Below are 57,441 nucleotides of genomic sequence, written 5' to 3'. Positions count from 1 at the left end.
GGCGCGTATCGGGCGAGTTGCGCGACATGTTTCTGCAGAAGAACGCCGCCGCGCTGCGCGCAGCGCCGGTGGGCGCAAGTCTCGACGTGACACCTGCCTTCCCGCGCCTCGGCGAGATCACCGCGCCGGCGCTCGTGATCTGGGGCGACCTCGACTTTCCTCATATCCAGGAGCGAAGCCGATTGCTTGCTGCGACGACGCCGAACGCGGCCGGTCACGGGATCACCGGTGTTGCGCATCTGCCGAGCCTCGAACAGCCCGCGGAGGTCACCGGACTGATCACGAGGTTTCTCGCCACATTGTGAGAGCGCCCCGCGCGAGGCTGCTCCCCAAGGCACCGGTCGGAATGGCCCCTTGGCCCCGCCCTGCGCGTTCGGTTAGAACGCGACTCCCTCGACTCGTCCGCCTCCTTCCAAAGGAACTCTGATGGCCTTGATGCCGGTGTCCGATGCGTTGTCCGCGGTGCTTGCCGGCGCCGAGCCGCTGCCTGAGGAGATGGTCGGGCTGGACGAGGCATTCCACCGCATCCTGGCGCGCGACCTGGCGGCACTGCGGACGCAGCCACCGGAGGCGATGTCGGCGATGGACGGCTACGCGCTGCGGGCGGCCGATGCCGACAGGCCTGGCGCCAAGCTCAAGGTGATCGGCGAGGTCGCGGCCGGGCGGCCGTTCGATCGCGTGGTCGGCGCTGGCGAGGCGGCGCGCATCTTCACCGGCGGCGTCGTGCCGGAGGGCGCCGATGCGGTCGTCATCCAGGAGGATACGACCGCGGAGGGCGGCCATGTGGTCCTCAACGAGGCGGCCATCAAGGGCCGGCACATCCGCCCCGCGGGTGTCGACTTCCATCAGGGCATGGTGCTGCTGAAGGCCGGACGCCGGCTCAGCGACCGCGACCTGTCGCTGGCGGCCAGCATGAATCATCCGGCGCTGCCGGTGCGGCGGCGGCCGAAGGTGGCGCTGCTCGCGACCGGCGACGAACTGGTGATGCCGGGCTCAGAGCCCGGTCCCGGCCAGATCGTCTATTCCAACGGCTATGCGCTGCGGGCGCTGGTGCGTAGCGAGGGTGCCGAGCCGATCGATCTCGGCATCGCCGTCGACACGATGGAGGCCACCGTGGCCGGTATCCGCCGGGCGCGCGAGTCTGGAGCCGACATCCTGATCACCACCGGCGGCGCCTCGGTCGGCGACCATGATCTGGTCAAGCAGGCCCTGGAGGCCGAGGGCGTCGAGATGGCGTTCTGGAAGATCGCGATGCGGCCGGGCAAGCCGATGATGCACGGCCGGCTCGGCGGCATGAGGGTGATCGGCCTGCCGGGCAACCCGGTGTCGTCCTATGTCTGCGCCATCCTGTTCCTGGTGCCGCTGATTCGTGCCCTGCTCGGGCGCGAGGAGGTCGCGCCGCCGCGCGAGACCGCCCTGCTCGGCCGCGAACTCGGGCCGAACGACTCACGCGAGGACTATCTGCGCGCGCAGTTGGAAGAGCGCCCCGACGGCACGCTGATCGCCACGCCGGTGAACCAGCAGGATTCGTCTCTGCTCGGGAATCTCGCGCTTTCGCAGGCGCTGGTGATCCGTCCGGCCTTCGCGCCGAAGGCTCCCGCAGGCAGCCCTTGCGAGATCCTGCGCCTGCCCAGGTGAGGCGTCGGTGGGTGGGCTTCCTCCGGTAAAGCTCGGTCCATTCATCATATTTTTAGGATTGCAGAACACACATCGAACAGATAGTGTCCGTTCATGATTTGTTTTTAGTATGTTGCGGGTGACGTGAATGACGGTCGTCCAGTTGGGCTCTGGGACGCAAGAGCTCTTGAGAACTTCGGACGACAACCAACCGGGGACCAGGTCGAGATGCTGACGCGCAAACAGTACGAACTTCTGCGGTTCATCAACGAACGGCTCAAGGAAGCCGGCGTGCCGCCGTCCTTCGACGAGATGAAGGATGCGCTCGACCTGCGCTCCAAGTCCGGCATCCATCGGCTGATTACAGCTCTCGAAGAGCGCGGCTTCATCCGCCGGCTGCCCAATCGCGCCCGCGCGATCGAGGTGATCAAGCTGCCCGAGCTCTCGCAGGCCGCCAACAACCGGCGCGGCGGATTCACGCCGTCGGTGATCGAGGGCAATCTCGGCAAGGTGCGCACCTCGACGCCGGCGCTCGACGATGGCGAGCGTCCCGTCGCGGTGCCGGTGATGGGCCGGATTGCCGCGGGTACGCCGATCGAGGCGCTGCAGACGCGCAGCCACACCATCAGCGTGCCGGCCGACATGCTCGGCAATGGCGAGCACTACGCGCTCGAAGTCCGCGGCGATTCGATGGTCGACGCCGGCATCCTCGACGGCGACATGGCGCTGATCCAGCGCAACGAGTCCGCTGACACCGGCGACATCGTCGTGGCGCTGATCGACGACGAGGAAGCGACTTTGAAGCGCTTCCGCCGCCGCGGCGCGTCGATCGCCCTGGAGCCGGCCAACACGGCGTATGAGGTGCGCATCCTGCCGCCCAACCGGGTGAAGATCCAGGGCAAGCTGGTCGGGCTGTACCGGAAGTACTGAGTCCCGGCGTCTGCGAGGCCGCCGGATCTGCCCAGCAGATCGGCGGTGTGAGCCGCCCGGACTCGCGGCCGCCTATTTATGAGTCAGTTGAGAATGCACATCATGATGTGCAGCGCGGCACACTCAAACGCTTGTGATCGGCAGCGCCCGCGCGCACTGCAGATCAGCGCAGAATTGCCGCGAAGCGCGCGCTAACATCGCTCCCGATGTCCACTCTGATAGAGGCCTGCGCCTGTCCGGGGGGAGCGTGGGTCAGCTATCTCTGAACGAGGAGCGATCCGATGTGTGACTACAGCCTCCATGCCGTTGCCTCCCGTCCCGCCAAAGTCGGCGAGACGCTGATCTCGACGACGTTCCGCGGCACCGCGACCCGCGGCTTCGCCTTGGAAAGCGAGCCGACCGTCGCGGTCTGCATGCTGCCCGGCACCGAGCTCGCCTTTGCCGAGGACGTCCGCTACGACAGCCGCTGGCTGTGGACCCGCACGATCCGCGAGCGCGTCGCCAAGTTCAACACCATCGAGAAGCACATTCCCGACCGCCATCACGACGCGATCGAGTTCGCGGATGGACGCCACGTGCTGGTGACTCAGCTCTGCGAAGGCCAGCGCGTCACCGTGCTGCAATTGCCGGTCAGCAAGCAGCCCGGCGAGCGTCGTGACATCGCGGAAGACGTGCCGGCACAGCAGCCGACGCCGATCCGCCGCATCAGCATCACCTGACCGGTAGGCATCACCTAGGTCACGCGACGAGCGGATCGCATCCGCATTCGTCGTTCCGGATCGCACGCGACACTGCAACCGTCGGACGGCTCTCAGCCAGCTCTGACGATTGCGGTGCCGTTGGCGTCTGTGAATCGTGGAATCGCCCATCCTAACGACCGCACTGGCCATGATGTGCTTCTACAGAATCGCATCTGGCGGCCCCGCGCTCGTTCACCCTCCCCTGGAGGGGGAGGGTCGGCTCATAGGCGCAAAGCGCGTATGAGCCGGGTGGGGTGATCTCTCCACTTGCACCGGCGCCCGCGGCTTCATCCCACCCCGCTCGCCCGCTTCGCGCGCGATCGACCCTCCCCCTCCAGGGGAGGGTGAGACCGATGTCGCGGTGCCTTGCCAGCGTCATCATAGGCAGTCGACGACTGTCGCGCAGAGCAGCCGGCGAAACTTTGTCCCAATCGTCAATGAGAGCATGATGGGCTCGATCGACTTCATGCTCTGGCTGTGTCCTGGTGCTCGCCTCCAGGGCAGGGATTGGGACGCTGCAGCGGTGGCGTGGGCGCCAGCCTAATCCTCACCACCCTGCTCCATCTCCGGCGGCGTCGCGTCCTGCGCGCGCGACGGTGACGCGCGCGGCGTCAGTGTCGCCTCGAACTCGCTGGCCTCGGCCGGCGCCGGCCACCACGGCCGGCCGGTGCCGTCGGCGCGCGCCGGCGTAACGGCGAACCCCTTGCCGCTCTGCACGAGCATCAAGGCGCCCTGCTGCTGCAGCCGCGGACGGTCGATCACAGCGGCCTGGCAGGATTTTGGGGCGGAGCGCGCCGTCACCACCAGCGCAGCGCGGGCGCAATCGTCGGCGAGGGCGTCCGCGCGCAAGGTCAGCGCGACGATGCGGCCGTCGGCCATGGCGACCACGCATCCTTGTTCGTCACAGGACACGCCGTCACTGAGCGACGACTCGGCAGGCAGCCGCGCGTCGGCGTCGGCCGCGAGCCATTCCTTGGTGACGAACACGTCCTTGCCGCTGCGCATCACATGCAGGCGTCCATCGCGGCCGCGGACGGCCACGGCACGCCCATCGCCGGAGACGAGAATGTCCGGCTGCGGCGTCACGACGGCCCAGGCCGCGGCCGCCGCCAGCAGCACCGCGCCCGACCAGCGCAGCGGCGTGCGCAAGAGGCCGATCAGCACGAGTCCCAGGCTGGCTGCGATCAGCGGCCCGATGCCGAACGCCTGGATGCGCCCGACGGCGCCGGGTAATGCGGCGACCCATCGGGTCACCGCGATCATCCAGTCGATGCCCCAGCCCATCACCGTCCAGCAGACGCCGTCGAGGCCGAACGGCGCCGCCAGCAGGCCTAGCAGGCCGGCCGGCATCACCAGCACCGAGACCACCGGCATGGCCGCAAGATTGGCCAGCACGCCGTAGGGCGTGACGCGGTGGAAATGAAACGCCGCATAGGGCGTGGTCGCAAGCCCCGCGATCAGCGAGGCCAGCAGCAGCATGGACAGTTCGCGACCGCCCCACAAAGCGATGCGCTGCGTCGTCGAACTGTCCGGCGTGGCAAACAGTTTCGGCAGCCCGAACTGCACCAGCGCGACGAGGCCGAGCGTCGCCGCAAACGACATCTGGAAGCTCGGATGCACCAGCGCTTCGGGAGCCGCGATCAGCACGACCATCGCGGCCACCGCGAGCGTGCGGAAGGTGACGGCGCGGCGGTCGACCATCACGGCGATCAGCACCACCGCCGTCATGAAGAACGATCTTTGCGTCGCGACCTCGGCGCCGGACAGCAGCAGATAGAACGCGGCCGCAAGCAGCGCCGCGGCTGCCGCCCATTTCTTGATCGGATGGCTGATGGTGAGGCCCGGGATCAACGCGAGCAGCGCGCGCATCGCGAAGAACACGACGCCGGCAACAACCGCCATGTGATAGCCCGAGATCGACAGCACGTGGCCGAGGCCGGAGATGAACATCGCGTCGTTGACGTCGGGCGTGATGGCGTCGCGCCGCCCGGTCAGCAGCGCGGTGGCGATGGCGCGCTCGTCGCCATTCAGCCGCGCACGGATGCGCGCATCGATCGCATCGCGCAGGCCCTGCATGGTCGCGGCATAGCGCAACGCCAATCCGCGCTCCTGCGCCGGGGGCTGCACGGTGATCGCACCCATCACGAAGCCGGAGGCGCCGATGCCCTGGAAGAACATGTCGCGCGCAAAATCGTAGCTGCCGGGACGCACCGGCGCGAGCGGCGGCAGCAGCCGTGCCTTGAGCTGCACGAAGCTGCCGACCTCCGGCGCCGTGCCCTTGCGCACCGCGAGCCGCACGCGCGCGAGCGTGACGCTGCTGCGCGGGCTCTCCATCGACGTCACCCGCAGCACGATGCGGTCGCTGCGCTCGCGGATATCGCGCGCTTCGACGAAGCCCGTGAGCGCGACCGAGTACAGCGGCCGGGCCAGCACGGGATGGGCGACGCGGGCGGTCTTGGCGGTCGCGACGGCAAACCCTGCCGCCGCCGCTGCGATCATTACGGCCGCCGGAAACAGCCGATGCCGGCGCATCAGCCCGGCCGCGACGCAGAGCAGCACCGCCGTGACGGCGGTGATCCACAGCACGGGCTCGTGGTCGGCGGAAAAATACAGCGCGATGCCGGCGCCGAACGCGACGGGCACCCAGGGCAACAGCCGCCCTGCGCCGGCCTCGTCCCGGGCCCAGCTCCCGAGCTTGCCGGCAAGCGACGGCCATGCGCCGGCGCCGATGGCGGACCAGCCGCCGGCGAGCGCGCCGCGCGGCGGCCAGACATCGGCCATCACGCCCGCGAACCCGCGCCGCCCTCCTGGCGGCCGCACCGGCCCCGCCATGCCCACACCACCCGCTACCGGACTGGCGTCAGGCTACCGGAAGCTGTGCGAGCGCGCCTAGCAGAACGGAACGGGAATATCGGTCGATGCATTCCGCGATGCACTGGAACTTTCGTCCGTCCCCGGAGTTATACGGCAATGGACGACCACGCGATCGACGACCCCTTCGCCGACCTCGAACTCGACAAGGCGATCCACCTGCGCTGGACCCTGCGCGACATCAAGGCCAACCGGCTCACCCTTTCTCCCGTCAGCGACGAGGACCTGTCGCTGCTCACCGAGCGCGGTCTCGTCGAAGTCAGCGACGGCGTGCCGGCGCTGACCGATGCCGGCCAGGATGCGATCGGCTGAGCCGCGCGCGCCTCAGCCCTTCGCGACCTCCTTCGCGAAGGTGTCGCGCAGGCCGATGGTGCGGTTGAACACCAGCCTGTCGGGCGTCGAGTCGGGGTCGCGCACGAAGTAGCCCTGGCGCTCGAACTGCATCGGCTCGGCCGAATTGCTTTCGGCGATCGCCGGCTCGATGCGCGCGTCGGTCAAGACCTCCAGCGAGTTCGGATTGAGGTCAGCGGTGAAGTCCGCCGCGTTCGGGCTCGGATTGGCGAACAGCTGGTTGTAGATGCGAATCTCCGCGACACGCGACTGCGCGGCCGGCAGCCAGTGCATCGTCGCCTTGACCTTGCGTCCGTCGGGCGCGTTGCCGCCCTTGGTCGCGGGATCATAGGTACAGCGCAGCTCGACGATCTCGCCGGCGTCGTTCTTGATGACCTCGCGGCACTTGATGAAATAGGCGTAGCGCAGCCGCACCTCGTTGCCCGGCGACAGGCGGAAGAACTTCTTCGGCGGGTTCTCCATGAAGTCGTCCTGCTCGATATAGAGCTCGCGGCCGAACGCGATTCTGCGCGTGCCGGCCGAGGGGTCGTCCGGATGGTTGATCGCCTCGAGCTCCTCGACCTGGCCTTCCGGATAGTTCTCGATCACCACCTTCAAGGGACGCAGCACCGCCATGCGGCGCTGCGCCGTGCGGTTGAGCTCCTCGCGGATGCAGAATTCGAGCATGCCGACATCGACGATGCTGTTGGCCTTGGCGATGCCGATGCGCTTGGTGAATTCGCGCACCGCCGCCGGCGGCACGCCGCGTCGCTTCAATCCGGCGATGGTCGGCATACGCGGATCGTTCCAGCCGGAGACATGGCCGTCCTGCACCAGCCGCGTCAGCACGCGCTTGGACAGCAGCGTGTAGGTGAGGTTGAGGCGCGCGAACTCGTACTGCCGCGGATGCGACGGCACCGGCAGCTTGTCGAGCAGCCATTCGTAGAGCGGCCGGTGATCCTCGAATTCGAGCGTGCAGATCGAATGCGTCACGCCTTCGATCGCGTCCGACTGGCCGTGGGCGTAGTCGTAGCTCGGATAGATCTTCCAGGTGTCGCCGGTGCGCGGGTGGTGGGCGTGCAGGATCCGGTACAGCACGGGGTCGCGCAGATTGATGTTGCCGGCGGCCATGTCGATCTTGGCGCGCAGCACGCGCGCGCCGTTGGGGAATTCACCCGCCTTCATGCGCCGGAACAGGTCAAGATTCTCCTCGACGGTGCGGTCGCGGAACGGGCTGTTCTTGCCGGGCTCGGTCAGTGTTCCGCGCGCCAGCCGGATCTCCTCCTGGGTCTGGTCGTCGACATAAGCGAGGCCGGCCTTGATCAGGCCTTCGGCCCACTCGTAAAGCCGCTCGAAATAATCCGAGGCATAGAACAGGTTGTCGTCCCAGTCGTAGCCGAGCCAGCGCACGTCGGCCTGGATGGAATCGATGTATTCCTGCTCTTCCTTGGTCGGATTGGTGTCGTCGAAGCGCAGATTGCAGCGGCCGCCGAATTCCTTGGCGATGCCGAAATTGAGACCGATCGACTTGGCATGGCCGATATGCAGGTAGCCGTTCGGCTCCGGTGGGAACCGGGTGACGACCGTCTTATGCTTGCCGCTGTCGAGATCGGCCTGGACGATGTCGCGGATGAAGTCGCGCCCTGCCTCTGCCGTCGCTGCCGTGTCGTTCGTGGTCATCAAGAAATATCCTGCTCCGGAATTTGGCAGTCTATGTGCCAAATCCGCCTCCCCCAAGGAAGGCTTTAGTTATGCGATAGGCCTGCTATACACCCCCCGCCCGCTTGAGCCCCTGCCTGGATTTCGTGCTGCCGCCCATGACCACCCCGATCGTCACGCGCTTTGCCCCCTCCCCGACCGGCTTTCTCCATATCGGAGGCGCCCGGACGGCCCTGTTCAACTGGCTGTATGCGCGCGGCCGCGGCGGCAAGATGCTGCTCAGAATCGAGGACACCGACCGCGAGCGCTCGACCGACGCGGCCATCACGGCCATCCTCGACGGGCTGAAATGGCTCGAGCTCGATTGGGACGGCGAAGTCATCTACCAATATAGCCGCGCCGCACGGCATCGCGAGGTCGCCGAGCAGCTGCTCGCCAGCGGCATGGCGTATCGCTGTTATGCCACCGCCGACGAGCTGGCAGCCATGCGCGAGAAGGCGCGCGCGGAAGGCCGCACTCGGCTCTACGACGGCATGTGGCGCGACCGCGATCAGAAGGAGGCGCCGGAGGGCGTCAAGCCGACCATCCGGCTGCGCGCGCCGCTGACCGGCGAGACCGTGATCGAGGACCAGGTGCAGGGCCGCGTGGTCTGGCAGAACGAGAACCTCGACGACCTCGTGCTGCTGCGAGGCGATGGCAATCCGACCTACATGCTGGCCGTGGTGGTCGACGATCACGACATGGGCGTCACCCACGTCATCCGCGGTGACGATCATTTGATCAATGCCGCGCGCCAGAAGCAGATCTACGATGCGCTGGGCTGGACGGTGCCGTCGATGTCCCACATCCCGTTGATTCACGGGCCTGACGGCTCGAAGCTGTCGAAGCGCCATGGCGCGCTCGGCGTCGATGCCTACCGCGCGATGGGATATCTGCCGTCCGCGCTGCGCAATTACCTGGTGCGGCTCGGCTGGAGCCATGGCGACCAGGAGATCTTCTCGACCGACGAGATGATCAAGGCGTTCGATTTGCCGGCGATCGGCCGCTCGGCCGCGCGGTTCGATTTCGCCAAGCTCGAAAACCTCAACGGCCACTATATCCGCCACAGCGACGACGCCGCCCTGGTGCGCCAGTTCGAGGACGTCTTGAACTACGTGCCGAACGGCGCGGCCCTGAAAGCCAAGCTCAACGATGCGACGCGCGCGCAGCTCACCCAGGCGATGCCCAGCCTGAAGGAGCGCGCCAAGACGCTGCTGGAGCTGATCGACGGCGCCGCCTTCATCTTCGCCGACCGGCCGCTCGCCATCGACGCCAAGGCTGCCGCGCTGCTGACACCGGACAGCCGCGCCTTGATCGGCCGGCTGCAGGAGGCGCTGTCCGCGGTCGAGCCGTGGAGCGGACAAGCCACGGAGGCCGCGCTGCGTGCGTTTGCGGAAGCCAACAATCTCAAGCTGGGCGCGGTGGCCCAGCCGCTGCGGGCCGCGCTGACGGGGCGGACCACGTCGCCCGGCATCTTCGACGTCCTGGCGATCCTGGGACGTGATGAATCCTTGGGCCGTCTGCAGGACCAGGCCACCTCATAAGGTCTGAGGGACCCCATCTTGCAGCGCACAGGGCAATACGGTACGCATTTGCGCGGCACCATCTGGTGTCCCCGACTTTGACATTCACGACACGTTGCGGCGGGCTCGTTGACGGATGTGAGGGCCGAAGGACACTAGTAAGTATAAGATTCCAGTGTGGTTTCGGATTTGACCTTCGCTTAAGCACTTCGCGCAAGACTCGCCGCGACCTGAAGCGAATGCCAGAACCACCGCACTGGATAAAGTCCACCCGCCCTGCCATCTCTCACAAAGAACAAGGGCCAAGACTAACGATCAGCCTAACGATCTCATCGGGGACAAACGATGGACGCAAAATCCGCTAGCAAGACCGCGACCCTCACCGTCGGCAACAAGAATTTCGATCTTCCGATCCTGAGCGGCACGGTGGGCCCCGACGTCATCGACATCGGCAAGCTCTACGCCCAGACCGGGATGTTCACCTATGACCCCGGCTTCACCTCCACCGGCAGCTGCCAGTCGAAGATCACCTATATCGACGGCGACGCCGGCGTGCTGGAATACCGCGGCTACCCGATCGAGCAGCTCGCCGAGAAAGGCGACTTCCTGGAGACCTGCTATCTCCTGCTCTACGGGGAGCTCCCGACCGCCGCGCAGAAGAAGGACTTCGACTATCGCGTGACCCATCACACGATGGTGCACGAGCAGATGTCGCGCTTCTTCCACGGCTTCCGCCGCGACGCGCATCCGATGGCCGTCATGGTCGCCTCGGTAGGCGCGCTCGCCGCGTTCTACCACGACTCGACCGACATCAACGATCCGAAGCAGCGCATGATCGCGTCGATGCGGATGATCGCGAAGATCCCGACGCTGGCGGCGATGGCCTACAAATACACGATCGGCCAGCCTTTCGTGTATCCGAAGAACTCGCTGTCCTTCGCCGAGAACTTCCTGCACATGTGCTTCGCGGTGCCCTGCGAGGAGTACAAGCCGAACCCGGTCCTCGCCGACGCGCTCGACAAGATCTTCATCCTGCACGCCGACCACGAGCAGAACGCCTCGACCTCGACGGTGCGCATCGCCGGCTCCTCGGGCGCCAACCCGTTCGCCTGCATCGCCGCCGGCATCGCCTGCCTGTGGGGTCCGGCGCATGGCGGCGCCAACGAGGCGGCGCTGAACATGCTGGCCGAGATCGGCACCGTCGACAAGATTCCGGACTTCATCGCCAAGGTGAAGGACAAGAACAGCGACGTGCGCCTGATGGGCTTCGGCCATCGCGTCTACAAGAACTACGACCCGCGCGCCAAGATCATGCAGAAGATGTGTCACGCGGTGCTCAAGGAGACGGGCCACGCCGACGACCAGATGCTGAAGGTCGCGATGGAGCTCGAGAAGATCGCGCTCAGCGATCAGTACTTCATCGACCGCAAGCTGTACCCGAACGTCGACTTCTATTCGGGCATCACGCTGAAGGCGATGGGCTTCCCGGTGTCGATGTTCACCGTGCTGTTCGCCGTCGCCCGCACCGTCGGCTGGATCAGCCAGTGGAGCGAGATGATCGAGGACCCGCAGCAGAAGATCGGCCGTCCGCGCCAGCTCTACACCGGCGTCGCGACGCGCAACTACGTCGACCTCGACAAGCGCGGCTGATCGCAGTCCGCAACAGATGAACGATGAAAAGGCCCGTCCGGCACGCTGGACGGGCCTTTTTCTTTGCGCTGAAATCCGCGCGCCGCTAACGCCGTTCGAGTAGCCCGGATGACGCGGCGGCATCCGGGTTCATCACTGCCGTCGCGGGAGACACCGGAGATGCTGCGCTCATCCGGGAGACGAATTCTACGACTTGTGAGAACGGTAAGCACGATGGCGAAGCGGTTTCCATTGTCGCTATGGGCTTGCATCGCGGCACTCGCCCTCGTCTTCACCCACACGACGCCGGCCCGCGCGATCGAAACAGCGCCGCAAGAGCTGACCGTCTCGGTCGCCGACGCGTCACTCGCGATCAAGCTGTTTGCCGGTCAGCGCGCAGGCAAGCGGCCGGCAGTGATCATTCTTCATGGTAGACAGGGGCTCGACAAGTTTCTCCCGACCTATACTCGTTACGCCGAGGCATTGGCTGCGCAGGGCATCGACGCTGCGCTTCTGTCCTATTACGACGAAGCCGACTTGCGGATGATGGCGTCGTCCGATCGGAGCATTCGGCAAAACTACTTTTCAGAGCACCTCTCTGTTTGGTCAGAACGGGTGCATGAGGTTACAAGATATTTGTCCAGACGACAGGACTGCACGGGAAAGGTCGGCCTGTTAGGTTTTTCCAATGGTGGCTTCCTGGCGGTCGCATCCGCGGCTCAGGATCCGACAATCAGCGCGCTCGTCGTTTTCTACGCTGGCATCGCTGGCACGCAAGAATCCGTCAAGTTGCCGCCGCTCCTCGCGATCCATGGCGACGCAGATCGCGTCATCCCCCTTGCATCCGGACGGGCGTTGGTCGACCGCGCCAAGGCGCTCGGTGGAGAGGCCGAACTCGTCGTTTATCCGAGCCTTGGTCACAGCTTCGATTTCGACGCAACCCGCCCCGAGGCAGCGGATGCCCTCGCGCGAGCGACCAGCTTTTTACTGGAGCGATTGAAGTGAACGATCCCGGTGTCCTGCCGTAGCGGTGGGCAAAGCGGCCGCCGCAAGGCGGCAGCGTGCCCACCGTCGTGCAGCGGATTCTGCCGCAAGACGGTGGGCACGGCGCCACGAAGATCTCACATGTCGAGAGAGCACGGTGGCGCCTTTGCCCACCCTACGCTTTCATTACTAATTAGGATGTCGCTCGCCATCCTTGTCGCATCGTCGCAAGCACGATGTCCGCCGCGCGTTCGCTCGGCGAGGCGGTGCCGGTGGCCATGATGCCATCGAGGCGATTGAACGCGTCGACCTGGCGCGTGCGGATCGGACCGTTGCTCAGGAGATCAACCAGCACCGGCGCGAGGTTGTCGGCCGTGCAGGCTTCCTGCAGATATTCCGGAATCACGTTCTCGCCGATCACCAGGTTGGCAAGGATCACGGACTGCACGTTGACGATTCGTCTGAGAATGAAGGCTTCGACCTCGCCCACGCGATAGGCCGTGACCATCGGAACACCTGACAGCGCAAGCTCCAGCGTCACCGTTCCCGACTTCGCGAGCGCCGCATGGGCGCTTCTGAAGGCGGCGCGCTTCTCGGCTTCGCCAGTCACGATCTTCGGCGTCACCGGCCAACTCGTAACCCCTGCCCTGACGGCGGCTTCGAGATGCTGCGTCGTCGGCAGCACCGCTTCGAACGCAATGCCTTGCGCCTGCAGGCGCGACAGCGTCTCGCCGAACACCGCCATGTGGCGCGCGACCTCGCTGCGACGGCTGCCGGGCAGCACCAGCAGCAGCGGCGGCTTGCCATCGCGCCGCGCCTGCTCCTCGGCGTTCGGACGCAAGCTCGACAATTGCTCGATCAAGGGATGGCCGACATAGCTGCAGGGCGGACCGCCCAACCTCTGAAACGCCTCCGGCTCGAACGGCAGCAGGCCGAGCACGTGGTCGATATAGCCGTGCATGGCGCGGGCGCGGCCGGGACGCCAGGCCCACACGGTCGGCGCCACGTAGTTCACGATCGGAATGGCGGGATCGCGCGCGTGGACGCGCTTCGCCACGCGCTGGGTGAAATCCGGGCTGTCGATGATGACAAGGACATCGGGCTGGCTCGCCACGACGGCGTCCACCGTCTGCCGGAGCAGGCGCAGGATCTTCGGCAGCTGCTTGATGACGGCGGTGAAACCGACGATCGAGAGCTCCTCGATCGGAAACAGCGAAGACAGCCCCTCGCCGATCATGCCGCGGCCGCCGACGCCGGAGAATTCGACGCTGTCGCCGAGCCGCTGGCGCAGCACCTTCATCAGGCTGGTGCCGAGCCGGTCACCGGACTCTTCGGTCGCGACCAGGCAAATCCTGCGGACGGCCCGGCCTGCCGACGGCGGCGTCACGCGGTGACGCCCGTGATGAACACACCGGCGCGGTCGGCGGCTTCCACGGTCTCCTGCGGATCGGCCAATAGCGTGTAGGCGGCTGCCACGGCGGCACCGGCAAGGCCGGCGGCGGACAGTCCTTCCACCGTGCGCGGACCAATGGTCGGCAGATCGTAACGCAGGTCCTGGCCGGCTTTAGGCGCCTTCACCAGCACGCCGCGCCCGGCGGCGGCGCGGATGCGCCTGTTGGCACGCAGCCGGGCCACGCGGGCCAGCAGCCCGTCGGTGCCCTCGATGTCCTCGAGCGCCACGACGTGGCCGTCGATCACCACCACCGCCTGCCCGACATCGAACGGCGCCATCGCCTTGAGCACGGCAAGCCCTTTGGCGATATCGTCGCGGACCAGATCGTTCGGCGCGTTGCGCGTCAGCCGGCCCTCGGGGACCAGGAGATTCGGCGCGATATCCTTGACGCCGACCATGTGGAAGCCGTGGCGCTCGAAGATGCGCCCCACCCCCGACAGCAGATGATCATCGCCGCCGCGGAAGGCCGACCAGATGTAGGGCAGCTCGCGCAAGGTGCCCCAGTCGAAGCGGATCTCCGACACCGCCGGGCGTACCAAGTTGCCGATGAACATCAGGTCGCGGACGCCTTCGGTCTTCAGGAGCTTCAGCGCGTTGCCGAGCTGGCCGAGGCCGATCCAGTGATGGCGGAAGCGCGCCAGCGGCTTGGGATCGCAGATGCCCTTCAGCGCGAACAGCACCGGCGTCTGACCGCGCGCGACGACCGCGTCGGCCACGGCGAACGGCAGCACGCCGCCCGCAGCGATCAGGCCGATCGGAGGGGCGGTGTCTGCGGCCGGCGCGCCCATGGCTCAGTGCTCGGCGGCGGGCCTGCCGCTCTCGGGCAGGCACAGCGCGCGGTGACGGCTGCCATCGATGAAGGCCAGGATCTCGGCGATCGCAGGGTCCTCTCCGGCGAGCGGACGCACGCCCGCCAGGCGATCGGCGAACACGCCGGGGCCGTGGAACAGCTTCTGATAGAAGGCGCGGACGGCGGCCAGGCGCTCGCGGGTGAACTTGCGGCGCTTCATGCCGATGACGTTGAGGCCTTCGAGCGCGGCATACTGGCCGTTGACGAGGCCATAAGGAATGATGTCGCCGCGCACGCCGCAGACGCCGCCGACCATCACGCCATGGCCGATGCGGGTGAACTGATGCACCGCGGAGAGACCGCCGATGTAGACGGCATCGCCGACCTCGACATGGCCGCCGAGCGTCGCCGACGTCGCGAAGATCACGTTGTTGCCGACCACGCAGTCATGGGCGACATGCGCGTTGTTCATGAAGAAGCCGCCATTGCCGACCTTGGTCAGGCCGCCGCCCTTGGTGGTGCCGATGTTCATCGTCACGCCCTCGCGGAAGGTGCAGCCGGAGCCGATCTCGAGCCGGTGCGGCTCGCCGCGATAGCTCAGATCCTGCGGCGCGCCGCCGAGCACGACGAACGGCGAAATGACGTTGTCGTCGCCGAGCGTGGTGTGGCCCATGATCTGGACGTGGCTGATCAGCTTGCAGTTCGCTCCGATCACGACGTTGGGACCGACGATGCAGTATGGGCCGATGACCGTGCCTTCGCCGATGACGGCGCCGTCCTCGACGCGCGCGGTGGGATCAATCTTGCTCATCTCGACGCAATCAACTCTCTACCTGCAACCCGCAACGTCAGTCGGTCAGCATCGCGCCGACGTCGGCTTCCGCGACGACCACGCCGTCGACCTTGGCGTCGCCATGGAACCACCACATCGTCTTGCGCCGTCCGATCGAGCGCATGTGGTACTCGATGGTCTGGCCCGGCAGCACCGGCTTGCGGAACTTGCACTTGTCGATGGTGAGGAAATACACCGCGCGCGGCTTTTCCGTGCCCTCGACCGACTTGATGCCGATGACACCGGCCGTCTGCGCCATGCCTTCGATCATCAGCACGCCCGGATAGACCGGCCGCTCCGGGAAATGGCCCTGGAAGCACGGCTCGTTGAACGAGACGTTCTTGACGCCGATGCCGCTGTAGTCGGCGCGGATGTTCTTCACGCGGTCGATCAGGAGAAACGGGTTACGGTGCGGCAGCGTCTTCAAGATTTCGTTGATGTCGATGTCCGCAAACCTGATGGGTGACTCCTCCATCACTCCTGTCCTTCGTCCTTTTTCGTCGCGGTCTGATCACGCACCAGCCGTTCCACGGCGACGATCTCGCGGAACCACTGCTTGGTCGGCTTGGCAAAGAAGCCGCCCCACCGGCCGTTCGGCGGAATGTCGTCCTTGACGCCGCTCATCGCGGTCACCTGGGCGCCATCGCCGATCGTCAGGTGATTGTTGATGCCCACCTTTGCCCCGAGCGCGACGTTGTCGCCGATCGTGAGGCTTCCTGCCAGCCCGATCTGGGCCGCCAGCAGGCAATGCCGGCCGATCGTGACATTGTGGCCGATCTGAACCTGGTTGTCGATTTTGGTGCCCTCGCCGATCACCGTGTCGCGCAGGCTGCCGCGGTCGATCGTGGTCCCGGCGCCGACCTCGACATGATTCTGGATCAGCACCCGCCCGGTCTGCGGCACCTTGGTGTGCCCGTCCGCTCCGAAGAAGATGAAGCCGTAGCCGTCCTGGCCGATGCTGCAGCCGGGATGGATCAGCACGTCATTGCCGATCAGGGCGCATTGGATCACGGTCCGGGCGCCGACATTGCAGTCGCGGCCGATCTTGACGTGCGGCCCGATCACGGCGCCGGCGCCGACGATGGTGCCGGAGCCGATCTCGACATGGGCGCCGATCACGGCGAGCGGCTCGACGATGACATCGTCCTCCAGCCGCGCGGTGGGATCGATGATCGCCTGGGGCGAGATGCCCTCGCAGCCGAACCAGGATTGCGGACGCAGCGCATCGGCGTGCATCTCGCGGGCGAGTTGCACGAAGGCGCGGAAGGGTTGATTGGCGCGGAGTACGGCGACATGCGGCGGCACGCGTGCCTCAAACCGTGGGCTGACCAGGCAGGCCCCCGCCTTCGTCGCGGCGAGCTGGTCGGCGTATTTGAGATTGTCGAAGAACGCCAGGTGCATCGGACCGGCTTCGTCGAGCGACGCCAGCCCCTTGATCACCTGCTCCCCACGCGACGGATCGACCAGGGTGGCCTTGGCCGCAGTGGCGATCGCCGCCAGGGTGGTCCGCGGCGGGGATTGGAAGAAGGTCGGCTGGCCCATTCGGTCGCACTCTCAGGACAAAAAGTCAGAGCCCGGCTCCGGCTTCCCGGAACCGAGCTCCCATCTCTTACACCGTCCGGGGTGGCTCAAGCCAACCCGGAATTGGCCGGAACGGCTGGCTTAGAAGCTCGTGCCACCACCGAAGCGGAATTCCTGCGTGCGGTCGAACTGGCCCTTGGTGAGCGGGATCGCGTAGTCGAAGCGCAGCGGACCGAACGGTGACGCCCACACCAGACCCACACCGACCGAGGTCCGGACCGTGTTCTGGTCGTTGAACTGCAGGCCAAGGCAGGTGCCGGCGTTGTTCGGGTTGCGAGTCGGCGCCTGACAGCCAGCCACGTTGACCTCGCCGGTCTGAGCCCAGGACGTCGGGCCCTGATAGCCCCACAGGCCGCCGGCATCGGCGTAAACCGCACCCTTCAGACCAGTCTCCTTGGGCAGGAACCAGAACGGCATCTGCAGTTCGAGCGAAGCGCCCCAGTACTTGGTGCCGCCCAGGGCGTCCTGGGTGCCGAAGGGATTGATGTCACGCGGACCAATGCCGTTCGGAGCGAAGCCGCGAACCAGATTCGGACCCATCTGGAAGTGATCGAGCATGCGCAGCTGCGTGTTGCCGATCTTGTTCAGGATGCCGCCCTGGAGGTGGACGATGCTGACGATGTCCGACACCAGCGGGGTGAAGTACTTCGCATCGAACGCGGTCTTCAGGTAGGACACGTCGCCGCCAACACCCGCGAAGTCCTGCTTGAAGTCGACCAGCAGGCCGTCGGTGGGGTTCTTGTTGTTGTCGAGCGTGTTGTAGTTCAGCGTGTAGCCAAGCGCCGAGGTCAGCGTCTTGCCGTTCGCCAGCTCCTGGCGGACCGGGAGCGACGCCTCGCCATTGGCGAAGCAGCCCAGACCGTTGTTGCCGGTCGGATCGACGCCGCCATTGGCGTTGATGAAGGCCGGGGTCGGGTTGAACGGCACGAAGCGGTTACCGATCATGGTGCCGGCCGCGATGTTGTTACAGTCGGACAGCGTCGTCGGCAGCGAGATCTCCTGGCGGTAGATCGAATAGCGCAGCTGCAGCGACAGGTCTTCACGCAGCTGGAAGCCGAGGCGCGGGCTGAAGCCGAGCGTCTTGGTGCCGTAGGAGATGAAGTTGTTGGCGAGCTGCTGGCGCTGATAGAGGTCGAGGCCCAGCGCGACGCGGTAGTCGAGCAGATACGGCTCGACGAAGGACAGCGAGTAGCCGCGGGCGAACTGGCCGTAGGTCACCGACGCCTTGGCGAACAGGCCGCGGCCGAGGAAGTTGCGCTCGGAGATCGAGACCTCGGCCAGCGCGCCGTCGGTGGTCGAGTAGCCGCCCGAGATCGAGAAGTCGCCGGTCGACTTTTCTTCCAGCAGGACGTTCAGGACCACACGGTCGCTCGACGAGCCCGGCTCGGTGGTGATCTTCACGTCCTTGAAGAAGTCGAGGTTCTTCAGGCGGCGCTCGGCACGGTCGACCAGGGCGCGGTTGTAGGCGTCGCCCTCGGAGATGTCGAACTCGCGTCGAATGACGTAGTCACGGGTGCGGGTGTTGCCGCGGATGTTGATCCGCTCGATGTAGGTGCGCGGGCCCTCGTCGACGGCGAACACCACCGACACGGTATGCGCCTCGAAGTTGCGGTCGCCGCGCGGCCGGACCACCGCGAACGCATAGCCGCGCCGCGAGGCCTCGATCTGCATCTCCTCGACCGACTTCTCGACGTTCTCGACGTTGTAGAGCGAGCCGACGCCGACGCGGGAATAGCCGCGCAGGGTATTGGCGTCGAAATTCGCGATCGACGACTGGAAGTCGACCGAACCGACCCGGTACTGCTGGCCTTCCTCGATCTTGAAGGTCACCATGAAGCCCTTGCGCTCGGGGTCGTATTCGCTGAGCGCGGCGACGACCTGCACGTCGGCATAGCCGTTCTTCAGGTAGAAGCGGCGAATCAGGTCGCGATCGGCCTCGACGCGGTCCGGATCGTAGACGTCGCCCGAACCCAGGAAGCTGAGCAGGTTGGTTTCGCGGGTCTTGATGACGTCCTTCAGGCGGTAGGACGAGAAGGCAGTGTTGCCGACGAACTCGATCGACTTCACGCCGGTCTTCGCGCCTTCCTCGATCGTGAAGATCAGGTCGACGCGGTTGTTCGGCTGCTCGATGAATTCCGGCGTGACACGCACGTCATAACGGCCGGAGCGGCGATAGATCTCGGCGATGCGCTGCGCATCGGACTGCACCATCGGCTTCGACAGCGTGCCGCGCGGCTTCGACTGCACCTCGGCCTGCAGCTGCTCGTCCTTGACCTTCTTGTTGCCCTCGAAGGCGACGCGGCCGATGACCGGGTTCTCGACGACGCTGACGATCAGCCGCCCACCCTGGCGATTGATCTTCACGTCGGAGAACAGGCCGGTTTCGATAAGCGCCTTGAGGCCGTCGTCGACCCGGCCGGCGTCGAGGACGCCGCCGGGGCCGGGCTTGAAGTAGGAGCGGATGGTCTCCAGCTCGACGCGGCGGTTGCCCACCACTTCGATCGAGTTGACCGTCTGAGCCGCAGCTGGCGACGACCCGACCACGCTCGCCAGCGGCAAAGCCACCGGAACGGCGAACATGATAAAGGCGGCCGCCAAGCCCCCCCGCACCCGCAATCCGAACTTCATGCGCTACGCGCCCTTATATTCCGTGGCCGGTTCGGTACCCCTACCAAACCGACAGATTCCCATTTGTCGTTCGCTTGTAGCCAATTTGGACCCGACGGCAAACGCCGGATCTCTCTGAATTTTCAAATTCGTTTCAAAACGTTGCCTATCCGCCACGTCGTAAAAAAGCCGCCTTCAGGAGCCGGCGAGATGCAGGATGTCGTTATAGGTTGCGAAGACCATCAGCATGAGAACCAGCCCCAGGCCGATTCGGAACCCCATCTCCTGGGCCCGCTCCGACAGCGGCCGTCCGCGGACCGCCTCGACCCCGTAAAACAACAGGTGTCCGCCATCGAGCAGAGGAACCGGGAACAGGTTCAGGAGCCCGATGGACACCGAGAGCGTGGCGCAGAGCTGAACGACGAACTGGAAGCCGAGGCTCGCCGCCTGCCCCGAGAGCTGCGCGATTCGGATCGGGCCGCCGACATCGCCGGCACTCCCCGCTCCCGCGAACAGCGAGGCGATGAACTTGAAGGTTGTGGCGATGATGAACCAGACCTGCTCGAAGCCGATCTTGATCGATTCGAGGAACCCGACCGGGATCGAGCGCGATTCGTCCGGCTTGGCGTTGTACTGGATGCCGAGGACGCCGATTCGGTGGGCATTGCCGAACAGGTCCTTGACCTCCTTCAGCGCAGGCGTCGCCTTCAGGGTCAGTTCCGTCCCGCCCCGCTTGATCAGGAAGTTGAGTTCCGTGCCGGCGCTCACCGAGACGACCCGCTGCATATCGGCGAAGGTCTCGATCGGCCGGCCATCGATGGCCGCGATCACGTCGCCATCCTTGAAGCCGGCCTGAGCCGCAACGCTGTCCGGCTGGACCGCATCGACCCGGGGGGTCGTGTTCGGCTTGCCGAAATACAGTGCCATGCCGGCGAAGATGATCACGGCGAGAATGAAATTGGCGATCGGGCCGGCCGCGACGATGGCAGCGCGCTGGCCGACCGTCTTGTGATGGAAGCTGTCGGCGCGCTCGGCGGCCGTCATCTTGGCCAGCGCCTCGGCCGAGGGCGTCGAGGCCTCGGATTCGTCGCCGAAGAACTTCACGTAGCCGCCGAGCGGGATCGCGGAGATCTTCCAGCGGGTGTTGTGGCGATCGTTGAAGCCGATCAGTTCAGGACCAAATCCGAGCGAAAACGTTAAGACCTTCACGCCGGCCCAGCGGGCGATCAGGAAGTGGCCGAGCTCGTGGAAGAACACGACGATCGTCAACACGAACAGGAAGGGGACGATGTAGCCGAGAAGGCCGTTGCTCAACGTATTGAAAATATGGTGGAAAAATTCGGACATCGATGACCTTCCCGATGGGCCGAAGGCCCGTCCAACCCTTTAAGATGCTTTTGCGGCGATTTGAGGCAAGAGGCTAGCCGCCCTTTTTCGCGCATCATGGTCAATGGCGATGGCATCATCCGCCGACGTCAACGGTGCCAAATTACCTGAACGGGTCCAGCTCTCGAGCGTCGCCTCGACCAGGCGGGCGATCGCGCCGAAGCGGATCTCGCCGGCGATGAAGGCCGCCACGGCCACCTCGTTCGCCGCATTGAACACGGTGGTCGCGCCGTGGCCGGCGCGCAGCGAGTCGTAGGCCAGCCGCAGGCCGGGGAACCGCTCGAAGTCCGGCGCCTCGAAGGTCAGGGTCCCGATCTTGGCGAGGTCGAGCCGCGCCGAGGGGCCCTTGATGCGCTCCGGCCAGCCCAGGCAATGGGCGATCGGGATCCGCATGTCGGGGGCGCCGAGCTGGGCCACGACCGAGCGGTCGGAAAACTCGACCATGCCGTGGACGATCGATTGCGGATGCACCAGCACGTCGATCTCGTCCGGCGCGAGCGCGAACAGATAGGACGCCTCGATCACCTCGAGGCCCTTGTTCATCATCGAGGCCGAATCGATCGTGATCTTCTGGCCCATGCTCCAGTTCGGATGCTTGAGCGCCTGCGCCAGCGTCGCCTGCTCGATGTCTTTCGCGGCCCAGGTGCGGAACGGACCGCCGGAGGCGGTGATGATCACCCGCACCAGCTCCTCGCGGTTGCCCGATGACAGCGCCTGGAACAGCGCGTTGTGCTCGGAATCGGCCGGCAGGATGCAGGCATTGGCCTGGGCTGCCCGCTGCATGAAGAAATCGCCGGCACAGACCAGGCATTCCTTGTTGGCGAGCGCGACCGTGGCGCCGCGGTCGACCGCCGCCAGCGCCGGCTTCAGACCGGCGGCGCCGGAGACGGCGGCCATGACCCAGTCGGCCGGCCGCGCGCCGGCCTCGATGATGGCACTCTCCCCTGCTCCGCAGGCGATGCCGGTGCCGGCCAGCGCCTCGCGCAGCTCTCCGAGCCGCGCCGGATCGGCGACGGCAACGAAGCGCGGGTTGAACTCGCGGGCGAGCTTGGCGAGCCCCTCGATGTTGCTGTTGCCGGTCAGCGCCTCCACCCGGTAGCGCTCCGGCGCACCGCGCAGCAGGTCCATGGTCGAATCGCCGATCGAGCCGGTGGCGCCGAGCACGGTGATGCTGCGCACGTCAGTCGTTTCAGCCTTGTTGTTCCGCAATGGCACTGCGCTCATGATCTCACCAAACATCTCGACCGGCAGCGATGCTGCCCGTCACCAAACCAAAACACCGCGGCCGACCCCGTCGAGGCCGCCGCGCAGCAAACCGAGCAGCGCCGCAAAGACGATCGCCGCGACATAGCCATCCAGGCGGTCCAGTAGGCCGCCATGGCCGGGAATGATGTGACTGGAGTCCTTGACGCCGAAGTGCCGCTTGACCGCGGACTCGGCGAGGTCGCCGAGTTGCGACACCACCGACAGCACCGCCGCCACCATCAGCATCGCCAGCACACCGCCGGCTCCCGCCAGCGACCAGCCCGCAGCGGCGACGAGACTGGCGCCGAAGCCGCCGATCGCGCCCGCCCAGGTCTTGTTCGGGCTGATGCGCGGCGCGAGCTTCGGTCCGCCGATGCCGCGTCCGGCGACATAGCCGCCGATGTCGCTGGCCCAGACGACGAGAAACACCAGCACCAGCGCGTGCCAGCCCTGCTGCTGATCGAACCGCACCAGCACGGAGGCGAGCTCGGCGCCGGCGGCATAGACGAAGCCGGCCGCCGCCCAGAGCCGGCGGCCGGCGGCGAGCGCGGCCACCGCAACGAGGCCGAGCGCCAGCACGACCACGGCAAAGTCGATCAAGCCGAACGCACAGCAGAGTCCTGCGACCGCGATCGCCAGCGCGCCCGATGTGCCGACGCTGACCGTGCGAACCTCGCCGATCACCATCAGCCATTCGAGATACAACCCGACCGCGACGACGGTGACCAGGGCGGTCCAGAACATCCCGCCGGCATAGGCCGCGCCGAGCGCCAGCGGCACCAGCACCAGCGCGGCGGCGATGCGCAGCATAAGGTTGCTCGGCGCAGCCTTCTTCGGCTGCGCGGCGGCGTCCCCCACGGCTGCGGTCTCGGGTTTGCTCACGAGGCGGTTTTCGCCACGAGGCCGCCGAAGCGGCGTTCACGCCGGCCGAACTCGGCAATCGCGCCTTCGAGCGCGGCCTTGTCGAAATCCGGCCAATGCATGGGCACGAACACCAGCTCGCTATAGGCCGCCTGCCACATCAGGAAGTTCGACAGCCGCTGCTCGCCGCTGGTGCGGATGATCAGGTCTGGATCGGGAATGTCGGGGGCGTCGAGATGGGCGCCGATCGCATCGGCATCGATCGAGGCCGGGTCGCGCCGGCCCTCGGCCACCTCGCGCGCCAGCCGCTGCGCGGCCCGCGCGATTTCCTGGCGGGAGCCGTAGTTGAACGCCACCACCAGCGTGAGCTTGGTGTTGGCGCGCGTCAGCTCCTCGGCCTCGCCGAGCAGCGCGCAGATGTCCGGCTCGAGACCGTCGCGCTCGCCGATCACCCGCACGCGAACGCCATCGCGATGCAGGGTGGCGAGATCGTTGCGGATGAAGCGGCGCAGCAGGCCGAACAGGTCGCCGATCTCGCTCGCGGGCCGCGACCAGTTCTCGGAGGAGAACGAGAAGATCGTGAGATAGCGGATGCCGAGCTCATCGCAGGCGCGCACGACGCGGCGCAACGCCTCGACGCCGCGGCGATGCCCTTCGGCGCGCGGCAGGCCGCGTGCCGCAGCCCAGCGGCCGTTGCCATCCATGATGATGGCAACATGGGCCGGACCGTCGGAGCGATCCGGCGTCTCCGTCACCGGGGCCGCGGCATTGGACATCGAACGTTTCCTTAGACGGTGAGGATTTCCTTTTCCTTCGCCGCCAGCAGCTGGTCGATCTCCGAGATCACGCTATCGGTCGCCTTCTGAATGTCGTTGGCGATGCGCTCCTGGTCATCCTCGGAGATCTCGTGATTCTTCTCGAGCTTCTTCACCGTGTCGAGCCCGTCGCGGCGGACATGGCGGACGGCGACGCGCGCAGCTTCCGCATATTTGTGCGCGACCTTGACCAGTTCCTTGCGGCGCTCCTGGTTGAGCTCGGGAATGCGCAGCCGGATCACCTGGCCTTCGGTGGCCGGCGACAGGCCGAGGTTGGAGTCGACGATGGCCTTCTCGACCGCCTTGACCATGCTGCGGTCCCAGACCTGCACCGACAGCAGGCGCGGCTCGGGCACCGAGACGGTGGCGAGCTGGTTGAGCGGCATATGCGAGCCATAGGCCTCGACCTGGACCGGCTCCACCATCGATGCCGACGCGCGGCCGGTGCGCAGGCCGCCGAGCTCGTGCTTCAGCGCCTGGGTTGCGCCCTGCATGCGGCGCTTCAGGTCGTTGAGATCGAAATTGCCCGTGGTCATCACGCTTTCCTTTCCTGCAACCCCGGGCCCTTCAGCCGGTTCGGCCGCGCCTTGAAAGGCCATCGGCTGGACTCGACTGCTCCCGGACGAATTCCTGTGTCGCTTACGCTTCTACCGCAGGCACGGAGCCGGTCCAACACCGGCCGCCGACGGTGCAGCGGATCACCCCGCGACGATGGTACCGCGCCCTTTGCCCTGCAGCATCGCGCCGATCGCGCCGGGTTCGGCAATGGAGAACACAATGATAGGCAGCGACGTTTCGCGGGCAAGCGCGAATGCCGTCGCATCCATGACCTTGTAGCCGCCTTCGATGGCCTGGGAATGCGTCAGCCGGTCGAAGCGCTTGGCGGCCGGATCCTTCTTCGGATCGGCGCTGTAGACGCCGTCGACATTCGTGGCCTTGAGGACCGCCTGGGCCCCGATCTCGGCGGCCCGCAGCACGGCGGTGGTGTCGGTGGTGAAATAGGGATTGCCGGTGCCGCCGCCGAGCACGACGATGCGCCCGTCGGCCAGCGCCTTGTGCGCCGCAGCGCGGGTGAACAGCTCGCAGACCTCCGGCATCACGAAGGCGGACAGTGCCAGCGCCGGGCTGCCCTTGCGCTGGATCGCGGCCTCCAAGGCGAGGCAGTTCATCACGGTGGCGAGCATGCCCATGGTGTCGCCGGTCGCGCGCGACACGCCCTGCGACGACACTTCGACGCCGCGCACCATGTTGCCGCCGCCGACGACGACGGCGATCTCGATTCCGAGTTTCTGGGCGGCGATGAGGTCGTCGGCGATGCGATCGACGGTCGGCTGGTCGATGCCGAATGAATGCGGGCCGGCGAGATATTCGCCCGACAGCTTGACCACGACGCGACGATAGACCGGCTCAGCCATGTGCCAATATGTCCCTATCCCGCGCATTGAGATCCGGCGCGAAGACCGCGCCGGATCGTAACCGTGCTCAGTCGTTACTTCTTGCCGCTGGCGGCGGCGACTTCGGCGGCGAAGTCGGTCTCTTCCTTCTCGATGCCCTCACCGAGAGCATAGCGGACGAAACCGGCCACCTTGATCGGACCGCCGACCTTGCCCTCGGCTTCCTTCAGCGCCTGCGCGACCGACTTGCCGCTGTCGTGAATGAAGGCCTGCTCGAGCAGAGTGACTTCCTTGTAGTAGGTCTTCAGGCCGGACTCGACGATCTTCTCGATCACGTTTTCCGGCTTGCCCTGCTGACGATACTTGTCGGCGAGCACGTCCTTCTCGCGCTTGACGATCTCGGGATCGAGACCGGCGGCATCGATCGCCTGCGGGTTGGCCGCGGCGACATGCATCGCGAGCTGGCGGCCGAGGGCAGCGAGCTCGTCGGTCTTGCCCGGCGACTCCAGCGCCACGATCACGCCGAGCTTGCCGGCGCCCTCGATCACCGCACCATGGACGTAGCTCGACACCACGCCTTCGCTGACTTCGAGCGCGGCGGCGCGGCGCAGCGTCTGGTTCTCACCGATGGTCGCGATCGAATCGGCGATCGCGGCCTCGACCGTGATGCTGCCGACCTTGGCGGCCTTGATCTTCTCGATGTCGGCGCCGACGTCGAGCGCGACCTGGGCGATCATCTTGACCAAGCCCTGAAAGTGCTCGTTGCGCGCGACGAAGTCGGTCTCGGAGTTGACCTCGACGACCACGCCCTTCTTGCCCGAGGTCAGCGCGCCGATCAGGCCTTCTGCCGCGACACGGCCGGCCTTCTTCGCAGCCTTCGACAGGCCCTTCTTGCGCAGCCAATCCTGCGCCGCCTGCATGTCGCCACCGGTCTCGGTGAGCGCGGCCTTGCAATCCATCATGCCCGCGCCGGTCGACTCGCGCAGGTCCTTCACCATCGCTGCGGTGATATTCGCCATTGTTGAACGTCCTTTTGCCTGTCCAAAGCGCGACGCAGCGGATGGCTCATCGCCGTCCGCTGCCAGGAAAAACCTATCTCAGTCGCGATGGCCGGCGTGCGACGCCGGCCAGATTCGTGTCGTGTCGTCTTAGGCGTCGGCGAGCGACTTGGCCTGGGCGACCCAGGCATCGGCCCGGCTCGGCAGACCGACTTCTTCGCCGATCTGATGCGCCGTGTCGTGGTTGAGCTCGGCAAGCTGCCAGAAATGGAAGATACCGAGGTCGTTCAGCTTCTTCTCGATCGCACCCGACACGCCGGTGAGCTTCTTGAGGTCATCGGCCGTGCCGCGAGGACCGGGCAGACCCTGGAAGGTCGACGCGGACGCAGCCGGAAGATCCTCTTCGAGCGGCGCCGCGGAGGCGCCGACGTCGATGCCGAGCTCGCCCTGGGCGCGCGAGATGCCGTCGATGGCGGCGCGGGCGATCAGGTCGCAATACAGCGAGATGGCGCGGCCGGCGTCGTCATTGCCCGGGACCACATAAGTGATGCCCTTGGGATCGCAGTTCGTGTCGACGATCGCGGCGACCGGAATGTTGAGGCGCTGGGCCTCCTGGATCGCGATGTCTTCCTTGTTTGTGTCGATCACGAAGATCATGTCGGGCAGGCCGCCCATGTCCTTGATGCCGCCGAGCGAGCGGTCGAGCTTGTCGCGCTCGCGCTGCAGGGTCAGGCGCTCCTTCTTGGTGTAGGAGTTCGCCTCACCCGAGGACAGCACCTCGTCGAGGTGACGCAGACGCTTGATCGACGCCGAGATCGTCTTCCAGTTGGTCAGCGTGCCGCCGAGCCAGCGCGAATTGACGAAATACTGCGCGCAGCGCTTGGCCGCATCGGCGACGTTGTCCTGCGCCTGGCGCTTGGTACCGACGAACAGGATACGGCCGCCCTTGGCGACGGTGTCGCTGACGGCCTGCAGCGCCGTGTGCATGAGCGGCACGGTCTGGGCCAGGTCGATGATGTGGATGTTGTTACGGGTCCCGAAAATGAAATCGGCCATTTTCGGATTCCAGCGGTGAGACTGGTGACCAAAGTGAACGCCAGCTTCGAGCAGCTGGCGCATCGTGAAGTCGGGCAGCGCCATTTGGATATTCTCCGGTTGATTCCTCCGGAAACGCGTGAGCAAAAACGGGCCGTTTGGCCCGGCTTGCCACCGGACGCCCTCTAGGAGAGCCAAGTTTCCGTGTGAGATGGCGCGCTATATAGCCGGATTTTGGCGCAACGCAAGGAAAATGGGCCTATTCGGCCTGAAGAAGCTCCGCCAACGCCGCCTTGGCCTGCCCCTCCTGCAACGGAACGAAGTCGACCGGCCCCTTGTTGTCGGCCCCTGACGACGCCGCGGCCATGACGCCCACCCCCAGCAGGCCGAACGCCATGCCGCCGCCCTGCATCGCCCGGGAGCGTTCACTGGGCCGGATCGAGTAGAAATAGGTCTTTCCGGGCTCGGTGCTGAAATCGAGGTAGGATTCGCCCGGAAACAGCAGCTGCGTGGCCACCACGTGGTGCGGACCCGCCGGACGGTCGACATAGGCGTACGTCCCGGGCAGCAGCCGGGGAAGCGCCACGCCATCGACCTTGGCGTCGCAATTGGTCCGGTCGAGCCAGGAGTCCTTCAGGCTCATGATGACGATGCGGGAGTGGCCCGGGCGCGGCGCCCCGATCTTCTGCGATACCACCGCAAATTCGGTGCCCTCTTTGCCCGTCAGGCACCCTGATACCAGCAGCGCCAACCCCAATCCCAGAAATGCCCGCCTGCTCATTGCAACCCCCCGTAGTTCCCCGGGAGCCAAGGCTATGACGGGAACTCGGCCGTTTTCAACCTCCGGAAGCGAAGAGAGTCCAGCTGTGCTCAGCGCTCCACACCGGCCGGCTTCAGCTCGGCCCGGTCGGCGTCCAGCCTCGCCTTCAGTCGGGCGATATCAGCGAAGAAGGCCTGATCGTCGCGAACGGGTGCCAGGCGCAGGGCCGGCGGCATCAGCACCTGGCTGACATCGGCACGACCGGAATTGGCGAAGGCCTCCGAGCGCTGCACCGTCTGGACCGCGATCGCGACGATGAGCAGCAGGCCGACGACCGCCCCCTTGATGAGTTGATGCGTGCGTCCGACCTCGCGCACATGCAGGAAGACGATCGCCGCCAGCACAATCCAGGCGATGACGTAGCCATAGGTCGAGATGGCTGACCAGGTCAGCGCGAAGGACGCGAATTGTCCGGCCTCGCTGTAGATCCAGAACGCGAAAAGGCCCGCCTCCGCGATCAGGAGATGACGCAGGAAGTGCGAGCGCCCCGCGAACAGGCGCGACAGCAGCGCCCAGACGCCGACCCATGCCACCACGGCCCCGACCAGGACGAGGCTCGGCACGAGATAATCGGACAAGTGCGACTCGGATGTCTGGCCAAGCCAGATCTTGACCGCGTCGATCACCAGCAAAGCGAGGCCGAGCACGATCGCCGCCGCGATCGGCAGCACGCCGCGTTCGCGACCCGCCAGCCGCTCCGGCTCCACGTCATGACCGGCGTCGCGGACCCGCAGCCAGGTCTGTCCGATCCGGATCGGCTGGCTGCCATCGAGGATAAGCTGCGGCTTCCGGCTCTTGCTGCGGTCGAGATAGAGCCCGTTGGCGCTGCCGAGATCCTCGGCGACGAGGCGTCCTTCATCGTCACGGAAGATGCGCAGGTGGCGCGCGGCGACATAGGGATCGTCGAGGATGACATGGTTGTCGTAGCCGCGACCGATCCTGACCTCGGCGGCGTCGACGCGGAAGCGGCCGGCCACCTCGCGGTGCTTGGAGAGAATCTCGACCCAGATCATCGGACCACCTGCAGCCGGTCGAGAAAGCTCTTGCCGAGCCGCAAGGCATCGTCATAGGCAATGGCCTGCAGGTTCAGCCGCGACACCAGCGCCTCGTCGGCATGGTCCTGGGTGACGGCAACCAGGACGACGTCATAGAGCCCGTCGAATTCGCGGTAGCCTTGCGCGCACCACAGCACACGCAGCGGCGGATGCGCCGCCGCCGGCGCGACGCCGACGAAATCCTGATGGCAATGCTGCGGCGTGTACCATTTGCGGAAACCGCCCCCGAGCGTGAGCCGCGGCTGCGCCAGGCTGGTCAGCACGGTCGCGAATTGAAACGAATTGAGATCGATCGATTTCGCGTAGGAATGGGTGACCTCGACCGTGCCGGTGTTGAGATCGGAGGCGACATAGACGCTCGCGTCAGCCTTGCAACTGGTGGAATTGATGCTGGCGCGCGGCTTCGGCGACGCGCTGGCATTGGTGCTGGCCCAGCAATCGAACCACGCCGCTCGCGTTTCCGGCGCCTGATAGGAGCCGAGCACGCGGTCACGAAAGCCCTCCTCGCTCAGCGATTTGTAGAGCGCGCCACGCCAGCTCGCGAGTTGCGCGATCACGTCCTTGCGCAGGTCGGCCGGTGCCGGCTTGGCATCCTGCCCGCGCGCCAGAAGCGCTGCCGCGAAGCGCGCCGGCACCAGGAAGCTGATCAGCTGGCCGCCGCGGCGGGTCGCGACGTTGATGCCGACCACCTGCCCTTGCGAATTGACGGCCGGCCCGCCGCTCATGCCCGGATTGAGCGCGCCGGTGAAGTGGATGTGATCATTGTAGCTGTGCTCGACCAGGCCGTTGTAGGTGCCCTCGATGATGGTGAAGCCGAGATCGAGCGGGTTACCGAGCGAATAGAGCCGCTCGCCCTTCGGCAGCGTGCCGTCGAGGGCGGCCTTGTCGAAGGAGAAGAACGGCGCGTTCTGCTTGTCGACGCGCACCAGCGCGAGATCATTCGGCAGATCGACGGCGAGCAGCGATACCGCGCCCTGGCTGCCATCGGCGCCCGTATATTCGAGCCGGTAGGTCTTCGGCTCGAGCGCGGCGTCGGAGACGACGTGATAGTTGGTGATGGCAAGGCCGTCGGCGGAGACGAGAAAGCCCGAGCCGGTCGAGGTCTGGCGGCCGGCATCGGCCAGCAAGGTGCGAATTTGCAGCAGTCGCGGCGGCGCCGAGGCGTACACGGTTTCGGCGCCGGTCAGTGCCTGCGCTTCGGCCTGCGAACAAAAGACCCCGGCAGCAGCGATGCAGGCCGCAGCGAGGATTACACTCCGCCGCAGCAGCCCGCGCACGGGTCCAACAAACAACGCTGAAATCACTGATGCCCCCGCAACAGGACGTCGACTGCCGACATCCTGCGCCCATGATCGATGTGTCCGGCGGACCGGCCAATATCGAAAACAGGCCTGCGTTGCAACCGCGACGCCGCCGCGCCGAGGCGCGGCGGTCGCTCAGCAATGCGGCACGTTCGGCGGACACCGCTTGCCTGCCTGCGGCGGCGGCGCCGCGGGCCTTGCCATCTGCGGTGGCGGTGCCGGCCGCGCCATCGCCATCGGCGGCGGGCTCGGACGCGCCATCTGCGGCGGAGGCGGAGGCGGCGCCGGCCGCGCCATCTGTGGCGGCGGCGCAGGGCGGGCCATTTGCGGCGGAGGCGGTGCGGGCCGGGCCATCTGCGGCGGCGGCGCAGGACGCGCCATTTGCGGAGGTGGCGCCGGGCGGGCCATCGGCGGCGGAGCCGACGGACGCATCGCTTGAGGCGGCGGCATCGGCCGCGGCGGGGCCGCATGGACCATCGGCGCAGGCTGCGGCCGTCCCGTCGCCGGCGGCGGGCTCAGGCGCGCAGTGGCCGGCGGCGGCGCACGGCGTTCGCTCGGCGGCGGAGCGGCCTGCTGAATGCGCGAACGCGGGTCGGGGCCGCGCGCAGCGGTCGACGGCACGACCTGGCCGGGCGGCGGACCACCCGGCCGTGCGGGCGGCGCAACCTGCGCACCCGGCGGCGTCCGATTTGCGCGCAGGTCAGGCCGCCCTGGCAAAGGCTGCGCCGGAGACGGCGACACCGGTTGAGGAGCAGATGCAGATCCAGGTGCAGGCAAACGCGGATTGGGCGCCTGAACCGATGGCGGCGCCGGAGGACCGCCGCGCCCAGGAATCGGAAGCGCGTTGGGTGAAACGGCTGCTGGACGGGGCGCGTCCGGGCCGGCTCGGCCCGGGACCGCAGCGGGCGTCGTCCCCATCACTCCCATGGCAGGCACGTTGCCCGGTCCGCGCGCACCCGGCCCCATCGGCGCGCCGGGAATCGGTGCCTTGCCCTGCTGGATCAGCGAAGCGCGCTGCATCGCCGCAGCCGGCAGGGCGGGCGCGACAACCGGGGTCGCAGCCTGCTGTGCTCCTCCCGGTCCACCACCCGGACCGGCCGGCACCGTCGGCGCCACCACGGGACGATTGATGACCGTGTTGATGACCGTGGTGTTGTGGATGTTCTGATAGATGATGTTGTTCGGCGGCGGCGCGACGATCGCCGGCGGCCGGACGTAGACCGGGATCGGCACGAACACCGGTCGCGGCAGGATGAACACGCCGACCGGCGCGTAAGGCGGAGGGAGATCAACGAACTCCGGCGGCGGCGGCGGCAGGATGTAGACCGGCGGCGGCGGCGGCGGCGCGAAGCCGAATTCCGGATCCGAGAACAGCAGCACCGGCCGATCGACATAGACCACCTCGTCCGGCGGCGGCGGCGGCACGTCGTAGTCGATCATGGCGAAGGTCGCCGGCGGCTCCGGCGGCGACGACAAGATCGCCAGGCGCCGGCGTGCATCCGCGGCGTGCGCGCCATTCGGATAGCGGCGCAGATACGACCAATAGGCCTCGGGGCTGTCGGCGCGGTAGGTCCGCCGCCAGGTGATGGCCTCGCGGCGCGCCGCGACGATGGCGCGCACGCGCCGTGCGAGCGGATCGTCCGGATAGGCGGCGATGAAGTCCTCATAGCCCTGCAGGGTATCGCGCTCGAGTGCGGCCGTGTAGGCCTCCTGCACCGGGAAATCGCGGATCGGCCGCGCGCGCAGCGCGGCGGTCTGCTCGGCGGAGGCCTGCGGCGCCGGCGCGTCCGGCGCGCGGTCGAAGAAGGTGAAGGGGGCCTGGATCTTCTGCGCATTCCACGGCACCTGGGCGCCCTTGGTCGCCTCGTTGACCCGCAGCCGCAGACGATCGAACACCTCCGGCAGCGACAACCCGCCGGTGCGGATCATCTCCGCCAGCGATTGCGCATAGATGCCGTAGGAGCCGGTCTCGTTCGGCGCGATCGTGCCCGGCGCCGCATTGAACGCGATCAGCATGTTGTTGTCGGGCTCGACCAGCGCCAGACCACCGGCGATCGTCGCACCGCTGGTGATGAACGGCTGCTGCCGCGCGGCGTCGAGCACGACGATGCTGGCCTTGACCGGAGTCGCCGCGAGCTGGCGGACATAGTCGCTCAGGCGCAGGCCTTCGGTCGGAATATCGACATCGCTGCCGATATTGGCATCGACCGGAATAAAGTAGTTCTCGCCCGCGAGCTGCATGCCGTAGCCGGCGAGATAGACCATCGCGACCGTGTTGCTGTCGGCCGACTGGGCCTTGTGAATGAAGTCGCGGAAGCTCTTGCGCAGCGTGTCGGCATCGAGATCGCGCGCACCGACGACGTCGAAGCCGGCCGCCTGCAAGGTCTGTGCGATCAGACCGGCATCGTTGGCCGCGGTCGCCAGCTGCCCCTTCGCATAGGCGCCGTTGCCGATCACCAGAGCAATGCGCTTCTCGGCCGCGGGCTCCTGCGCCGCGGCGGAGCCGAGCCAGGCGGCAATCGCCACGAGGCACAGGGAGACAGAATAGACGAATCGTGAGTGGATCATGGCCGCGCGCATCACTGTTCCCGCCCTTTCGAGGCAACCCCGCCCCGGATTCAGCGCGTCGATGGCTGAACCGCGGTTGAACGGAGACATGTCCATACAACTCGGTACAGCCCTCATGCGGCTTTTTTGTTCCATCTCGCCGCCCCGGCAGGGCCGAACGGCGAGCGATTAGAGCTGGTGGACGTCCACGACCCCGGTGACGGCCTTGATGGCACCCGCGATTTGTGGCGAAACCTTGAAGCGGCCGGGCAACTTCATCTCCACCTCGGTCTCCAGGTCCAGGATCATCACCAGCGAGACCTCGCCCTCGCCCGCCGCGGCGCGAGGAGCGATCGGCGGCGCCGCGGCCTTGGCGGCAGCGCCATTGCCATTGGCCGCAGCCCCCTCCGGTCCCTGCAATCGCTTCACGATGGAATCGAGCGGCTTGGTGTCGCGCAGGAAGATGCGCAGGCCGCGCTGGGTCTTGGCGGCGGCATCGTCGAGCGGCTCGGCATGGAGCACGCGGGCGCGGACGTCCTCGCCCTGCAGTTCGGCGCCGAGTTGCAGCAGCACGGCGGCACCCGGCTCCAGCACGTCGCGATATTGCGCGAGGCCTTCCGAGAACAGCACCGCTTCAAAATGGCCGGTCGGGTCGGACAGGCCCATGATGCCCATCTTGTTGCCGGTCTTGGTGCGGCGTTCCATGCGCGACACCACGGTCGCCGCGACCTTGCCGGCGGTGGCGCCGGTCTTCACCGCGCGGGAGAATTCCGCCCAGCTCTGCACCCGCAGTCGCTTCAGCGCTGCCGCGTAGTCGTCGAGCGGATGGCCGGACAGGAAGAAGCCGATCGCATCGTATTCGCGGCGCAGGCGCTCGGCCGGCAGCCAGTTCTCGATGTTCGGCAGGATGATCGCCGGCGCGTCGGCGGCGTTGCCGAACATGTCGTTCTGGCCGGAGGTCGCAGCCTCGTTGGCACGCTGGCAGGCGGCGACGATCGCGTCCGCGCCGGCGAACACACGAGCGCGGTTCTTGTCGAGACAATCGAAGGCGCCGGCCGCGGCCAGCGTCTCGATGATACGCTTGTTGATGGCGCGCGGATTGACGCGGGATGCGAAGTCGGCGAGCGAGGTGAACGGGCCGCCCTTGTTGCGGGCCTCGACGATCATCTCGATCGCCTGCGGGCCGACGCCCTTCAGAGCCGCGAGCGCGTAGAAGATAGTGTTGCCGCTGACCTCGAAGGTCGGCCCCGAGCGATTGATCGACGGCGGCTCGACCTTGATGCCGAGGCGCTGCGCCTCGGCGCGGAATTCCGACAGCTTGTCGGTGTTGTTGAGATCGAGCGTCATCGACGCCGCGATGAACTCGACCGGATAATGCGCCTTCATGTAGGCGGTGTGGTAAGACACCAGCGCGTAGGCGGCCGCGTGCGACTTGTTGAAGCCGTAGTCGGCGAACTTCGCCAAGAGGTCGAAGATGGTGTCGGCCTGGTCCTTCGGCACGCCGTTCTTGACGGCGCCCTCGACGAAGCGGACACGCTGCTTGTCCATCTCGGCACGGATTTTCTTGCCCATGGCGCGGCGCAGCAGGTCGGCTTCGCCGAGCGAGTAGCCCGACATCTGCTGCGCGACCTGCATCACCTGCTCCTGGTAGATGATGACGCCGAAGGTCTCCTTCAGGATCGGCTCCAGGATCGGGTGCAGATACTCCGCCTCCTCCTCGCCGTGCTTGCGAGCGCAATAGGTCGGGATGTTGGCCATCGGGCCCGGGCGATAAAGCGCGACCAGCGCGATGATGTCCTCGAACCGGTCCGGGCGCATGTCGATCAGCGCCCGCCGCATGCCCTGACTTTCAACCTGGAACACGCCGACCACGTCGCCGCGCGCCAGCATCTGATAGCTCGGCGCATCGTCGATCGGCAGGGTCGCGAGATCGACATGGATGTCGCGCTGCTTCAACAGCTTCACCGCGACGTCGAGCACGGTCAGCGTCTTCAGGCCGAGGAAGTCGAACTTCACCAGACCGGCCGGCTCGACCCATTTCATGTTGAACTGGGTGACCGGCATGTCCGATTTCGGATCGCGATACATCGGCACGAGTTCGCTGAGCGGCCGGTCGCCGATCACGATGCCCGCGGCGTGGGTCGAGGCGTGGCGAGTCAGGCCCTCGAGGCGCATGGCGATGTCGAAGGCGCGCGCCACGACCGGATCCTCGTCGCGGAACGCCTGCAGCTTCGGCTCGCCTTCGATGGCGGCGGCGAGCGTCACCGGCGCGGCCGGGTTCTGTGGCACCAGCTTGGTCAGCTTGTCGACCTGGCCGTAGGGCATCTGCAGCACGCGGCCGACGTCGCGCAGCACGCCGCGCGCCTGCAAGGTACCGAAGGTGATGATCTGCGCGACCTGGTCGCGGCCGTAGCGCTGCTGGACGTAGGAGATCACCTCGCCGCGGCGGTCCTGGCAGAAGTCGATGTCGAAGTCCGGCATCGACACGCGCTCGGGATTGAGGAAGCGCTCGAACAGCAGCGCGAACCGCATCGGATCGAGGTCGGTGATGGTCAGCACCCAGGCGACCAGCGACCCTGCGCCCGAGCCGCGGCCCGGACCCACGGGAATGCCGTGCGCCTTGGCCCATTTGATGAAGTCCGACACGATCAGGAAGTAGCCCGCGTACTTCATGCGCATGATGACGTCGAGCTCGAAGGCCAGGCGCTTCTGATAGTCCTCCTCCGTCATGCCCGGCGCCATGCCGTGCACCTTGAGCCGTCGCGCGAGGCCCTCCTCCGCCTGCCGCTTCAGCTCGGCCGCCTCGGCGCTGGCCGCGTCCCCGGCCTCGGCGCTATTGCCGGCGCCGACGGTGAAGAACGGCAGGATCGGCTTGCGGGTGCGCGGCCGGTAAGAGCAGCGCTCGGCGATCTCGACCGTCGAGGCGAGCGCCTCGGGGATATCGGCGAACAGCACCGCCATCTCGGCGCGGGTCTTGAAGCGGTGGTCGGGCGTGAGCTGCACGCGCTCGGTGTCGGCGATGAGATGGCCGCCGGCGATGCACAGCAGCGCGTCATGCGCCTCATAGTCGTCGGCGGTCGCAAAATACGGCTCGTTGGTCGCGACCAGCGGCAGGCCCTTGCCATAGGCGATGTCGATCAACCCGCCCTCGACGCGGCGCTCGCGGTCGGTGCCGTGGCGCTGCAGTTCGATATACAGCCGGTCGCCGAACAGGCTCGCGAGCCGCTCGCAACGCTGCGTCGCCAAGGCCGCCATGTCGTGCTGGAGCGCGAGCGAGATCGGGCCGTCCGGCCCGCCCGTCAGCGCGATCAGGCCGTCGACCCCCTCGTTCAGCCAGTCGAACTTGATGTGCGGCGCCTGGTGCGTCGGGGTGTCCAGGAACGCGCGCGAGTTCAGCCGCATCAGGTGGCGGTAGCCCTCCTCCTTCGCCGCCAGCAGGACGATTCGCGAGGGCTGCGCGACCGCGCCGGCATTGCGGGCGTTGGGGTCCATGTCGCCGAAATCGATCGCGAGCTCACAGCCGGCGATCGGCTGGATGCCGTAGCCAGCCATCTTGTCGGAGAATTCGAGCGCACCGAACATGTTGTCGGTGTCGGTGAGCGCCAGCGCGGGCTGCCGGTCGGCCTTGGCCAGTTCGCCGAGCTTGGCGATCTTGATCGAGCCCTTCAGCAACGAATAGGCGGAGTGGACGTGGAGATGGACGAATCCGGCGCCGGACATGCTTGACTGCAGCTTCCATGGAGGGGTTTCCGTGATCGCTTTCCGGGATCACGGTGCGACGTCAGCTTCGAAGGGCCTGGAGCCTCATCGACTGCGTCGATGACCCGCCTTCCAACCGACTCGCTCGCATCATACCGGACGGCCATGAGCGAGTCCGGCACGCTCGCCCTGATGTCCCCAGTCGCTGCGACCCTGCACTAAAGCTGTGGAATGATTTGCGCCCAGAGCGCGATCATTCCCACGAACAGCGTGATGGACGCCAGTGCGGCGGCTTCTTGAACGAAAACCTTCAGCATCGGAACCTCCGTCGGTCAGAACATATGAAGAACAATGTTCCTTTTCTGTTCTCGGGTCAAGCACCTTCCTCAGCTGGCCCTCCGACACCGTCCTTGCGTGGTTAACTGGTCTCTGCGGGAGGAGCGATCGAACGAAAAAAAGCCCCGGCGAGACGCCGGGGCTGGTCGATTTGATCGGGTTCGATCCGCGGATCAGTAGCGCGTCGCCACCGGGCCGCCGAATCGATAGTTCAGGCGTGCCGTGAAGATGTCGGCATCCTGCTTGATGCTGTCGGAGCCGAGCGCGCCGAAGCTGACGGTCTGGCGATCCATGAACAGATGGTTGTATTCGACGCCCATCGACCAGTTCGGTGCGAAGCCGTATTCGAGGCCGGCACCGACCACGCCACCCCAGCGGGTGCTGTCGTTGGAGGCGAGGAATCCGCCCGTCGCAGCGTTGGTGATCGTGTAGGTGTTGCTGGTGATCGCCGCACCGCCCTTGGCGTAGAGCAGCACGTTGTTCCAGGCATAGCCCACCTGGCCGGTGAATAGGCCGAACGCATCGGTCTTGGTGCGGTTGCGGGTGCCGAAGATGGCGCTCTGGTTGTCGCCGGAGAAGTCAGCCCAATTGCCCTGCGCCTCCAGGCCGAACACGAACTGGCCCATCTGCCAGCGATAGCCGACCTGACCGCCCACGGTGCCGCCCGACGAATCGTGCGAGCCCTCGCGGCCGCCACCGACCACATCCCAGGTGTTGTGAGTCCAGCCGCCACCGCCGTTCACACCGATGTAGAAGCCGCTCCAGTCATAGATCGCGGCCATCACCGGCGGCGGTGCCTTCGTGTAGGGACGCGCGGCGAGATCCGCGGCCAGCGCCGGCGAGGCCAGCACCACGAGCGCCGTCGTCGTCAACAGAAGTTTCTTCATCACAGGTCCAGTCTCGTCTCATTTGGCCCCCAGGCCAGCCGCACCTCTTAACGATCTCAGCCACAATTGCTGTAGCGTCACGGTCACAGCTCGCGTCCGAAAGCGCGTGGGACATGTCTGGAAATTAATGTGCAATCACAGTGTGTTGATGGAACTTTCCGCCTTGCATTCGGGGCGCCAGCAGTTACACAAAAGGCGCCGCTTCCGCGCCCTGGCTCCGCCATGTCGCGCGCGTGTTCCGGTCATCATGAAGGGGAGATCGCCGATGCGTGACGTTCTATTTGCGGCCTTGGCTGCGACCGGCCTCGTGGTCGCAACTCATGCTCCGGCGCAGGCCGTCGGAGTGAGGCACGCATTCTGTCTGCAAGGCGACGAGTTTCCCGGCCTGAGCAACTGCACGTTCGACACCTACGCGCAGTGCCAGGCCACGGCGTCGGGACGGCTGCTGAACTGCATCGCCAATCCCTATTTCGCCGGCGTCAGCAACGACCCGCGCGCCACGCCCTATCCGTATCCGAACCGGCCGCGGCTCAAGCCGCGTCCGCCGGCGCCGAATCCCTACGCGCCCTTCCCCAACCCGTTCGTGTTCGAAGAGGACTGAGCGCGGTCTCGCGTCTCTGTTTCAGACTTGAAAGCTCGTCGAAGCCATGGCTTCGACGAGCCGTCGCGACCCGCCTGCCTCAATGCATCATGCCGAAGCCGGGACCGAACTTGTAGTTCAGCCTCACGAGGCCGATGTCGACATCCTGCTTGATGCGATGGGTCATCGCCGGCTGCCCGGCGGCCGCGACGAAGTTCAGGTTCTTGTTGCCGAGGAAGATGTGGTCGTATTCGACGCCCACGGACCAGTTCGGCGCGAAGCCGTATTCGAGACCGGCGCCGATGGTGGCGCCCCAGCGCGTCGTGTTGGCGCGGTCGAGCATCACGTTGGTGCCAGTTGTGAAGGTGTCATAGCGATCGCCGACGACGGCGGCACCGCCCTTCACGTAGCCCAGGATGTTGTCGAAGGCGTAGCCGACCTGGCCGGTGAACAGGCCAAAGCCGTTGGTGCGTGAACGGTCGCTGACATTGGGCAGAATCAAATTGCGATTGGTGCCCTTGAAGTTCGCCCAGTCGCCCTGCGCTTCGACGCCGAACACCCAGTTGGCCGTCTGATAGCGGAACCCGACCTGGCCGCCGACCGCGGCGCCGCCGCCGCCGGAGCAGCCTTCGCGGTTCGCCGCCGGGTTCACCGCGACGCCTCCGACCGACACCAGGTTCCAGCAGTCACGGCTGGAGCCGCCACCGGCGTTGGCGCCGATGTAGAAGCCGCTCCAATCGTAGACCGTGGCGACCACGGCGGGCGGCGCCTTGGTGTAGGGCCCCTTCCTCACCGGGAGGTCAGCCGCGAAAGCAGACGTCGCCGCGGCGATCGCGCCGAGCCCCACCGTTGCGCCGAAAAGCGTCTTCATCATCGAACTCCGTAGCTTCTGTCCCAAAGTCCCCAGGCCCTCTGGTTCCGCTCAAAACACGCAGCGTGACGAAGCGTTCATGCTCCAGCGCACTCGCTTCGCCCGTATCAACCGATGTGTCAGATTAGAACCGTTCTTTCCGGCAATTATGGGATTGCGCGCAAATGCCTGTTTTCAAAGGGTTTGGCCGCTATATGAACAAACAACTAATAGGATGTATGGAGGAGTCGTGACCGATGTCCGCCGCTCGCCACAATGCGACGCGACGTCGAAATCGTGACCGAGAGCCCTCTCGTCACCGAACAACCCTCGACGCGTCTCAGTCGTGATCTCTTCTGGGCAGAACGGCTGAGTTTGCGAATGCTTGGCATCATCAACCGCAAAGCGGTCGATTGTATGGTGAGCCCGCGGTTCAACCCGCGATATGCGGCCGATGCCTACTCGCACCAATGACGACGCTCACGTGTAGTAGATCGCGAGCTTCAGCGCGGGATCGTCGTTGGCCTGAAAGGTCGCGTAGCGCAGCTTCACGCGGCCCTTCTTCGGATGATCGAGCAGCTTCTCGCCGGCCGCGAGCGCGTTGATGTCGTGGGCCGCCCACAACTCCTCGAAGTCACGGCTGCCGTCTCGCAGCCGCGCGAGCAGATCCAGGAAGGCCGGATCGCCGGCCCAGAGATCGTAGGTCGCGCGAAACTGCGCGACCATGCGGCGTGCCAGCTCCTTCCATTGCGCGCCGAACAGCCGGCGGACGCGGGGCGTGCACAGCATCAGCAGCAACGTGTTACGGTCGGCGTCGGCAAGTTGCGAGAAGCCGAAGATCTCGTCCGCCGCGTCATTCCACGCCAACACGTCCCAGCGCCGTCCCGAGATGTAGGCCGGCTGATTGAGGCTTTGCACCAGTTCGCGCAATCTGTCCGGCACCTGCTCGCGTACGAACGGCTTGCGCGCCGTCTCCCGGGCCAGCGCCTTGAGATGGGCATGCTCGGCCTTGGTGAGACGCAGCGCGCGCGCCAGGGCATCGATGGTCGTCGACGACGGCTTCACCGCGCGGCCCTGCTCGAGCCGGATGTACCAGTCGACCCCGATGCCGGCGAGCTCCGCCACTTCCTCCCGGCGCAGCCCGGCCGTGCGCCGCCGTCGTCCGGCCGCGAGCCCGAGCGCTTCGGGCGCGAGCTTCTCGCGCCGGGAGCGCAGGAAGTTTCCGAGCTCGGCGTGGCGCGGATCCGTCATCGTGGTCTCTCCTGCGAGCCGGTCGTGCACACTGGGTGCAGACAATCCTAGGATAATACCAGGCCTTCTCGCGCGCAGCATAGAGCGCCACCGTACATCGCCGCCACTGCCAATGGAGACGATCATGAAAGCCGCCGTGCTGAACCGTTTTGGATCACCGCTCGCGATCGAGCAGGTGGAAGACCCCGTGCTCGGCACGGGCGAAGTCATCGTCGACATCGCCGCGGCGAGCGTGCTGTCCTATGCGAACGAAGTTTTCAGTGGCGAACGGAAGTACCTGCTGGAGCCGCCCGTCATCCCTGGAACAGGTGGCATCGGACGGGTCGGCGCGCTTAGTCCCGACGCGACGCATCTTGCGATCGGCGACTGGGTCTACTGCGATCCGACCGTGCGCTCGCGCGACGACGCCGTCGCGCCCGATATCACCTTGCAGGGCCTGAGCGCGCGCGGACCGGGTGGCTTGAAGCTGCAGCAGCATTTCCGGCACGGCTCGTTCGCCGAGCGCATGCGCATCCCGACGGAAAACGCCAAGCCGATCGGCGGCATCGCCCCGGGCGACGCCGCGCGCTGGTGCGCGCTCGGCACGCTGCTAGTGCCCTATGGCGGCTTCCTCGCGGCCCATCTGCAGCCCGGCGAGACCGTGCTGGTGAGCGGCGCCACCGGACGGTTCGGCAGCGCCGCGGTCGCGGTGGCACTCGCCATGGGCGCAGCCGCCGTGGTGACGCCTGGCCGCAATGAGGCCATGCTCGCGGAGTTGCAGCGCCGGTTCGGCCCGCGCGTCCATCCGGTGAAGCTCACGGGCGACGCAAGCGAGGACCCCGTCCGCATGACGCGCGCCGCGCCGTGCCCGATCGACTGCGTGCTCGACATCATGCCGCCGTCGGTCACGACCGACGTCGTGCGATCTGCCATCATGGCCGTGCGGCCGTATGGACGCGTCGCCTTGATGGGCGGCGTCGGGATGCTCGGCGGTCCCGGTCTCGACCTGCCCTATCCCTGGATCATGCGCAACTGCGTCACGATCCACGGCGTCTGGATGTACCCGCCGAGCGCAACCGTGAAGATGGTGGGGCTGATCAGATCGGGCCTGCTCGACCTCGCGCAATTCGAGCCGACCTGCTTCGCGCTCGATCACGCCAACGAAGCGGTCGCCCATGCCGCCAAGCACAGCCAGCCGTTCAAGATGACGGTGATCACGCCCTGACGGCGACGAGTCTCAATCGAGCTCGACGACCTTGCCGCCGACGATGGAGACGCGCCGGTCCATGCGGCCGGCCAGCTCCATGTTGTGGGTCGCGATCAGCATCGCGACCCGCGTCGCCTTCACGAGCTGCATCAGCGCGTGAAAGACATGATCGGCGGTCTCGGGATCGAGATTGCCGGTCGGCTCGTCCGCCAGCAGCGCACGCGGCGCATTGGCGACGGCGCGCGCGATCGCCACGCGCTGCTGCTCGCCACCCGACAGCTCGGCTGGACGATGCTTGATGCGCTCGCCGAGCCCAAGATAGGCCAAAATCTCGGTGGCGCGCTTCACCGTCTCCGAACGCTTCAGGCCGCGGATCATCTGCGGCAGCATCACGTTCTCCAGTGCCGTGAATTCCGGCAGCAGGCGATGCGACTGATAGACGAAGCCGATATCCGTGCGGCGCATCTGGGTGCGCTCGATGTCGGTCAGTTGTGAGGTCGGCACGCCGCCGACATAGACCTCGCCTTCGTCCGGGCTCTCGAGGAGACCCGCGATGTGCAGCAATGTCGACTTACCCGAACCCGACGGCGCCACCAGCGCCACCGACTGTCCCGCCCATAAGGCGAGCTTTGCGCCGTCCAGAATGGTCAGCTGCTGCTCGCCCTGCATGTACCGTCGTTTGATCTCATGGAGATAAACGACCGGTACATCCTCCGCCCCCTGCTCGTCCATCAGCGCCTCACTCGTAGCGCAGCGCTTCGACCGGGTCTAATCGGGCCGCGCGCCAGCTTGGGTAGAGCGTCGCCAGAAAGGACAGGGTCAGGGCCATGATGAGAACAGCCGCGGTCTCACCCGCATCGATCTCGGCCGGCAGCTTTGAAAGGAAATAGAGTTCCTGAGGAAACAGATCGGTGCTCGTGAGCCAGGACAGGAACTGCCTGATCGACTCGATGTTGGCGGAGATCAGCAATCCGACGACGAACCCGGTGAGCGTGCCGACCACGCCGATCGCGGCGCCCGTGATCAGGAAGATGCGCATGATCGCGCCCTGCGAGGCGCCCATGGTCCGGAGGACCGCGATATCCTGGCCCTTGTCCTTCACCAGCATGATCAGCCCGGAGATGATGTTGAGAGCGGCAACCAGCACGATCAAGGTAAGGATCAGGAACATCACATTGCGCTCGACCTGGAGCGCGTTGAAGAAGGTCGAGTTGCGCTGGCGCCAGTCGACCAGGAAGATCGGACGCCCGGCCGCCTCGGTCACCGTCTTTCGGAACTGCTCGACCTTGTCGGGATTGCTGGTGAAGATCTCGATCGCTGTGACGTCGTTGTTGCGGTTGAAATAGGCCTGCGCTTCGGCCAGCGGCATGAACACGAAACTCGAATCGTATTCGGACATACCGATCTCGAACACGGCCGCGACCTTGTAGGGCTTGATCCGCGGCGTGGTGCCCATCGGCGTCACCGCGCCTTTCGGGGCGACCAGCGTGATGCTGTCACCGGCATGCAGCGAGAGCTGGTCGGCGAGACGCCGGCCGATCGCCACCCCCTGCCCCTCGTCAAACCCTTCCAAGGAGCCCTGCTTGATGTTTTTGGCGATCGACGTCAGGTTCGTTAGGTCCTGCGAGCGGATGCCGCGGATGAACACGCCGGAGGCGTTGAACGGGGAGGAGCCGAGGCCCTGGCCGTCGACGACCGGCGCGGCAAGCCGGATCCCCTGCACCTGCGCGATGCGCTCGGAGACGTCCTTCCAGTCCGTCAGCGGCGATTCCAGCGGTTGCACCAGCAGATGGCCATTGAGGCCGAGGATCTTGTCGAGCAGCTCCTTTCGGAAGCCGTTCATGACCGCCATCACGATGATCAGCGTCGCGACGCCGAGCATGATGCCGAGGAACGAGAACCCCGCGATCACCGAAATGAACCCTTCCCGGCGCCGCGCACGCAGATAGCGTCCCGACAGCATCCACTCGAAGGGGGCGAAGGGCGCGGTCTGCACGGGTTCGGTCATGGCGTTATCCATTGCGCGATCATCCCATGATTCGGGCCGATTGTGGCCGGATTGGCCGGAAGGAAGGGGCTACCCCCGGTGGATAATCCGATGATCGAACGCCCGCCTCAGGCCGGCTGAGTTCCGCCGCCGAGACGCGCCACGACGTCGGCGGGCGACATCATCTGGCGCGCGCCGTCGCTGCGGGTCTTCACCTCGACCTTGCCCTCGGCGAGGCTCTTGGGTCCGACCATGATCTGCCAGGGGATGCCGATGAGATCGGCGGTGGCGAATTTGCCGCCGGCGCGCTGCTCCGTGTCGTCGTAGAGCACGTCCACGCCCTTGGCGAGGAGATCGCGATAGAGCTGCTCGCAGGCCGCATCGGTGTCGGAGCCACCCTGCTTCAGGTTCAGGATGACCGCGCGGAACGGCGCAACCTCTTCCGGCCATTTGATGCCGGCATCGTCATGGCAGGCCTCGATGATCGCGCCAGCCAGACGCGACACGCCGACGCCATAGGAACCGCCATGAATGGTGACCTCGGCGCCATCGGGACCGGCAACCAGGGCCTTCATCGGCTCGGAATATTTGGTGCCGAAGTAGAAGATCTGGCCAACCTCGATGCCGCGGGTGTGAACGCGGCGCTCTTCCGGCACCTCGCTCTCGAAGCGGGCGTGATCATGCACGTCCTCGGTCGCCGCGTAGAGCGAGGTCCATTCCTTGATGATCGGCGTGAGGTCGCCGTCGTAATCGACCGAGGCCGGCGGGATCGGAAGATCGAGAACGTTGCGATCGCAATAGACGCCGGACTCGCCGGTCTCCGCCAGCACGATAAACTCGTGGCTGAGATCGCCGCCGATCGGGCCGGTCTCGGCGCGCATCGGGATGCCCTTCAGGCCCATCCGCGCGAATGTGCGCAGATAAGCGACGAACATCTTGTTGTAGGCGCGCCGCGCGCCGGCCTCGTCGAGGTCGAACGAATAGGCGTCCTTCATCAGGAATTCGCGGCCACGCATCACGCCGAAGCGCGGACGCTGCTCGTCGCGGAATTTCCATTGAATATGATAGAGGTTGAGCGGCAGGTTACGGTAGGACTTCACATAGGCACGGAAGATTTCCGTGATCATTTCCTCGTTGGTCGGCCCGTACAGCAGCTCGCGCTTGTGGCGGTCGCTGATACGCAGCATCTCCGGACCATAGGCGTCGTAGCGGCCGCTCTCGCGCCAGAGATCGGCGAGCTGGAGGGTCGGCATCAGCAACTCGAGCGCGCCGGCCCGGTTCTGCTCCTCGCGCACGATCTGCTCGATCTTCTTCAGCACCTTGAAGCCCAGCGGCAGCCAGGCGTAGATGCCGGCGGCCTCCTGCCGCAGCATGCCGGCGCGCAGCATCAGCCGGTGCGAGACGATCTCGGCTTCCTTCGGATTTTCTTTCAAGATTGGCAGGAAAAACCGCGACAAACGCATGGGGCGAGGCCTTCGAGATTCGGTTCGGGCTGGCGCAGTCAAACCGGATCAGGCGGCAAAACACAAGACTGGGATTGAAAAAAGGCGGCTAAGCCTCCGTATTCCCGATCATTTTACTGCCCTCGCTCACGTGGAGGATGAACCAGCACAGGCGCCTCGTTGCGAACCGGCCGCGCCCGCGCGGCCAGCCCGAGCCGCCACGCGGCGCCACCCTATTGCGGGCGTCCCTGCTCCGACCACCATTTGTCGAGGTCGCTGATCTCGGCGCTGCCTTCGATGGTCGACATCGCGCCGTCGCGGGAGACCAGAATGGTGCGGGGAATCTCGCCCTGCCAGGACGGATCGATCTCGAACCTGAGACGCTCGGCATAGCCGTCGTTGAAGATGAAGTTCTCGGCTGCGGCGAGGCCCGCCTTGTCCAACATGGCCTGGGTCGCGGCATCCAGATTCGGCACGAGGTCGGCACTCACGGTGACGACGTCGATCTCGGGATGATCCGCCATGAACTTGCCGAGCTGCGGAAGCTCGATCTTACAGGGGCCGCAGGTCACGCCCCAGAAATGGATCAAGGTCGGCCGTCCCGCATGGGACCGCAGCACCTCGCGCCAGGAGCCGCGCTCGAACGGCTTGAGCGACGGCGGCGCCGCGGTGCTCGACGCGGTCAGGGCGAGAAGTCCCGCAATGGCCAAGCCCAACATGGCGCGCTTCATGACTCGTCTCCGATCGCCTGCAGCCGATAGCCGTCCGCCTTGGTCATCCAGGACAGGAACACCTTGCCGCCTTTCGACACAAGGAGCGGATGGTCCGACGCATTGTCGGTGCTGGCGAGGGCGCGCGGTTTCGACCAGGTTTCGCCATCGTCGTGCGACTGCATCACCATGACCGTGGTCCGCTCGCCGTCGAACTCCTTCCACACCAAAGTTGTCATCTCTGACGTCGCAAGCAGATAGGGCCGCGTCGGGTTGCGGTCGGGGCGGCCGATCGGCATCGGGTCGGAGAAGGTCCGGCCGCCGTCGCGCGAATGCGCATAGAACAGCCCCTTGCGGACCTTGCCGCTGGTGAACCAGGCGACATGGTAGGCGCCGCTGGGCGCGACCGTCAGGGTCGGCCCCTGGTGCGGGCAGGCCTTGATCTGCCAATCGTCGGTACTGACCCGATAGACGTCGCCGGGCGTGGCGAGGTCCTTGAAGGTCACCACCGCATGATCGCGGACGCTGCCCTCGAAGATGTTGCGGAAGATCACGACCGGACGTCCGGGCCCCGCAAACGCGAGGCCCAGCCGGCAGCATTCGCAGGTGTTGTCCTGGGCCATCGTCGCCTCGGCATAGGTGGCGCCGCCATCGCGCGACGAGGCGAAGAACAACGCGGCCCCCTCGTAAGCACGCCCCGCAGCCTTCGCCGGCACGCGGTTGCGCTTGTCGAGCCAGGCCACGAAGACGGTCCCATCCTGGTCGAGCGCCAGCGCCTCGAAGCGCTGGCTCTCGTTGTTCGCCGTGATCGGGCGGACAGGCGCGAAGCTTTGGCCGCCATCATCCGAGCGCGTGTACAGCACCTGCCCGTTGAAGGCCTGATCGCGGAAGATCGAGAACGCGACCGCGATCCCGCCCTTGCCGTCGACCACCAGCTTCGGACGGGCATCCGGTCCCCAGTCGAGATTGAGCGGCTGGTCGTTGACCGCCACCGCCGTGGACAGCGTGCGGCCCTCATCACTCGAGCTTGCGACCGACACCCGCCCACCGGCCATCCAGGCCAGCCAGAGCTTGCCGTCAGCGGCGAAGTACGGCGTGACCTTGGTGGCGCATCGCAATTCGGTGCCTTCGCAGGCCGCGTCCGAGCCATGCTGATGCGCCATCTGGGCCTGGGCGATTGGCGCACAAAGCAGACCTATCGCTACTCCGAGCAGAGCACTCTTGAGCCGTACCGTTGCTGTCATGCTGGTCCTCATCGGAATGCCACCTTCATGCCGGCCAGGAACGCGCGCGGCGAGCCGGCGTAGATCGTCCCGGTGGTCGCCACGTCCTGTACGCCGGATTTCATCGCATTCTGCAGGTTGTTTGCTGAAGCGATGTAGGTGCGGTCGAACACGTTACGGACTTCGAAGAAGACGTTCAGCGACTTGAACGTCTCCGAAGCCAGCTCCGTCTTGTAGTGAACGTTCAGGTTGACGAGCTCGTAGCCGGGCGCCTTCTGCAGGTTGCCGTTGTCCATATAGAAAGAGTCCTTCCATTGGACCTCGACGAAACCACCGAGCCCGGCCAGTCTGCCGCTGTCGTGATCGTAGCCCAGCCGCGCCGTCAGCTCGTTCGGCGAGATGCCAGGGATCTTGTTGCCGGCGCGGTTGAAGCTGAAAAGCGTCGATCCGCTGGCGAGGTTCTCGGTGTAGTCGGTGTAGGTTTGGTCCAGATAGGTATAGGCGGCGGTGAAACGCCAGCCCGGCAGGAACCGCCAGTCCGCCGCCAGCTCGACGCCGCGATGCTCCGAACGCGGCGCGTTGAACGTGTAGGACGAGTTGAGCGGACCCGTAACGGCCTGGGTGACGATCTCGTTGCGGAAGAACTCGTAGAAGCCGGTCGCACTGACTGTCACCGTCCGGTTCGGCGTCCAGTCGAAGCCGACATCGTAGCCGAGATTGGTCTGCGATTTCAGCTGGGTGTTGTTGCCGAAGGCGCCGGTCGGCAGAACGAACAGGTTCGACGCCTGCGGCGTCCCATAGCCGGTCGCGACGCGCGCGCGCAGCAGCCAGTCGCTGTTCACCTTGTAGAGCAGCGCCAGCTCTGGAGCGAGATTGTCGAACTGGCGGTCCGCGGTGGTGATTGATGTCGTCGCAATGCCCGTCGCGTTGTAGCTATACGCCGTGTTCACCCCGCGCAGATGCGTGCGCTCCCAGCCGAGTCCGGCCACCGCAGTCAGGGCAGCCGTCAGCTTGAGCTCTTCGCGCGCCCGGAAGCCATAATTGGTGGTTTCGCTCCACGTGTTGCCCGAAAGACGTCCGAGCGCCGCGTTGCCGCCGGGCACCACGAAGCGCGTATCCCCCGACGCCGTGAGCGTATTGTAGAAGGCACCGAAGAAGGCGGTCGATTCCAGGCCGAAGATCTCACCGCGCCTGGTGATGTCGCTCATGTAGTTATAGGAGGGATAGTCGCCGATCGCGCTAGTGGATCCCGTGGGCTGGCTGATGTTGCGATCGTCGAACACGAATTGGTTGCGCCATGTCGTATTATTGTCGAAGTCATGCTCCCAGCGACCGCCGACGATGGTGCGGCGGTCGTTGCGGCCGAGGCCGGCCTGCAGCGCGGTTTCCGTGTCGACGCCACCCAGCGTATTGAATCCGTTTTTGTTGAGGCCGACGGTCTGGCAGCCGGCGGCAAACGACTTCCCGTTGGTGCAGCCCTGCTGATATGGATTGAGATAGTAATTGCTCAGCGTGTATCGGACCGGCAGCCGCGTCGTGAGATCGTTGTTGATGATCTTCACCGTGAACCGATCGTCCGGCGTCACCTTCACCGTGCCCAGGAAATTGACCGTCTGGGTGTTGAACCAGCTGTTGCCGAGATAGCCGTCGCCGCGGACATCGCTGGTGAACAGCGATCCCTCGAAATTGCCGACCTTTTTGCCGAAGGCGAGATAGTTGCTGAGATAGCCGAAGCTGCCGCCCTCGCTACCGATCTCCGCGCCGTCGATGCTGCCGCCGGGGCGGGTGCGGAAATTGATCGCGCCGCCGGTCGCGTAGTTGCCGTACAGCGCCGAGGACGGTCCTCTGATGACGTCGACCGCGCCATAGGCGTGCGGATCGATCAGATCGCTGCGCGACAGGCCGTCCGGCTGGGTGACCGGGAAGCCGTCCTCGAACAGCACGATGTTGCGGATGCCGAAGCCGTTGCGCGCATTGGAGCCGCGGATGGAGATGCCGAGATCGCGCGGGCCGTTGCCCTGCTTGACCGACACGCCGGGGCTTTCGCGCAGGATGTCGCCGACCGAGAAGGCAGGCCGGTCGTCGAAGCGGCTGCGGTCGATGGTGGTTGCCGTCTGGCCGGACGGCGACTGGCTGAGCTGGTCACGGGCGGCGCTTGCTCCGGCGAGCCGGCCCGACGCGGCCTGCCCCTGGCCGGAGATGTTGGCGGCCGACGCCACCGGCTTCGGCGCGCGGGCGCTGACCGAAATGGGCTGCGCCGCCGGCTTGCGCGCGGCGCGAGGCGCCGCAGGACGCGGGGCATCGACGGTGACGGATGGCAATTCCCTCACGGACTGGGCGGACGCGACGGTGGCCGGCGGCAACAGCACGAGCTGCAAGGCGACCACGCTCACGCCACCGAGGGCATGACGACGAAACATGTGAGACTTCCCCAATGCCGGCTCGACGGCCGGTCTTCCTGATCAGTTTGCAGACCGGCGCAAGCGCTTGTCGCGACGGTGATGATTTGCTTGGTCAGGAGAGGACGGGAGGTCCGCGCGGCTGCGTTTGTGAGCGAGAGGGAAGATGGATGAGGGTGAGTTCGCGCCCAATCCAGGCGATCCGCGCCCATCCGCGCAGCGGGGCCGTGTTGGCGGCAACAGGCGGCAGATCGAGGGCGACGGCGGCGTGGAGCACGCAGCACATGACGCAATCGAGGCCGCAGGCCGTGCGGTCGGTCTCGCGATTGGACGGGGCGGCGTCCACTTCGGCATGGCAGATCGCGGCGCCGTCGAACGGATCGAGGGTTGAGGCCGCGGCAGCCGCGATGGTCGAAGCTGCCACCGGCGCCAGCACTTGAATGATCAGCGCCAGCAAGGCGATTGGCAGCAGGCGCGCGATCCAGCCACGCCGCGCACCGCAATTGTCACGGCCATTGCGCGTGCGAGGATAAGAAGGGATCGCGCGACCTGGACTCATCGGACGCCGAGCCTCGATCCGGCCGCGCGCGCCGCCTGCTCGGCCTGCCGGATCAGCGGGCCGCGCTGCGTCAGCACGGCATTGGCCGCCTCCACACCGGCTCGCTCGGGTGATCCGGCCGCAAACGGCGGCTGCGGATCATATTCGATCAGAAGCTGAATGCGCTTGGCGTTCTCCTCGCTGGTGAGTTGCGCAGCCAGCGCGAGCCCGAAATCGATGCCCGCGGTGACGCCGCCCGCCGTGATGCGGTTGCGATCCGACACGACGCGGTCGGCCACCATGGTTGCGCCCATCAAGGGCAGCAGGTCGCGGACGTACCAATGCGAGGTTGCCTTGTAGCCTTTGAGCAGGCCAGCCGCGCCCAGAAGCAGCGCCCCCGTGCAGACGCTGGTGACAAAGCGCGCGGTCTCGCCGCGCTTCGCGACGAAGTCGACGGTCCGCGGATCGTTCATGCCGTCGACGGTGCCCTTCAGCCCGCCCGGCACGAACAGAACGTCGAGATCGGCTGTCGCGGTCTCGAAGCTGTGACTCGGGCTGACGGCGATCCCGACGTCGGTCGCGACCGGCGCCATGGATGCGCCGATCAGCCTGATGTCGGCCTGCATGATGTTGAAGACGGTCAGAGGACCGGTGAGATCGAGCAGGATCATGCCCGGATAGACCAGCAGGCCGATGACCGGCCTGCCGGGCAATCGCTGTCCCGGTTCGGCATGTGCGCCGGGCAGCAGCAGGCCGCTGAGCGATCCCGCCAGCAGCGCCTGGTTGAAGACCCGTCGGTCCATGAAAAGCCCCTGGTCCAGGACGCTACATCTTCATCCCGGAATGATCGTGCTGCTTCATCATGCTGCCGCCGCCCTCGCCGCCCGGCCCCTTCGCGCCGACCGCCTGAACCTCGATCGTCACCGCCACCTTCCCGGCCTTCTCGAACTCCAGCGTCACCGGCAGCTTGTCGCCCTGCTTCAGCGGGCTCTTGAGATCCATCAGCATCAGATGATAGCCGCCCGGCGCCAGGGCCACGGTCTTGCCCGGCTCGATCGTGAGCCCGTTCTCGAGCGGACGCATCGTCATGACGCCGTTGTTCACGGCCATTTCGTGTACCTCGATGCGGCCGGCGACCTCGCCGGACACGGCGACGAGGCGATCCGGCGCCGTGCCCTTGTTTGCGATCGTCAGATAGCCCGCGCCGGTCTTGGCCCCGCCCGGCGTGGCCCGGCTCCAGGGCTGGCTGATGACGAGGTCACCGGCCTTGATGTCCGCGGCGAAGCTGGCGGGCGAGCCGATCAGGAGAAGAGCAAATGCAAACAGGGAACGTCCAAGCAGAGTCATGACGGTGATCCTTCGATGAAAGTTGCCGCAAATACGCTGGTACGACACATGGACCCATATCCGTACGGACCGGGGCCGGACGAACAGAGAGACAGCGTCTTTGCGATTCGGAGTGGAGAGGAATCTCTTCGGCCGCGGAGCGGCCAGGCCGTCATGCCGCAGGAGGCGCTCTTGCGCGCGCAGAGGACGACGCCAGGGCGGCCCGGATATCCGCAGCCATTGACCGCCACACGACGACCCGCGCTTCACGCTGGGGAAGATCGGCGCGGATGGGCGCCGGCCCCTCGAACACGACCGGCTGCACCGTGCAGCAGAGCGCACACGCCGAATGGCCAAGCTTGCCGGAGGGTTCATTGTCGGCCGGCTGGGAACCCGCTCGGCTGTGGCAGATCTCGACACCGCGCAGCGGATCGGATGCGTTCGCGGCCGTGGCCCAGGCAAACCCGATCGGCGCCAGGATCTGCACCATCAGTGCGATCAGCACGATCGGAAAAAACGCTTGCAGCCGCTGCCGCATGGATGCCCGCCAATTGAACCGGGATCTTGTGCCCCAGCCCTGCCCCCGAGTCGAGGACAGGATGGGCACAGTCCGGGACATTCGGACGGCGGTCGTTGATTAAGAACAACGCCGCGTCCGCTTTCGGGCCGCCAGATTACGAGGTATTTTAGCACCTAGTGAGGGAAAAAACGAAAATAAAACCCGCCAATTGCAGGCACTTATCGATCATTTCATGGAATGCGCGAAATTTGAACAATCGTTGCCGAAAAGGATGACAAACGCAAAAAGATCGTCTACGAATTCGGGCCTCAGGCTAACGCTTGCGGAAGTCTGGTGGTCCAAGTCTCGGGAGGAGCCCTGGCGCGCAAAAAGCAGCGTCACCCCGCTTAACAAGATCAAATCTGAACTTGCGGGATATCAAAGGGTCGACACAATTTCCGAGCAGGGCCCGCTGCCCTGCTCTATTTTTTTGAGCCGGCAGATCATCTGTCCAGAGACTATGCCTCTCCTCATGAACGCTGCCTGAACGTGGTCCGCCGCGGCTCTGCGTCAGCTCGTCGCGAATGACGGCAAGGGCGCGCGCCAGTGCGATTTGGTTCTCCGCCATGGCAGCATGAGAGACACCGGCTCTCTGCCCCGCACCACCCAGCGCAGTTCATCGGCCTCGACCTCCAGCACGCCGAACGACTCGGCCGGCTCGCCGGAGATGAAGGTCTCGGTCAATGATTGAAGCGTGATGTGCGGCGTGCCGTCGACCGTGGTCAGCGTATTCCAGTGTACATGACCGGCGAGCGCGACGATCGGACAGGGCGCGCCGGCGATGACCTTCCGGATCTCGCCGACGTCGGCATAGGTCGCATGCCCGGGATTGGCCTCGAAGTAATAGTTGCCGGTCTGCGCGTGCCCCGACAGCGGCACGTGGCTCACGAGCAAGGTCGGCCGCTCATCCTCGCCGAGCAAGGCCTCGAGGCCGTCGAGATCGCCGTCGGACAGATGCAGCCCGCGCGCGCGGGTGAGACGGACATCGGGCTGCCAGAACACGCATCGGATGTCGCCGATGGGGAGTGAACGCGACCCGCTGGGGAGATCGAAAATCGCTTCATTGTCGGCAAGCGTGAGACATGCGACATCATGATTGCCGCTGAGGTGATGGTGTGCCACCGCAAGGCTCGCGAAGCCCATCGCGACGTCGCTCTGGAGCAGGCGGTCTCGTTCGGGATCCTCATCCGAGATTCGGTCGCCGAGATCGATCACCGCATCGACGCGCGCGTCGTTGACCTGTGCGACAAATCGCTCCAGCAGCGGCAGCGCCATCGCGCCGCGCTTCGTTGGTGTGTCCTGTCCGTGATGGATGTCGCCGATCACAGCAATGCGCGTCGTTGCCAAAACCGCGTCTCCAACAAATGCATGGCGCAAGACGATGTCATGCGCCGCGTAGCATGGACGCATCACCGTTTTCTGACAACGCGTGCGCCGCGACATCAGTTGGATGCAGCGCACAACATCCGGCTGTAGCGTGTTCTCTGGGGTTGTGAAACAGTGCAGCTCTTGGCGGCGCGATCAATGACGACGCCAGACAACAATGGGACAGGGAGCACGGCATGTCCGGCACTGACGAAACGTCCAAAAAGTCATTCAAGAACAGGCGCGATATTCTCCAGGCGGCGACCGCCGCGGGCTCTGCGGCGGCATTGCTCGCCGGCTTCGGCATCAACCCGGCGCTCGCCGCCGAGATGGGCCGCTCCGAGAAGCCGCTGAAGGCGGCGTTCTCCAATGCAGGTCTGCAGGCGACGTGGTGCGCGCAAGGCAAGCAGGCCGCCGAATGGTGGGGCAAGCTGCTCAACGTCGAGGTGACCTGGTTCGACGGCCAGCTCGATGCGGTGAAGCAGCGCGCCGCGATCGACAACATGGCCTCGCAGAAGTGGGACTTCGTCGCCATCCAGGCGTTCGGCATCGGCACGCTGACGCAGCCGGTGCAGAAGATGATCGACGCCGGCATCCCCGTCATCGACATGGACACGCTGATCGCGCCGCTCGATCAGATCAACGTCCACTCCTTCCTCGCACCCGACAACGAGTTCATGGGCGCATCCGTCACCCAGGCGCTCGCGAATGCGATGGGCGGCAAGGGCAAGATCATCATGACCCAGGGCGCGCTCGGCCACACCGGTTCGCAGGGCCGCGCCAAGGGCTTCAACTCGGTGATCAAGCAGTTCCCGAACATCGAGGTGCTCGACACTCAGCCGGCCGACTGGGACGTGTCGAAAGCGGCGCGCCTGTGGGAGACCTATCTCACGAAGTATCCGCAGATCGACGCGGCCTTCTTCCACAATGACGACATGGCGCTCGCCGCCTACAACATCATGAAGGCGCGCAACCGCACCAACATCCTGATCGGCGGCGTCGACGCCATGCCGCCCGCGATCCAGGCCGTCAGCGACGGCCGCATGTTCGCAACCGTCCGCAATCCGTCCTGCCGCATCCATGGCGGCGCGATCGTGGCCGGCGTCGCGGCGGTGACCGCGGGCGAGAAGAGTGGCCAGGGCATTCCGAAACATGTGATCACCGACGGCCCGGTCGTGACCAAGGCCAATGCGCCGGGCATGCAATGGATGGAGGATCACTTCCTGATCTGAAGTCTCTTCCCATGCTGGACAGCCGCCCACCACTTCTGCAGTTGCAGGACATCACCAAGTCGTTCGGCGGCGTCACCGCGTTGCGCGGCGTCGACTTCACCCTTCGACCCGGCGAGATCCATGGTCTCGTCGGGGAGAACGGCGCCGGCAAGAGCACGCTGATGAAGATCATCGCCGGCGTGCATACCGGTTTCTCCGGCCGCTTCCTGCTCGACGGTCGCGAGGTCCATTTCAATTCCGTCCGCGACGCGCGCGCGGCCGGCATCGCCATGGTGCATCAGGAGCTCAGCGTCGCGCCTGATCTCACCGTGGCCGAGAACGTGTTTCTCGGCAATCAGCCGACCAATGCGCTCGGCATCGTGCAGTGGCGACGCATGGCGCGCGAGGCGGCCGAGCAGCTCAAGAAGCTCGGCATCGACGCCGACCCGATGAGCCGGCTCGGCGATCTCCCGATCGGCGTTCAACAGCTGATCGAGATCGCGCGCGTGCTGTTCTCAGGCGCGCGCATCATCATCCTGGACGAGCCGACCTCCGCACTGTCGCCTCCCGAGGTCGAGCGACTGTTCGCGGCCTTGAACCGGCTGCGCGCGCAAGGCACGGGCATCATCTTCATCTCGCACTTCATCGAGGACATCCTGCTGATCTCCGACGAGGTGACCGTGTTCCGCAACGGCCGCAAGATCATGGAGACCAGGTCCGCCGACACCAGCAAGGCGGCGCTGATCGAGGCCATGATCGGCAAGGGCCGCGATGCACTCGAGGACAGCTACACCCATGACATCACCCTGCCCGCGCCGCCGGCCGACAAGCCGGTGGTCGTGGAAGCCGAAGGGCTGTCGCTGGCCCGCAATCTCAAGCGCGTGTCGTTCTCGGTCCGCGCCGGCGAGGTGCTCGGCATCTATGGCTTCATGGGGTGCGGCCAGCTCGAGCTGGCCCGGATCCTGTTCGGCAAGCTCGCGCCCGATGCCGGCGAGTTGCGCGTTTCAGGTGAGCCCAATCGTTTCAAGAGCACGGCGGATGCTTGCCGCGCCGGCATCGCCTTCGTGCCGGAGAGCCGGCGCGACATGCTGTTCCTGCAGGAGCCTGTCTACAAGAACGTGTCGATCAGCATCCTCGACCGCATCAATGCGGTGCTGCTGAAGCCCTCGCGCGAACGCGAACTGGCCCAGAAGCAGGTCGAGCAGTTGCAGATCCGCCCGGCCGATGTCGAGATCGACCTCGGCCTGCTCTCGGGCGGCAACCAGCAGAAGGTGGCACTCGCGAAATGGCTCAGCCATCCGCCGCGGCTGCTGGTGCTGTGCGAACCCACGCGCGGCATGGATGTCGGCGCCAAGAGCGACGTCATCGGCATCGTGCGCAAGCTGCGCGACCAGGGCATCGCCGTGATTGTGATGTCGACGGAGCCAGAGACCGTGCTGTCGATGGCCGACCGGGTCATCGTTCTCAAGCGCGGCGAGGTCGTGCGCGAATTCGCCGGCGAAACAATCAGCAAAGACCGTCTGCTCGAGGCGGCGTAGGGAGACTTTCATGGCGCATGGCGAGACCGTTCCGATGCCCGAGGCGCAGCCGCGACGCGCGGGCGGGGTCGCCGCGCTGCTGCGCTCGCAGATGCGCAACATCGCGCCGTTTTTGACGCTGATCTTCCTCACGGCGTTCTTCGCGATCGCCAGCCCGTCCTTCGCCACGCTGGACAATGTCGGCAACATCCTGACGCAGGTCTCGATCACCGGCATCATCGCCGTCGGCCTGACATTCGTCATTCTTTGCGCCGAGATCGACCTGTCGATCGCCGCCATCGCCAACGTCACCGGCATCGCGGTCGCCTACTTCACCTTGCAGGACTCCTACGTCAACATCGCCAATGTGCCGATGCCGGGCTTTGCCGCCATCCTGCTGGCGCTCGCGTTGTGCGCCCTGCTCGGCGCCGTGAACGCCTTCGGCCTGACCGTGATCGGCATCCCCTCCTTCATCATGACGCTCGCGATGATGCAGATCGCGGCCGGCGTCTCGGCGATGCTGGTGCGCGGCCAGATCGCCTACAAGGTCCCGCCGATCATCACGACACTCGGCTCAGGCTCCATCGCCGGCATCCCGTGGATCGTGATCGTCGCCGCCCTGATGCTGCTGCTCGGTCACCTCGTGCTCACCTACACGCGCTTCGGCCGCTACGTCTATATGGTCGGCGGCAACCGCGAGGCGGCGGAGTACTCGGGCCTGAACGTCAAGCTGATCCTCGGCAGCGTGATGGTGATCTCGGCGGTCTGCTCCGGCATCGGCGGCATGCTGGGCGTGGCGCATTTCGGCAGCGCGCAGCAGAACGAGTTCGACACCTATTTGCTCGACTCCATCGCCGCCGTCGTGGTCGGCGGCACCAGCCTGTTCGGCGGCCGCGGCGGCATCGGCAACACCATCGTCGGCCTGTTCGTGCTCGGCGTGCTCAACAACGGCCTCGACCACGTCAACATCGACAGCTTTTTGAAGATCCTGATCCGCGGCCTGATCCTGCTCGCGGCGCTGGTGATCAACGTCTATGCGCAGCGGCTGCGGGCCAAGGCGGCGGACTAACTGAGATGCCGTAGGGTGGGCAAAGCCGCCGCCAAAGGCGGCAGCGTGCCCACCGCCCATCCCCGAGCGCGGTGCGCGATGGTGGGCACGGCGCGAGAGGGACCGAGGCCGAGCCGATACATCATGGCGCGCGCCTTTGCCCACCCTACTCAGCGGTTTCCATCACCAATGGCAGAGCGACGCTGCCGTAGATGGGGTAACGGGCCGACCACCCGAGCGTCTCGCTCGCTACGGCGCGATTTATAAGCGCGCTCGCGAGACGCT

At 66.0% G+C, this 57,441-nt stretch carries 48 protein-coding genes (1 of these 48 only partly in view); 13 read left to right on the top strand and 35 right to left on the bottom strand.

The window, feature by feature from the left end; translation table 11 throughout:
* The 4 genes from ACQR0Z_RS16465 to ACQR0Z_RS16450 form a co-directional block, all read left to right on the top strand.
* Positions 1-305, top strand: the end of a protein-coding gene (locus ACQR0Z_RS16465) for an alpha/beta fold hydrolase (RefSeq protein WP_434919352.1). The gene continues 505 nt to the left of window position 1, outside the view; the window shows 305 of its 810 coding nt (coding positions 506-810); the start codon falls outside the window, past its left edge; the stop codon is at positions 303-305.
* A 121-nt stretch (positions 306-426) separates the two neighbouring features.
* Entirely contained in the window at positions 427-1,638 is a 1,212-nt protein-coding gene (locus tag ACQR0Z_RS16460) for a molybdopterin molybdotransferase MoeA (protein ID WP_434919351.1), read from the top strand.
* Positions 1,639-1,845: 207 nt separating this feature from the next.
* A complete protein-coding gene (gene lexA, locus ACQR0Z_RS16455) occupies positions 1,846-2,547 on the top strand; it encodes a transcriptional repressor LexA (protein ID WP_434859110.1) in 702 nt (233 codons plus the stop codon).
* Between the two features lie 281 nt (positions 2,548-2,828).
* Positions 2,829-3,266 (top strand): hypothetical protein, encoded by a 438-nt coding sequence (locus tag ACQR0Z_RS16450; RefSeq protein WP_434919350.1) that lies wholly within the window; start codon positions 2,829-2,831, stop codon positions 3,264-3,266.
* A 561-nt stretch (positions 3,267-3,827) separates the two neighbouring features.
* Here ACQR0Z_RS16450 and ACQR0Z_RS16445 read toward each other — a convergent pair.
* Positions 3,828-6,119 carry a ComEC/Rec2 family competence protein gene (locus ACQR0Z_RS16445; RefSeq protein ID WP_434919349.1) on the bottom strand — a complete coding sequence of 764 codons (2,292 nt, stop codon included), beginning with the start codon at positions 6,117-6,119 and terminating at the stop codon, positions 3,828-3,830.
* Positions 6,120-6,257: 138 nt separating this feature from the next.
* On the opposite strand from ACQR0Z_RS16445, the gene ACQR0Z_RS16440 reads away from it, so the two are divergent.
* Positions 6,258-6,470 (top strand): hypothetical protein, encoded by a 213-nt coding sequence (locus ACQR0Z_RS16440; RefSeq protein WP_434919348.1) that lies wholly within the window; start codon positions 6,258-6,260, stop codon positions 6,468-6,470.
* Between the two features lie 12 nt (positions 6,471-6,482).
* Here ACQR0Z_RS16440 and ACQR0Z_RS16435 read toward each other — a convergent pair whose 3' ends face one another.
* Positions 6,483-8,168: a glutamine--tRNA ligase/YqeY domain fusion protein gene (locus ACQR0Z_RS16435; RefSeq protein ID WP_434919347.1), complete on the bottom strand. Its 1,686-nt coding sequence runs from the start codon at positions 8,166-8,168 to the stop codon at positions 6,483-6,485.
* 137 nt (positions 8,169-8,305) lie between these two features.
* Here ACQR0Z_RS16435 and gltX point away from each other — a divergent pair, with 137 nt between their 5' ends.
* The 3 genes from gltX to ACQR0Z_RS16420 all read left to right on the top strand — a co-directional run bounded on the left by gltX (position 8,306) and on the right by ACQR0Z_RS16420 (position 12,343).
* The gene (gene gltX / locus ACQR0Z_RS16430; RefSeq protein WP_434919346.1) at positions 8,306-9,730 is read left to right on the top strand and encodes a glutamate--tRNA ligase; all 1,425 of its coding nucleotides are present in this window, start codon (positions 8,306-8,308) and stop codon (positions 9,728-9,730) included.
* Between the two features lie 324 nt (positions 9,731-10,054).
* A complete protein-coding gene (gene gltA, locus ACQR0Z_RS16425) occupies positions 10,055-11,359 on the top strand; it encodes a citrate synthase (RefSeq protein WP_434879990.1) in 1,305 nt (434 codons plus the stop codon).
* A gap of 213 nt (positions 11,360-11,572) precedes the next feature.
* Positions 11,573-12,343 carry a dienelactone hydrolase family protein gene (locus ACQR0Z_RS16420; protein WP_434879989.1) on the top strand — a complete coding sequence of 257 codons (771 nt, stop codon included), beginning with the start codon at positions 11,573-11,575 and terminating at the stop codon, positions 12,341-12,343.
* Positions 12,344-12,515: 172 nt separating this feature from the next.
* Here the strand turns inward: ACQR0Z_RS16420 and lpxB are convergent, their stop codons facing one another.
* The 20 genes from lpxB to ACQR0Z_RS16320 all read right to left on the bottom strand — a co-directional run bounded on the left by lpxB (position 12,516) and on the right by ACQR0Z_RS16320 (position 37,964).
* Positions 12,516-13,709 carry a lipid-A-disaccharide synthase gene (gene lpxB / locus ACQR0Z_RS16415; protein WP_434919345.1) on the bottom strand — a complete coding sequence of 398 codons (1,194 nt, stop codon included), beginning with the start codon at positions 13,707-13,709 and terminating at the stop codon, positions 12,516-12,518.
* Entirely contained in the window at positions 13,706-14,563 is an 858-nt protein-coding gene (locus tag ACQR0Z_RS16410; RefSeq protein WP_434919344.1) for an LpxI family protein, read from the bottom strand. Before ACQR0Z_RS16410 ends, lpxB begins: the two co-directional genes overlap by 4 nt.
* 3 nt (positions 14,564-14,566) lie before the next feature.
* On the bottom strand, positions 14,567-15,376 hold the full coding sequence (gene lpxA / locus ACQR0Z_RS16405) for an acyl-ACP--UDP-N-acetylglucosamine O-acyltransferase (RefSeq protein WP_434879988.1): 810 nt from the start codon (positions 15,374-15,376) through the stop codon (positions 14,567-14,569).
* 37 nt (positions 15,377-15,413) lie between these two features.
* Positions 15,414-15,872, bottom strand: coding sequence for a 3-hydroxyacyl-ACP dehydratase FabZ (fabZ, locus tag ACQR0Z_RS16400; RefSeq protein WP_172109555.1), 459 nt, complete (start codon positions 15,870-15,872; stop codon positions 15,414-15,416).
* Positions 15,872-16,939 (bottom strand): UDP-3-O-(3-hydroxymyristoyl)glucosamine N-acyltransferase, encoded by a 1,068-nt coding sequence (gene lpxD / locus ACQR0Z_RS16395; RefSeq protein WP_434879987.1) that lies wholly within the window; start codon positions 16,937-16,939, stop codon positions 15,872-15,874. Before lpxD ends, fabZ begins: the two co-directional genes overlap by 1 nt.
* A gap of 120 nt (positions 16,940-17,059) precedes the next feature.
* Positions 17,060-19,606 (bottom strand): outer membrane protein assembly factor BamA, encoded by a 2,547-nt coding sequence (bamA, locus tag ACQR0Z_RS16390; protein ID WP_434919343.1) that lies wholly within the window; start codon positions 19,604-19,606, stop codon positions 17,060-17,062.
* A 174-nt stretch (positions 19,607-19,780) separates the two neighbouring features.
* Entirely contained in the window at positions 19,781-20,932 is a 1,152-nt protein-coding gene (gene rseP, locus ACQR0Z_RS16385) for an RIP metalloprotease RseP (protein WP_434879985.1), read from the bottom strand.
* 39 nt (positions 20,933-20,971) lie between these two features.
* Complete coding sequence (gene dxr, locus ACQR0Z_RS16380; protein WP_434919342.1) at positions 20,972-22,195, bottom strand: 1-deoxy-D-xylulose-5-phosphate reductoisomerase; 1,224 nt, start codon at positions 22,193-22,195, stop codon at positions 20,972-20,974.
* Between the two features lie 39 nt (positions 22,196-22,234).
* Positions 22,235-23,098 carry a phosphatidate cytidylyltransferase gene (locus ACQR0Z_RS16375; protein WP_434919341.1) on the bottom strand — a complete coding sequence of 288 codons (864 nt, stop codon included), beginning with the start codon at positions 23,096-23,098 and terminating at the stop codon, positions 22,235-22,237.
* The gene (locus ACQR0Z_RS16370; RefSeq protein ID WP_434919340.1) at positions 23,095-23,853 is read right to left on the bottom strand and encodes an isoprenyl transferase; all 759 of its coding nucleotides are present in this window, start codon (positions 23,851-23,853) and stop codon (positions 23,095-23,097) included. Before ACQR0Z_RS16370 ends, ACQR0Z_RS16375 begins: the two co-directional genes overlap by 4 nt.
* Positions 23,854-23,864: 11 nt before the next feature.
* Positions 23,865-24,428: a ribosome recycling factor gene (gene frr / locus ACQR0Z_RS16365; RefSeq protein WP_434859127.1), complete on the bottom strand. Its 564-nt coding sequence runs from the start codon at positions 24,426-24,428 to the stop codon at positions 23,865-23,867.
* 162 nt (positions 24,429-24,590) lie between these two features.
* On the bottom strand, positions 24,591-25,307 hold the full coding sequence (gene pyrH / locus ACQR0Z_RS16360) for a UMP kinase (protein WP_434859128.1): 717 nt from the start codon (positions 25,305-25,307) through the stop codon (positions 24,591-24,593).
* A 74-nt stretch (positions 25,308-25,381) separates the two neighbouring features.
* Positions 25,382-26,305 carry a translation elongation factor Ts gene (gene tsf / locus ACQR0Z_RS16355; RefSeq protein ID WP_008961414.1) on the bottom strand — a complete coding sequence of 308 codons (924 nt, stop codon included), beginning with the start codon at positions 26,303-26,305 and terminating at the stop codon, positions 25,382-25,384.
* Between the two features lie 129 nt (positions 26,306-26,434).
* Positions 26,435-27,424, bottom strand: coding sequence for a 30S ribosomal protein S2 (locus ACQR0Z_RS16350; RefSeq protein ID WP_434859129.1), 990 nt, complete (start codon positions 27,422-27,424; stop codon positions 26,435-26,437).
* 154 nt (positions 27,425-27,578) lie between these two features.
* The gene (locus ACQR0Z_RS16345) at positions 27,579-28,070 is read right to left on the bottom strand and encodes a DUF2846 domain-containing protein (RefSeq protein ID WP_434859130.1); all 492 of its coding nucleotides are present in this window, start codon (positions 28,068-28,070) and stop codon (positions 27,579-27,581) included.
* A gap of 119 nt (positions 28,071-28,189) precedes the next feature.
* On the bottom strand, positions 28,190-29,152 hold the full coding sequence (locus ACQR0Z_RS16340; RefSeq protein ID WP_434879981.1) for an FHA domain-containing protein: 963 nt from the start codon (positions 29,150-29,152) through the stop codon (positions 28,190-28,192).
* Positions 29,149-30,498 (bottom strand): S1C family serine protease, encoded by a 1,350-nt coding sequence (locus ACQR0Z_RS16335; protein ID WP_434919339.1) that lies wholly within the window; start codon positions 30,496-30,498, stop codon positions 29,149-29,151. The genes ACQR0Z_RS16340 and ACQR0Z_RS16335 overlap by 4 nt, the downstream gene beginning before the upstream one ends.
* A gap of 132 nt (positions 30,499-30,630) precedes the next feature.
* Positions 30,631-33,063, bottom strand: a complete 2,433-nt coding sequence (locus ACQR0Z_RS16330) for a caspase family protein (protein WP_434919338.1) — start codon at positions 33,061-33,063, stop codon at positions 30,631-30,633.
* A gap of 168 nt (positions 33,064-33,231) precedes the next feature.
* Positions 33,232-36,762 carry a DNA polymerase III subunit alpha gene (gene dnaE / locus ACQR0Z_RS16325; RefSeq protein WP_434879978.1) on the bottom strand — a complete coding sequence of 1,177 codons (3,531 nt, stop codon included), beginning with the start codon at positions 36,760-36,762 and terminating at the stop codon, positions 33,232-33,234.
* A 488-nt stretch (positions 36,763-37,250) separates the two neighbouring features.
* Positions 37,251-37,964 (bottom strand): outer membrane protein, encoded by a 714-nt coding sequence (locus ACQR0Z_RS16320; protein WP_434859135.1) that lies wholly within the window; start codon positions 37,962-37,964, stop codon positions 37,251-37,253.
* A 265-nt stretch (positions 37,965-38,229) separates the two neighbouring features.
* On the opposite strand from ACQR0Z_RS16320, the gene ACQR0Z_RS16315 reads away from it, so the two are divergent.
* Positions 38,230-38,565, top strand: a complete 336-nt coding sequence (locus ACQR0Z_RS16315; protein WP_434879977.1) for a DUF3551 domain-containing protein — start codon at positions 38,230-38,232, stop codon at positions 38,563-38,565.
* Between the two features lie 79 nt (positions 38,566-38,644).
* Here ACQR0Z_RS16315 and ACQR0Z_RS16310 read toward each other — a convergent pair whose 3' ends face one another.
* Both ACQR0Z_RS16310 and ACQR0Z_RS16305 read right to left on the bottom strand, forming a co-directional pair.
* The gene (locus ACQR0Z_RS16310; protein WP_434919337.1) at positions 38,645-39,418 is read right to left on the bottom strand and encodes an outer membrane protein; all 774 of its coding nucleotides are present in this window, start codon (positions 39,416-39,418) and stop codon (positions 38,645-38,647) included.
* Between the two features lie 456 nt (positions 39,419-39,874).
* Entirely contained in the window at positions 39,875-40,645 is a 771-nt protein-coding gene (locus ACQR0Z_RS16305; protein WP_434919336.1) for a helix-turn-helix transcriptional regulator, read from the bottom strand.
* 124 nt (positions 40,646-40,769) lie between these two features.
* Between ACQR0Z_RS16305 and ACQR0Z_RS16300 the strand changes: the two genes are divergently transcribed.
* Positions 40,770-41,849 carry an alcohol dehydrogenase catalytic domain-containing protein gene (locus tag ACQR0Z_RS16300; RefSeq protein WP_434919335.1) on the top strand — a complete coding sequence of 360 codons (1,080 nt, stop codon included), beginning with the start codon at positions 40,770-40,772 and terminating at the stop codon, positions 41,847-41,849.
* Between the two features lie 12 nt (positions 41,850-41,861).
* On the opposite strand, the gene ACQR0Z_RS16295 is transcribed toward ACQR0Z_RS16300, so the two are convergent.
* The 11 genes from ACQR0Z_RS16295 to ACQR0Z_RS16245 form a co-directional block, all read right to left on the bottom strand.
* A complete protein-coding gene (locus tag ACQR0Z_RS16295) occupies positions 41,862-42,563 on the bottom strand; it encodes an ABC transporter ATP-binding protein (RefSeq protein ID WP_434919334.1) in 702 nt (233 codons plus the stop codon).
* 7 nt (positions 42,564-42,570) lie between these two features.
* Positions 42,571-43,851, bottom strand: coding sequence for a lipoprotein-releasing ABC transporter permease subunit (locus tag ACQR0Z_RS16290; protein WP_434879972.1), 1,281 nt, complete (start codon positions 43,849-43,851; stop codon positions 42,571-42,573).
* 95 nt (positions 43,852-43,946) lie between these two features.
* Positions 43,947-45,281, bottom strand: coding sequence for a proline--tRNA ligase (gene proS / locus ACQR0Z_RS16285; RefSeq protein WP_434859142.1), 1,335 nt, complete (start codon positions 45,279-45,281; stop codon positions 43,947-43,949).
* Positions 45,282-45,493: 212 nt separating this feature from the next.
* On the bottom strand, positions 45,494-45,991 hold the full coding sequence (locus ACQR0Z_RS16280) for a TlpA family protein disulfide reductase (protein ID WP_434919333.1): 498 nt from the start codon (positions 45,989-45,991) through the stop codon (positions 45,494-45,496).
* Positions 45,988-47,214: an exo-alpha-sialidase gene (locus tag ACQR0Z_RS16275; protein ID WP_434919332.1), complete on the bottom strand. Its 1,227-nt coding sequence runs from the start codon at positions 47,212-47,214 to the stop codon at positions 45,988-45,990. The genes ACQR0Z_RS16280 and ACQR0Z_RS16275 overlap by 4 nt, the downstream gene beginning before the upstream one ends.
* An 8-nt stretch (positions 47,215-47,222) precedes the next feature.
* A complete protein-coding gene (locus ACQR0Z_RS16270) occupies positions 47,223-49,613 on the bottom strand; it encodes a TonB-dependent receptor family protein (protein ID WP_434919331.1) in 2,391 nt (796 codons plus the stop codon).
* A 94-nt stretch (positions 49,614-49,707) separates the two neighbouring features.
* Positions 49,708-50,049, bottom strand: coding sequence for a DUF2946 family protein (locus ACQR0Z_RS16265; RefSeq protein ID WP_434879968.1), 342 nt, complete (start codon positions 50,047-50,049; stop codon positions 49,708-49,710).
* Positions 50,050-50,147: 98 nt separating this feature from the next.
* Positions 50,148-50,933: a DJ-1/PfpI family protein gene (locus ACQR0Z_RS16260; RefSeq protein WP_434879967.1), complete on the bottom strand. Its 786-nt coding sequence runs from the start codon at positions 50,931-50,933 to the stop codon at positions 50,148-50,150.
* Positions 50,934-50,955: 22 nt separating this feature from the next.
* Complete coding sequence (locus ACQR0Z_RS16255) at positions 50,956-51,477, bottom strand: copper chaperone PCu(A)C (protein WP_434879966.1); 522 nt, start codon at positions 51,475-51,477, stop codon at positions 50,956-50,958.
* A gap of 151 nt (positions 51,478-51,628) precedes the next feature.
* Positions 51,629-51,994: a DUF2946 family protein gene (locus ACQR0Z_RS16250; RefSeq protein ID WP_434879965.1), complete on the bottom strand. Its 366-nt coding sequence runs from the start codon at positions 51,992-51,994 to the stop codon at positions 51,629-51,631.
* Positions 51,995-52,525: 531 nt separating this feature from the next.
* Complete coding sequence (locus ACQR0Z_RS16245; RefSeq protein ID WP_434879998.1) at positions 52,526-53,290, bottom strand: metallophosphoesterase family protein; 765 nt, start codon at positions 53,288-53,290, stop codon at positions 52,526-52,528.
* 287 nt (positions 53,291-53,577) lie between these two features.
* Between ACQR0Z_RS16245 and ACQR0Z_RS16240 the strand changes: the two genes are divergently transcribed.
* The 3 genes from ACQR0Z_RS16240 to ACQR0Z_RS16230 are packed head-to-tail and all read left to right on the top strand — an operon-like array spanning position 53,578 to position 57,177.
* Positions 53,578-54,612: a sugar ABC transporter substrate-binding protein gene (locus ACQR0Z_RS16240; protein ID WP_434879964.1), complete on the top strand. Its 1,035-nt coding sequence runs from the start codon at positions 53,578-53,580 to the stop codon at positions 54,610-54,612.
* Between the two features lie 11 nt (positions 54,613-54,623).
* Positions 54,624-56,129: a sugar ABC transporter ATP-binding protein gene (locus ACQR0Z_RS16235; protein WP_434879963.1), complete on the top strand. Its 1,506-nt coding sequence runs from the start codon at positions 54,624-54,626 to the stop codon at positions 56,127-56,129.
* A gap of 10 nt (positions 56,130-56,139) precedes the next feature.
* A complete protein-coding gene (locus tag ACQR0Z_RS16230) occupies positions 56,140-57,177 on the top strand; it encodes an ABC transporter permease (protein WP_434879962.1) in 1,038 nt (345 codons plus the stop codon).
* The last annotated feature ends 264 nt before the right edge of the window (positions 57,178-57,441 follow it).

The organism is Bradyrhizobium sp. HKCCYLS3077, from assembly GCF_051167555.1.
Classification (GTDB): domain Bacteria; phylum Pseudomonadota; class Alphaproteobacteria; order Rhizobiales; family Xanthobacteraceae; genus Bradyrhizobium.
Note: the sequence above shows the minus strand (reverse complement) of the source record. Positions and strands in the feature narration are given on the sequence as shown.

What these genes read in the sequence shown, in the direction of transcription:
- ACQR0Z_RS16460 (WP_434919351.1), top strand. Translation starts at nt 427, where the DNA reads ATGGCCTTGATGCCGGTGTCCGATGCGTTGTCCGCGGTGCTTGCCGGC.
- lexA (WP_434859110.1), top strand. Translation starts at nt 1,846, where the DNA reads ATGCTGACGCGCAAACAGTACGAACTTCTGCGGTTCATCAACGAACGG.
- ACQR0Z_RS16450 (WP_434919350.1), top strand. Translation starts at nt 2,829, where the DNA reads ATGTGTGACTACAGCCTCCATGCCGTTGCCTCCCGTCCCGCCAAAGTC.
- ACQR0Z_RS16445 (WP_434919349.1), bottom strand. Translation starts at nt 6,119, where the DNA reads ATGGCGGGGCCGGTGCGGCCGCCAGGAGGGCGGCGCGGGTTCGCGGGC.
- ACQR0Z_RS16440 (WP_434919348.1), top strand. Translation starts at nt 6,258, where the DNA reads ATGGACGACCACGCGATCGACGACCCCTTCGCCGACCTCGAACTCGAC.
- ACQR0Z_RS16435 (WP_434919347.1), bottom strand. Translation starts at nt 8,168, where the DNA reads ATGACCACGAACGACACGGCAGCGACGGCAGAGGCAGGGCGCGACTTC.
- gltX (WP_434919346.1), top strand. Translation starts at nt 8,306, where the DNA reads ATGACCACCCCGATCGTCACGCGCTTTGCCCCCTCCCCGACCGGCTTT.
- gltA (WP_434879990.1), top strand. Translation starts at nt 10,055, where the DNA reads ATGGACGCAAAATCCGCTAGCAAGACCGCGACCCTCACCGTCGGCAAC.
- ACQR0Z_RS16420 (WP_434879989.1), top strand. Translation starts at nt 11,573, where the DNA reads ATGGCGAAGCGGTTTCCATTGTCGCTATGGGCTTGCATCGCGGCACTC.
- ACQR0Z_RS16410 (WP_434919344.1), bottom strand. Translation starts at nt 14,563, where the DNA reads ATGGGCGCGCCGGCCGCAGACACCGCCCCTCCGATCGGCCTGATCGCT.
- lpxA (WP_434879988.1), bottom strand. Translation starts at nt 15,376, where the DNA reads ATGAGCAAGATTGATCCCACCGCGCGCGTCGAGGACGGCGCCGTCATC.
- fabZ (WP_172109555.1), bottom strand. Translation starts at nt 15,872, where the DNA reads ATGGAGGAGTCACCCATCAGGTTTGCGGACATCGACATCAACGAAATC.
- lpxD (WP_434879987.1), bottom strand. Translation starts at nt 16,939, where the DNA reads ATGGGCCAGCCGACCTTCTTCCAATCCCCGCCGCGGACCACCCTGGCG.
- bamA (WP_434919343.1), bottom strand. Translation starts at nt 19,606, where the DNA reads ATGAAGTTCGGATTGCGGGTGCGGGGGGGCTTGGCGGCCGCCTTTATC.
- rseP (WP_434879985.1), bottom strand. Translation starts at nt 20,932, where the DNA reads ATGTCCGAATTTTTCCACCATATTTTCAATACGTTGAGCAACGGCCTT.
- dxr (WP_434919342.1), bottom strand. Translation starts at nt 22,195, where the DNA reads ATGAGCGCAGTGCCATTGCGGAACAACAAGGCTGAAACGACTGACGTG.
- ACQR0Z_RS16370 (WP_434919340.1), bottom strand. Translation starts at nt 23,853, where the DNA reads ATGTCCAATGCCGCGGCCCCGGTGACGGAGACGCCGGATCGCTCCGAC.
- frr (WP_434859127.1), bottom strand. Translation starts at nt 24,428, where the DNA reads ATGACCACGGGCAATTTCGATCTCAACGACCTGAAGCGCCGCATGCAG.
- pyrH (WP_434859128.1), bottom strand. Translation starts at nt 25,307, where the DNA reads ATGGCTGAGCCGGTCTATCGTCGCGTCGTGGTCAAGCTGTCGGGCGAA.
- tsf (WP_008961414.1), bottom strand. Translation starts at nt 26,305, where the DNA reads ATGGCGAATATCACCGCAGCGATGGTGAAGGACCTGCGCGAGTCGACC.
- ACQR0Z_RS16350 (WP_434859129.1), bottom strand. Translation starts at nt 27,424, where the DNA reads ATGGCGCTGCCCGACTTCACGATGCGCCAGCTGCTCGAAGCTGGCGTT.
- ACQR0Z_RS16340 (WP_434879981.1), bottom strand. Translation starts at nt 29,152, where the DNA reads ATGATCTGGGTCGAGATTCTCTCCAAGCACCGCGAGGTGGCCGGCCGC.
- ACQR0Z_RS16330 (WP_434919338.1), bottom strand. Translation starts at nt 33,063, where the DNA reads ATGATCCACTCACGATTCGTCTATTCTGTCTCCCTGTGCCTCGTGGCG.
- dnaE (WP_434879978.1), bottom strand. Translation starts at nt 36,762, where the DNA reads ATGTCCGGCGCCGGATTCGTCCATCTCCACGTCCACTCCGCCTATTCG.
- ACQR0Z_RS16320 (WP_434859135.1), bottom strand. Translation starts at nt 37,964, where the DNA reads ATGAAGAAACTTCTGTTGACGACGACGGCGCTCGTGGTGCTGGCCTCG.
- ACQR0Z_RS16315 (WP_434879977.1), top strand. Translation starts at nt 38,230, where the DNA reads ATGCGTGACGTTCTATTTGCGGCCTTGGCTGCGACCGGCCTCGTGGTC.
- ACQR0Z_RS16310 (WP_434919337.1), bottom strand. Translation starts at nt 39,418, where the DNA reads ATGATGAAGACGCTTTTCGGCGCAACGGTGGGGCTCGGCGCGATCGCC.
- ACQR0Z_RS16305 (WP_434919336.1), bottom strand. Translation starts at nt 40,645, where the DNA reads ATGACGGATCCGCGCCACGCCGAGCTCGGAAACTTCCTGCGCTCCCGG.
- ACQR0Z_RS16300 (WP_434919335.1), top strand. Translation starts at nt 40,770, where the DNA reads ATGAAAGCCGCCGTGCTGAACCGTTTTGGATCACCGCTCGCGATCGAG.
- ACQR0Z_RS16295 (WP_434919334.1), bottom strand. Translation starts at nt 42,563, where the DNA reads ATGGACGAGCAGGGGGCGGAGGATGTACCGGTCGTTTATCTCCATGAG.
- ACQR0Z_RS16290 (WP_434879972.1), bottom strand. Translation starts at nt 43,851, where the DNA reads ATGGATAACGCCATGACCGAACCCGTGCAGACCGCGCCCTTCGCCCCC.
- proS (WP_434859142.1), bottom strand. Translation starts at nt 45,281, where the DNA reads ATGCGTTTGTCGCGGTTTTTCCTGCCAATCTTGAAAGAAAATCCGAAG.
- ACQR0Z_RS16280 (WP_434919333.1), bottom strand. Translation starts at nt 45,991, where the DNA reads ATGAAGCGCGCCATGTTGGGCTTGGCCATTGCGGGACTTCTCGCCCTG.
- ACQR0Z_RS16275 (WP_434919332.1), bottom strand. Translation starts at nt 47,214, where the DNA reads ATGACAGCAACGGTACGGCTCAAGAGTGCTCTGCTCGGAGTAGCGATA.
- ACQR0Z_RS16270 (WP_434919331.1), bottom strand. Translation starts at nt 49,613, where the DNA reads ATGTTTCGTCGTCATGCCCTCGGTGGCGTGAGCGTGGTCGCCTTGCAG.
- ACQR0Z_RS16260 (WP_434879967.1), bottom strand. Translation starts at nt 50,933, where the DNA reads ATGGACCGACGGGTCTTCAACCAGGCGCTGCTGGCGGGATCGCTCAGC.
- ACQR0Z_RS16255 (WP_434879966.1), bottom strand. Translation starts at nt 51,477, where the DNA reads ATGACTCTGCTTGGACGTTCCCTGTTTGCATTTGCTCTTCTCCTGATC.
- ACQR0Z_RS16250 (WP_434879965.1), bottom strand. Translation starts at nt 51,994, where the DNA reads ATGCGGCAGCGGCTGCAAGCGTTTTTTCCGATCGTGCTGATCGCACTG.
- ACQR0Z_RS16245 (WP_434879998.1), bottom strand. Translation starts at nt 53,290, where the DNA reads ATGGCGCTGCCGCTGCTGGAGCGATTTGTCGCACAGGTCAACGACGCG.
- ACQR0Z_RS16240 (WP_434879964.1), top strand. Translation starts at nt 53,578, where the DNA reads ATGTCCGGCACTGACGAAACGTCCAAAAAGTCATTCAAGAACAGGCGC.
- ACQR0Z_RS16235 (WP_434879963.1), top strand. Translation starts at nt 54,624, where the DNA reads ATGCTGGACAGCCGCCCACCACTTCTGCAGTTGCAGGACATCACCAAG.
- ACQR0Z_RS16230 (WP_434879962.1), top strand. Translation starts at nt 56,140, where the DNA reads ATGGCGCATGGCGAGACCGTTCCGATGCCCGAGGCGCAGCCGCGACGC.